This window comes from Haemophilus haemolyticus, from assembly GCF_001679045.1.
Classification (GTDB): Bacteria; Pseudomonadota; Gammaproteobacteria; order Enterobacterales; family Pasteurellaceae; genus Haemophilus; species Haemophilus haemolyticus.
Genome location: NZ_LYCK01000014.1, coordinates 57,672 through 114,635, shown reverse-complemented (window position 1 = coordinate 114,635; position 56,964 = coordinate 57,672). Strand labels below are relative to the sequence as shown.

Sequence of the window (56,964 nt, the reverse complement as noted above, 5' to 3'; positions counted from 1 at the left end):
TTGGAATGGTATTAGGACTACAAGGTTATGTCGTGTTAGTCGATTTTTCTGCTGAAACAAGTTTGGGGCAGCTTGTAGCGCTTTCTCTTTTACGAGAATTAGGGCCTGTTGTTACCGCACTTTTATATGCTGGTCGAGCGGGGTCTGCATTGACGGCTGAAATAGGCTTAATGAAAGCCACTGAACAACTTTCTAGTCTTGAAATGATGGCTGTTGATCCTTTACGTCGAGTGATTGCACCACGTTTTTGGGCGGGAGTTATTTCCATGCCAATTTTGTCAATCTTGTTTATCGCGATTGGTATTTGGGGTGGTTCCTTAGTTGGTGTGGATTGGAAAGGTGTTGATTCAGGCAGCTTTTGGTCTGTTATGCAAAATTCTGTGAGTTGGAGCTATGATATTTTAAATGGTTTCATTAAAGCGGTTTTCTTTGCTGTAGCCGTAACTTGGATTGCGCTGTTCAATGGTTATGATTGTATGCCAACATCAGAAGGCATCAGCCAAGCTACAACACGAACAGTTGTGCATGCATCTCTTGTTGTTCTAGGATTAGATTTTATTTTGACTGCTATTATGTTTGGAGCAGGTTAAGGATTTTTTTATGAGACAAACAATTAAATATGAATTTTGGGTCGGGTTATTTTTATTGCTTGGTATTGGCGCCTTAGTTTTTTTAGGTTTACGCGTAGCCAACGTACAAGGTTTTGGTGAGACGAAATCTTATACTGTGACAGCAACTTTTGATAATATTGGTGGACTAAAAGTACGTGCACCATTAAAAGTTGGTGGCGTGGTTATTGGGCGTGTGAGCGGTATTACGCTTGATGAAAAAAGCTATTTACCAAAAGTCAGTATTGCAATTAACCAAGAATATAATGAAATCCCAGAAAACAGTTCTTTATCAATTAAGACATCTGGCTTATTAGGTGAGCAATATATTGCATTGACAATGGGATTTGATGATGGTGAATCGGCTATGCTTAAAGAGGGTAGCCAAATTCAAGATACAAAATCTGCTATGGTGTTGGAGGATTTAATCGGCCAATTCCTTTACGGCGATAAAAAATCTGATGGTAACAGTGAAAAGACTGAGCCTACAGTACAATAACAACTCACATTTATTTAGGAGATTTATGATGAAATTTTTCCAAGTGAAAAAATGGTTTGCAATTTTAACTTTAGTATTTACCGCAATTTTTACTGCTGGTACTGCTATGGCTGAAACAAGCCCTTATGTATTGATGCAACAAGCGTCAGATAAATTGTTTTCTGATATTCAGGCAAATCAAAGCCAGATTAAAAAGAATCCAAATTATCTACGTACTATCGTTCGTAATGATTTACTGCCTTATGTTCAAGTCAATTATGCAGGTTCTTTGGTGCTAGGTTCTCATTTCAAATCGACTACACCTGAACAACGTGAAAAATTCTTTAAAGCTTTTGGTGATTTTATTGAACAAGCTTATGCACAAGTATTAACAGCATATTCAAATCAACAAATCCAAATCGAGCCAGAAAAAGCATTAGGCGATAAAAACTTAGTAAATATTCGAGTGAATATCATTCAAGTTAACGGAGCTGCGCCAATTAAATTAGATTTTAAATGGCGTAAAAATAGTAAAACTGGCGAATGGCAAGCTTATGACATGGTTGCTGAGGGGGTGAGCATGGTTGTAACAAAACAACAAGAATGGAGTGGTATCTTACGTCAACATGGCATTGATGCATTAACTGCACAAGTACAAAAATCAGCAGCCCAATCTGTAACATTAAGCAAATAATCTTGTGCCATGTTAAATTGGGATTTAAAGAAAAATGATGATAAGATAGCGCTCCTTTTGTCAGGGGAGCTATCTCGCAACACGTTGTTGCCTATGTGGCAGCAACGTGACGTTTTTTTATCAGCGAATGCGCTTGATAAAACGGTTGTTGAATGGGATTTGTCTGGTATTCAACATATTGATTCAGCCGGTTTTGCAGCTCTTTGTGATTTTTTACGAGAGTGTCAAAACCTTAACAAAACAGTGCGATTAGTTTATCCACCAAAACAATTATTAACCCTTGCAGATCTTGTTGGTTTGTCTGATTGGATCGCAAATTTTACAGATCTTAATTAAACGGAAATCTGATGGAACTTCAAGAAATTGAACGAATTTTAAAAGAAGCGCTAAACGTAGAAGAGGTTTATGCTCAAGGTGAAAATGCGCATTTTGGCGTGATTGTCGTGAGTGATGAAATTGCCGCACTTTCTCGTGTAAAACAACAACAAACAATTTATGCTCCGTTAATGGCTTATTTTACTACTGGCGAAATTCACGCGTTAACAATTAAAACTTATACCACTGAAAAGTGGAAACGTGATCGTGCATTAAACCAACTTAATTAAGGATTCAAAAATGGAAAAATTTCGTGTTTATGGGCAATCTCGTTTAAGTGGAACCGTGAATATTTCAGGTGCCAAAAATGCCGCACTTCCAATTCTTTTTGCCGCTATTTTGGCAACAGAACCCGTTAAACTCACGAACGTGCCTGCTCTTAAAGATATTGAAACCACTTTGAAAATTTTACGTAAATTGGGTGTGGTTGTAGATCGTGATGAAACTGGCGCAGTTTTATTAGATGCATCGAATATCGATCATTTCACTGCCCCTTATGAATTGGTTAAAACCATGCGTGCTTCGATTTGGGCATTAGCGCCTTTAGTCGCTCGTTTTCATCAAGGCCAAGTATCTTTGCCTGGTGGTTGCTCTATCGGTGCTCGTCCAGTTGATCTCCATATTAGTGGTTTAGAAAAATTAGGCGCAGACATCGTTCTTGAAGAAGGATATGTAAAAGCACAAGTGTTAGATCGTCTTGTGGGAACTCGCATTGTAATGGAAAAAGTAAGTGTAGGTGCAACTTTATCTATTATGATGGCAGCAACGCTTGCGAAAGGCACGACCGTGATTGAAAACGCGGCTCGTGAGCCTGAAATTGTAGATACCGCTGACTTCCTCAATAAAATGGGTGCGAAAATATCTGGTGCAGGTTCTGATCACATTACGATTGAAGGTGTTGAATATTTAACTGGTTGTGAGCATAGTGTCGTGCCAGATCGTATTGAAACAGGTACATTCTTAATTGCCGCGGCAATTTCGGGCGGTCGTGTTGTTTGTCAAAATACTAAGGCTGATACTTTAGATGCAGTGATCGATAAACTTCGTGAAGCTGGCGCTCAAGTTGATGTGACTGAGAATAGCATTACTTTAGATATGTTTGGTAATCGCCCTAAAGCAGTGAATATTCGTACTGCGCCACATCCAGGTTTCCCTACTGATATGCAGGCTCAATTCACCTTATTAAATATGGTGGCAGAGGGCACGAGTATTATTACCGAAACGATTTTTGAAAATCGTTTTATGCATATTCCTGAATTAATTCGCATGGGTGGTAAAGCTGAAATTGAAGGGAATACTGCGGTATGTCATGGTGTTGAACAGTTATCTGGCGCAGAAGTGATGGCGACAGATTTACGCGCATCAATCAGTTTGGTTCTTGCAGGTTGTATCGCAACAGGTGAAACCATAGTAGATCGTATTTATCATATCGATCGTGGTTATGAACATATCGAAGATAAATTACGTGGACTAGGTGCGAAAATTGAACGTTTTTCTGGAAGTGATGAAGTGTAATTAGGTACGCTACTTTTCTATTAGAAATTGCAACTTTATTTATAATCTTAAATTTCTACTAATGCCTTTCTCTAGAAAGGCATTTTTTTACTGAAATTTTATAAGAGTAGATTGATTACATTGTTTAGAAATCAGTTTTTCTACAAGAAAGTGCGGTAGATTATTTTCTTGTTTTGATAGTAATTGGTCATATCTCGCTTTGTTATAACTAAAATTCATAAAATATAAATAAATAATCTTGTTTTTTCATAAGTTTGATTTTTATAATCACGCTTAGACAAACACAACACAAGGAATAAAAAATGAAAAAATTATTTTTTACAACCGCACTTTTAAGTGCTGGTATTGCTTTCTCTGCATTTTCTCACGCTGGTGAAATTGCTGACCGCGTTGAAAAAACTAAAACTTTATTAGTGGGAACTGAGGGTACTTATGCGCCGTTTACTTTCCATGATAAAAGTGGAAAATTAACAGGCTTTGATGTAGAGGTTATTCGTAAAGTTGCTGAAAAGCTCGGTTTGAAAGTGGAATTTAAAGAAACACAATGGGATGCAATGTATGCGGGGTTAAATGCAAAACGTTTTGATGTGATTGCAAACCAAACTAACCCAAGCCCAGAGCGTTTAAAAAAATACAGTTTCACAACGCCTTATAATTATTCTGGTGGGGTGATTGTGACAAAATCATCGGATAACAGTATTAAATCATTTGAAGATTTGAAAGGTCGTAAATCTGCGCAATCTGCAACAAGTAACTGGGGGAAAGATGCAAAAGCCGCAGGCGCGCAGATTCTTGTAGTGGATGGTTTAGCACAGAGCTTAGAGCTTATTAAACAAGGCCGTGCAGAAGCAACAATTAATGATAAATTGGCTGTATTAGATTATTTTAAACAACACCCAAATGCTAGTTTAAAAATTGCTTATGATCGTGGGGATAAAATTCCGACTGCCTTTGCTTTTTTACAAGGTGAAGATGCATTGATTACAAAATTTAATCAAGCACTTGAAGCACTTCGCCAAGATGGTACATTAAAACAGATTTCAATTGAATGGTTTGGTGATGATATTACTCAATAATTGGTTGGCGAGTCTTCCATTTATGAGTGCAGAACGAGCTGATTATGTAATCAGCTCGTTTTGGCCTATGTTGGAAGCAGCAATTTTATACACATTGCCATTGGCAGTCATTTCCTTCTTCTGTGGTTTGCTTATTGCAGTGATTGTTGCAGTTATTCGTACTTTGCCTAGTCCTAATTTACCCTTAAAATTGTTACAGGCTTTATGTCGAGTGTATATCTCTATAATTCGAGGTACACCGATGTTAGTACAAATTTTTATTATTTTTTATGGATTACCTGAAGTCGGTATTACTTTAGAGCCTTTTCCGACAGCGATTATTGCATTTTCTATTAATATTGGTGCTTATGCAGCAGAGACAGTTCGTGCTTCAATTATTGCTATATCTAAAGGGCAGTGGGAAGCCTCTTATGCGATAGGTATGAATTATCGGCAAGCATTTATTCGTACAATTATGCCACAGGCTTTACGTATTTCAGTACCATCGCTTTCTAATACTTTTATTAGTACAGTGAAAGACACTTCATTGGCTTCTCTTGTTTTAGTGACAGAATTATTCCGTGTAGCACAGAATATTACGGCAGCAAACTATGAATTTATTTTAATTTATAGTGAGGCAGCTTTGATTTATTGGATTTTCTGTTTTGTTTTATCTTTCTTACAAGATCGTCTTGAAATTCGCTTATCTCGCCATTTATAAGGAATGTCTATGTTAAAAGTAAGTAATATTCAGAAAAACTTTAATGGCAATCATGTGTTAAAAGGCATTGATTTTGAAATTAATAAAGGTGAAGTGGTAGCAATTTTAGGGCCGTCTGGTTCAGGAAAAACTACCTTTTTACGTTGCTTAAATTTGCTTGAGAGACCAGAGCAAGGCATTTTGGAATTTACTGATGGTAGTCTAAAAATTGATTTTAGCCAGAAAATTAGTAAAGCAGATGAATTGAAGTTGCGCCGACGTTCATCAATGGTATTCCAACAATATAATTTATTTCCTCATCGTTCCGCCCTTGACAATATCATGGAAGGAATGGTTGTCGTGCAAAAACAAGATAAGAGTCAGGCTAGAGAAAAGGCTCTTAGCTTGTTAGAGAAGGTGGGACTAAAAAATAAAGCGGATTTATTTCCATCTCAACTTTCTGGCGGTCAGCAACAGCGAGTCGGAATTGCCCGAGCCCTTGCGGTAAAACCTGATATTATTTTATTAGATGAACCTACATCGGCGTTAGATCCAGAATTGGTTGGCGAGGTGTTACAAACATTAAAAATGCTTGCTCAAGAAGGTTGGACAATGATTATTGTTACTCATGAAATACAGTTTGCGAAAGATGTTGCAGATCGTGTGATTTTGATGGCGGATGGGAATATTGTAGAACAAAATACAGCAGATAAATTCTTTTCTTGCCCACAACACGAGCGGACTAAACAGTTCTTGCTACAAGCAAAAATACCACTGGATCCAGATTATTGTATTTAAAGTGCGGTAAATTTTTAGAGAGTTTTCTGAATAATGGATTATTTAGGATTTAATTGAAATGTGATGAATTTCACAAGTTGAGAATTAAATGCCTCTGAATCTTTACATTATCAACGCACAATGCAAGAATGATCGCATTCAAATTTAAGTCAACAGGAGTAAATTATGACTTTCGCAGAACGTTTAAAACAAGAATTTGTTTCTGGTTGGAAACCTTTTGAGGTAGTTTGGCTTGCGCTTTTCATCATTGCGCAGATTTGGGCTTATGTACAAGCGCCAGATTCTTGGTTAGCAATGATTTCTGGTATTTCCGGTATTTTGTGTGTGGTATTGGTAAGTAAAGGTAAAATTAGTAATTATTTCTTTGGATTAATTTTTGCTTACACTTATTTTTATGTCGCTTGGGGATCAAATTTCTTAGGCGAAATGAATACTGTACTCTATGTATATTTACCATCTCAATTTATTGGTTACTTCATGTGGAAAGCTAATATGCAAAACAGTGATGGTGGAGAAAGTGTGATTGCCAAAGCTTTAACTGTTAAAGGATGGATGACATTAATTGTTGTGACTACGGTTGGTACTTTGCTTTTTGTTCAAGCATTACAAGCAGCTGGTGGTAGTTCAACAGGTTTAGATGGTCTAACCACAATTATTACAGTTGCTGCACAGATTTTAATGATTTTGCGTTATCGTGAACAGTGGTTGTTATGGATTGCTTTAAATATCCTTTCTATTTTCTTATGGGCAGAAACTCCAGCCATGTACTTAATGTACTCAGCCTACTTACTTAACTCGTTGTATGGTTATTATAACTGGACGAAATTGGTTAAACGTAGCTAAACACACTTAAGCAAAATTAGAAACAAAAAAGAGCGGTAATTTTACCGCTCTTTTTTCTTTGCTTTGAAGATTAACGCATGGTCACGAATTCTTCTGAACCCGTTGGGTGAATAGCCACGGTGTTATCAAAATCAGCTTTTGTTGCGCCCATTTTGATTGCTACGGCAAATCCCTGAATCATTTCATCTACACCGAAACCAATACCATGTAAACCCACAACTTTTTCATCTTTACCCACACAAACTAATTTCATTTTGCACGGTTGGCGATGTTGAGTGACTGCAGTGTACATTGCAGTGAAAGAGGATTTATATACCTTAACATTTTCAGCACCATATTGTTCGATAGCTTGAGGTTCGGTTAAACCTACAGTGCCGATTGGTGGATGGCTGAATACAACGGTTGGAACCAAATTGTAATCTAAATGTTCAGTCGGTTTATTATTGAATAAACGCTCAGAAAGGCGACGACCCGCTGCAACTGCAACTGGTGTTAATTCAATACCATTTTCGATAATATCGCCTACTGCATAAATGCCTTTCACATTTGTATTTTGATATTTATCTACTTTGACATAGCCGCGTTCATTTGTTTCTACACCTGCATTTTCTAAGCCAATTTTATCTGTCGCTGGAACGCGACCTGCAGCCCAAATAACACAGTCCACAGTAACATCAGATTTACCATCACATTTTACTGTAAGAGAGCCATCTGCATTTTTAACAATTTCAGATGGTGTGGAATTGGTATGTAATTGAATTCCATCTTGCGCAAGCACTTCCACTAATGTTTCTACGATTAATGGATCTTGATTACGCATTGGTGCATGGCGACGTACTAATAAATGCGTTTCCACGCCTAGGCTGTTTAATACACCAGAAAGTTCAACGGCAATATAACCGGCCCCGATAACAGCAGCGCGTTTTGGTAATTCGGTTAATGCAAAGAAACCATCTGAATCAATGCCGTATTCTTGTCCTTTAATGTTTGGACGATATGGACGACCACCAGTTGCGATTAAAATGTGATCTGCGGTTACTTGTTCTTTTGTACCATCAGTAAGTGTTACTTCAATGGTATGGGCATCGACAAATTTTCCGAAACCGTTAATTACATCAATATTATTTTTCGCTAATACATTGTTATAAGATGTATGAATACGACCAATATAGGCTTGGCGACTTTCAATCAGTTTTGAAAAATCAAATTTTTTTACTTCAACATCAAAACCATAATCTGGCGCATAATTGTTAATTGCTTCTGCAATATGTGCACCATAAAACATTACTTTTTTAGGTACGCAACCTACATTTACACAAGTGCCGCCAAGATGTTTGGCTTCAATGATTGCGCATTTTTTTCCATAGCTTGCAGCACGATTTAGAGAAGCAATACCGCCACTGCCACCGCCAATAGCGATGTAATCATAATGTTTAGTCATAGTTTAATCCTTCTTTGAACTCAAAAATTTTCCGTATTTTGCCTAATTTTTATAAAGAATGCTATAAATTGATGTAATTGGTTTTATGAATATTTTTATTCTTTTTGAACATCTAATTAGCTTTAGATGATTTTATGGGAAAAGTAGTATGTAGAATAAAATGGCCTCATAAAAAATGAGGAAGGTTATATTAACCTTCCTCACTTAAGAGCATATCTAATTAGCTATGTGATTAATTAGCATATTGGTTAATAGCCGCGGATACTTCTTGATCTTGATAAATGTTATTCACAATATCGTTAAATGTTTGAGACAGAACTTTTTGAATTTCGTCATTATCTGCATTTAATGCGCCTTCTTGTGAACGAGTAGCATTAAATGCTTTGTTATATGAACCTTTCGCACCTTGAACATAAACAGTCGCTTGAATTTTGGTATTAAGTTTATAACGAAGATTACCTTGTTCTACTTGCGTAGCAAATTCACGCACATCCACAGTTACCCACGCATTTGATCCATTGGATTGCCCAATTCTGAAACCTTTACTAATAAGATTTTGTTGCATCACTTGTTGGAATAATTGTGTAACACTTGGTGATGAATTTAATTTAATGAGTTCTCCACGTTTGGTATAGCTCGCAATATCTTGCGTTGTGCGGCTATCTTTCGTTGTTACATACACAATCGCATTTTGATTAATGTTCATTGTGGCATTCGGTGCTGGTGGTGTGAACGTTAATGTATTTGATTGTGCTTGGCAGCCAGCAAGGAACAGCGTAGCGGCTGCAATACTTACTGCTGATAATGTTTTGATTTTGTTTGATAATGTCATAATTTCCCCAATGAGCCAGTTAAAACTGTGTTATTCTTGCAAACTTCATTGCTAATGTATAGCGTTTCATTGTGATTTTGTGGAGATTTATGATGTCTGTTCAACAAACTATCGAACAAAAAATTCAACTAGAATTTCAACCGCACTTTTTTACTGTAGAAAATGAAAGCCACTTACATAGTTCTGGTCGTGGTGCGGAATCTCATTTTAAATGTGTGATTGTGAGTAATGTTTTTGAAGGAATGCGTAAAGTGCAGCGTCACCAACGTGTTTATCAATTGCTTGCAGATGAGCTAAATAGCAGTGTTCATGCGTTAGCATTGCATTTGTTTACTGTAGACGAATGGCGCAAATTAAGTGAGAAAATTCCCGCTTCAACGAAATGCGCAGGCGTTGGACATTAATTTTTATGTTATGAAGATGTAACATTTTTTTGATATATCGCAAAAGGTTTTTACAAAAAAGTAGGCGTTTAAGTAGCGAAAAAAGCAGATTTTCGCTAAAATAAGGCGCTTAATTTTATCCAAATTCAATTTCTCGATAAGCATGTTTATCGTGAAGTTAACCGATTTGAGTTTTTTATTTTTGTGGCATTGATGTCTTTCTAAAGGTGCTTTGTCACGCTCAAACACGAGATTGCATTTAACTTGTTTATTTGCAATTGTATTTTTAACCTTGAAAAGTAGTGCAAACAGTATGATTACAATTAAGAAAGGCTTGGATCTCCCAATTGCGGGAAAACCGGCACAAGTAATCCACAACGGAAATGTTGTGAATCAAGTTGCGATTCTAGGTGAGGAGTATGTGGGGATGCGTCCTTCGATGAAGGTGCGCGAAGGCGATGTTGTAAAGAAAGGCCAAGTGCTTTTTGAAGACAAGAAAAATCCAGGTGTGATTTTTACAGCCCCTGCAAGTGGTACTATCACTGTAATCAATCGTGGTGAGAAGCGCGTATTACAATCTGTCGTAATTAATGTGGAAGGAAATGAGCAAATCACTTTCGCAAAATATAGTGCGGAACAATTGAATACGCTTTCTTCTGAACAAGTAAAACAAAACCTTGTTGAATCAGGTTTATGGACTGCATTACGTACTCGTCCATTTAGCAAAGTGCCTGCGATTGATAGTGAGCCGTCCTCAATTTTCGTGAATGCAATGGATACCAATCCATTAGCCGCAGATCCTGCAATTGTGCTAAAAGAATTTTGGCAAGATTTCACGAATGGTTTAACGGTATTAAGTCGTTTATTCCCTTCAAAACCGTTACACTTGTGTAAAGCAGGTGATACCAATATCCCAACAGTTGATCTTGAAAATTTACAGATTCATGATTTTGGTGGCGTTCACCCTGCGGGGCTTGTTGGTACTCATATTCATTTTATTGATCCTGTTGGTGTAAATAAAACTGTATGGCACATCAATTATCAAGATGTGATCGCAGTGGGTAAATTATTTACAACAGGCGAGCTTTATGTTGAACGTGTTATTTCTCTTGCTGGTCCGCAAGTGAAAGAGCCTCGTTTAATTCGCACTGTAATTGGCGCTAATCTCTCTCAATTAACCCAAAATGAATTAAGTGCGGGTGAAAATCGCGTAATTTCTGGTTCAGTTCTTTGTGGCCAAACTGCAAAAGGTGCTCATGACTATTTAAGTCGTTATGCATTGCAAGTATCGGTAATCGCTGAAGGTAATGAGAAAGAATTTCTTGGCTGGATTACACCGCAATCAAATAAATATTCAATTACTCGTACAGTGTTGGGTCACTTCGGTAAGAAATTATTCAATTTTACTACCGCAGAAAACGGTGGTGAGCGTGCAATGGTTCCAATTGGTAGCTATGAGCGTGTTATGCCGTTGGATATTTTACCGACATTATTATTACGTGATTTAATCGTGGGTGATACCGATGGTGCTCAAGCGTTAGGTTGTCTTGAATTAGATGAAGAAGACTTAGCATTATGCTCTTTCGTTTGCCCAGGCAAATATGAATACGGTTCAATCTTGCGTCAAGTACTAGATAAGATTGAGAAGGAAGGTTAAAAATGGGTTTGAAAAATCTTTTTGAAAAAATGGAACCCGCGTTTTTACCTGGTGGTAAATACAGCAAGCTTTATCCGATATTTGAATCGATTTATACCTTGCTTTATACACCAGGTACAGTAACGCACAAAAACACTCACGTTCGTGATGCGTTAGACTCAAAACGTATGATGATTACGGTTTTCCTTGCGTTGTTCCCTGCGATTTTCTACGGGATGTACAATGTGGGTAACCAAGCGATTCCAGCCTTAAATCAATTAGGCAATTTAGATCAACTAATTGCTAACGATTGGCACTATGCACTTGCAAGTTCATTAGGTTTAGATTTAACTGCCAATGCAACTTGGGGCTCGAAAATGGCGCTGGGAGCGATCTTCTTCTTACCAATTTACTTAGTGGTTTTTACCGTTTGTACAATTTGGGAATTGTTGTTCTCAGTGGTGCGTGGTCATGAAGTAAATGAAGGGATGTTCGTTTCAACCATTTTATTTGCGTTAATCGTTCCACCAACATTGCCATTATGGCAAGCCGCATTAGGTATTACTTTTGGTATCGTTGTTGCAAAAGAAATTTTTGGTGGCGTTGGTCGTAACTTCATGAACCCTGCACTTGCAGGCCGAGCTTTCTTGTTCTTCGCCTATCCAGCTCAAATTTCAGGTGATACTGTTTGGACTGCTGCTGATGGTTTCTCTGGTGCAACCGCACTTTCACAATGGTCACAAGGTGGTCAGGGAGCATTACAACATACAGCCACTGGCGCTCCAATCACTTGGATGGATGCTTTTGTTGGTAACTTACCTGGTTCAATGGGTGAAGTTTCTACGCTTGCAATTTTAATCGGTGGCGCAGTGATTGTGTTCACTCGTATTGCTGCATGGCGCATCATTGCTGGTGTGATGATTGGTATGATTGCAACTTCAACGTTATTCAATTTAGTGGGTTCTGATACTAACCCAATGTTCTCAATGCCTTGGCATTGGCACCTTGTTTTAGGTGGATTTGCATTAGGTATGGTATTTATGGCAACAGACCCTGTTTCAGCATCCTTTACCAATGCAGGTAAGTGGTGGTACGGTGCATTAATTGGTGTAATGGCTGTATTAATTCGTACTGTAAACCCAGCTTATCCGGAGGGAATGATGTTAGCGATTTTATTTGCAAACTTATTTGCACCGATTTTCGACTACATCGTTGTTCAAGCAAATATCAAACGTCGGAGAGCAAGAACAAATGGCTAAGTTTAATAAAGACAGCGTTGGTGGTACAGTTACCGTTGTTGTATTGCTAAGTTTAGTGTGTTCTATCATTGTTTCCGGTGCCGCGGTGGCATTGAAATCGAAACAAGATGAGCAAAAAGCACTGGACGTTCAACGTAATATTTTAACGGTTGCTGGCTTAATGAAAGAAGATAATGCTTCCGTCATTAAAGACACTTATAACAAGTTTATTGAACCACGTTTAGTGGATTTGCAAAGTGGTGATTTTGTTCAAGCATCAAAAGAGGATGTAGAAAAATTTGATCCAAAAACAGCAGTAAAATCGACCGCACTTAGTCAAGCCATTCCTGTGGAACAAGATAAAGCCGGAATTAAAGTGCGTGCCAATCAAGCGCGAGTTTATCTTGTAAAAGATGAACAAGGTCAAGTCAATCAAGTCATATTGCCGATGTACGGTCGCGGTTTATGGTCAACAATGTACGGTTTTGTTGCGGTTGCCCCAGATGCCAATACCATCAAAGGCATTACTTACTATGATCAAGGTGAAACAGCAGGTCTTGGTGGTGAAATTGCCAATCCGCGTTGGCAAGCACTTTTCGTAGATAAAAAACTGTTTGATGATGATCAACGTGTGGCTATTCGTATTGCTAAAAATGCTTCTTCTAACAAAGAATACGGTGTTGATGCTTTATCAGGTGCAACTTTAACCTCAAATGGTGTGCAAGGTTCCTTTGATTATTGGTTTAGTCAAAACGGTTTTGGTCCATTCTTAGCAAAATTTAAAGCGGGGGCAAGATAATGGCTGATGCAAAAAGCAATTTAAAAGCACTTTTGCTTGATCCGATCGTAAAAAATAACCCGATTGCGCTGCAAATTTTGGGTATTTGTTCTGCATTAGCGGTCACAACTCAATTACAAACCGCGATCGTTATGGCCATTGCGGTAAGTTTAGTAACTGGTTTTTCCAGTATGTTTATTTCAATGATTCGTCATTACATTCCAAATAGTATTCGTATCATTGTACAACTGGCAATTATCGCTTCTTTGGTAATCTTAGTTGACCAAGTATTGAAAGCTTTTGCTTATGGTTTATCTAAGCAGCTCTCGGTATTTGTAGGCTTGATTATTACTAACTGTATCGTGATGGGCCGTGCAGAAGCTTTTGCGATGAAATCTCGTCCACTTGAGAGCTTTGTTGATGGTATCGGTAACGGTTTAGGTTACGGTGCAATTTTATTAATTGTTGCAACGTTACGTGAGTTAATCGGTTCTGGTCGTTTACTTGGCTTTCCAGTATTCCAAACCATTCAAGACGGTGGTTGGTATCAACCAAACGGCTTGTTCCTTCTTGCACCAAGTGCGTTCTTTATTATCGGCTTCATCATTTGGGGCTTAAGAACGTGGAAACCTGAGCAACAGGAGAAATAATCAATGGAACATTATATTAGCCTATTTGTGAAGGCGATCTTCATTGAAAATATGGCGCTTTCTTTCTTCTTAGGGATGTGTACTTTCCTTGCTGTATCAAAAAAAGTGTCAACCGCATTCGGCTTAGGGGTTGCAGTAACAGTTGTGCTTGGCATTTCTGTGCCAGCGAACCAATTTGTATTTGAACATGTGTTAAAAGATGGCGCCTTAGTTGAAGGGGTAGATTTATCCTTCTTAAGCTTTATTACATTTATCGGTATTATCGCGGGTATCGTTCAAATTCTTGAAATGACGCTCGATAAATTCTTCCCTGCACTGTATAACGCATTGGGGATTTTCCTTCCGCTTATTGCCGTAAACTGTGCGATCTTTGGTGGCGTATCCTTTGCGATTCAACGTGAATATACCTTCGCAGAATCTGCCGTGTACGGTATTGGTGCAGGCTTGGGATGGATGTTAGCAATTGTTGCGCTTGCAGGTTTAACTGAAAAAATGAAATATGCTGATGTACCGGCAGGCTTGAAAGGATTAGGAATAACCTTTATTTCTGCTGGATTGATGGCGCTTGGCTTTATGTCATTCTCTGGTATTCAATTATAAGGAGGCATAAATGAGCGAATCTTCAATTTTATTATTAGGTGTTGCAGCATTTACTGCTATTATTTTAGTACTCGTTGCGATTATCTTGTTTGCCAAGTCAAAACTAGTCGATTCTGGTGATATTACTATTGGTATCAATAACGATCCAGAGAAAGCGATTACATTACCTGCAGGTGGCAAATTATTAGGTGCTCTAGCAAGTAAAGGTATTTTCGTGTCTTCTGCTTGTGGCGGTGGCGGCTCTTGTGGTCAATGTGTGGTAAAAGTGAAAAATGGTGGCGGAGAAATTCTTCCAACCGAACTTTCTCACATTAACAAACGTGAAGCAAAAGAAGGTTATCGTCTAGCTTGTCAAGTTAACGTGAAAGGTAATATGGAAGTTGAACTTCCAGAAGAAATCTTCGGTGTGAAAAAATGGGAATGTACTGTTATTTCTAACGATAACAAAGCAACCTTTATCAAAGAGCTTAAATTGGCTATTCCTGAAGGCGAGGAAGTGCCATTCCGCGCGGGTGGTTATATCCAAATCGAAGCTGATCCACATGTGGTGAACTATAAGGATTTCGATATTCCTGAAGAATACCATGAAGACTGGGATAAATATGATTTATGGCGTTATGTCTCTAAAGTGGACGAGCATATTATTCGTGCCTACTCAATGGCTTCATACCCAGAAGAGAAAGGCATTATTATGCTTAACGTACGTATTGCAACGCCTCCGCCACGTCAACCTGATGCACCTCCAGGTCAAATGTCTTCATACATTTGGTCATTAAAAGCAGGTGACAAAGTTACTATTTCTGGTCCATTTGGTGAATTCTTTGCGAAAGAAACTGATGCAGAAATGGTATTTATCGGTGGTGGTGCGGGTATGGCGCCAATGCGTTCTCATATTTTTGACCAGTTAAAACGTCTCCACTCTAAACGTAAAATGTCATTCTGGTATGGTGCACGTTCTAAACGTGAAATCTTCTATCAAGAAGACTTTGACCAATTACAAGCTGAAAATCCAAACTTTGTATGGCATGTTGCATTATCGGACGCCTTGCCTGAAGATAATTGGACCGGCTATACAGGCTTTATTCACAATGTACTTTATGAAAACTACTTGAAAAATCATGAAGCACCAGAAGATTGTGAATACTATATGTGTGGACCTCCGGTGATGAATGCAGCTGTAATTAAAATGTTGAAAGATCTTGGTGTTGAAGATGAAAACATTTTATTAGATGACTTTGGTGGCTGATTTTAGTTAATCAATTCATCATAAAAACTGACCGCACTTTGTGATAAAGTGCGGTCAAAATTTAAGGTATTTTTAGAAATTTTCTATGATTACAGGTAAGTTTTGTTGAGTTTGCCAGTAATTCATAAATTTAGGAAATCCAGATGAAAAAATTAATAAGCGGTATCATGGCAGTAGTAATGGCGTTAAGTCTTGCAGCCTGTCAAAAAGAAACAAAAGTTATCTCATTAAGTGGTAAAACAATGGGAACGACTTATCATGTTAAATACCTTGATGAAGGCTCAATGAAAGCAACATCTGAAAAGACGCATGAAGAAATTGAAGCAATCTTAAAAGATGTGAACGCGAAAATGTCCACTTACAAAAAAGATTCGGAGCTGAGTCGTTTCAATCAAAATACCCAAGTGAACACACCGATTGAGATTTCAGCAGATTTTGCCAAAGTATTGGCAGAAGCGATTCGTTTAAATAAAGTGACTGAAGGTGCATTGGATGTAACTGTTGGTCCTGTCGTGAATTTATGGGGATTTGGCCCAGAAAAACGCCCAGAAAAACAACCTACGCCAGAACAATTAGCTGAACGCCAAGCTTGGGTTGGTATTGATAAAATTGCCCTCGATATGAGTGGTGCAAAACCGACATTAAGTAAAGCACTTCCTCAAGTTTATGTCGATTTGTCCTCGATTGCTAAAGGCTTTGGCGTTGATCAGGTGGCTGAAAAGTTAGAACAACTAAATGCTCAGAATTACATGGTTGAAATCGGCGGTGAAATTCGTGCGAAAGGAAAAAATATTGAAGGCAAGCCTTGGCAGATCGCAATTGAAAAACCAAACACAACAGGTGAAAGAGCGGTTGAAGCTGTAATTGGATTAGACAATATGGGAATGGCAAGTTCTGGCGATTATCGTATTTACTTTGAAGAAAATGGTAAACGCTTTGCTCATGAAATTGATCCGAAAACAGGTTACCCAATTCAGCATCATTTAGCCTCAATTACGGTACTTGCGCCAACCTCAATGACTGCAGATGGCCTATCAACAGGGTTATTTGTGCTGGGTGAAGACAAGGCGTTAGAAGTGGCTGAGAAAAATAATCTTGCCGTTTACTTAATCATTAAAACAGATAATGGTTTTATCACAAAATCATCCTCTGCTTTCAAAAAATTAACAGAAACAAAAGAATAGTTATGCAAACTTTATTTTTTACTTTAATCGCTTTCGTCGCAATTATATTGTTGATGTCTATCGGATTTATTATCAAAAAACAAAGTTTAAAAGGCAGCTGCGGTGGTTTATCTGCCCTTGGTATTGCTAAAGCTTGCGATTGTGATAAACCTTGTGACACGCTTCAATCAAAATTAGATGCGGGCGATGAACAAGCGAAAGCTGAATATGAGCAAAAATTTGCGAAAAAAGATGATGATTCGCAATTTTATGAAGTGAAATAACTTGCTCAAAAATGACCGCACTTTATGTGCAAAATAAAATTAACGGCAAAATTATTTTGCCGTTTTCTCATTCAATGACCAATGTGCTTCGCCTTAACCGAAGTTACGGGAGAACTATGTTAATTTCAAATACTTATAATCAACACTTTCCTCAACTTACACAAGAACAGCTTGCGAGAAATGCTACCAAAAAAGTGATTTGTGGTATGTCTGGCGGAGTGGATTCTTCTGTGTCAGCTTTTATTCTTCAACAGCAAGGCTATCAGGTGGAAGGCCTGTTTATGAAAAACTGGGAAGAAGATGATGATACGGATTACTGCACTGCAGCAGCTGATCTTGCAGATGCTCAGGCTGTATGTGATAAGTTGGGTATTAAACTACATAAAATTAATTTTGCGGCAGAATATTGGGATAATGTCTTTGAGCATTTTCTGACTGAATATAAAGCAGGGCGCACGCCGAACCCAGATATTTTGTGTAATAAAGAAATTAAATTTAAAGCATTTTTAGAATATGCAGCTGAAGATCTTGGTGCCCATTACATTGCAACAGGACATTATGTACGTAGAGCTGGTGATGATGAAAATGTAAAATTATTACGTGGTCTAGACGCCAATAAAGATCAAAGTTATTTTCTTTATACCTTAAGCCATAAACAAGTAGGGCAAAGTTTATTCCCCGTTGGTGAAATCGAGAAGCCCATTGTTCGCGCTATTGCTGAAGATCTTGGTTTAATTACAGCGAAGAAAAAAGACTCTACAGGTATTTGTTTTATTGGTGAGCGTAAATTTAAGGATTTCTTAGCTCGTTACTTACCTGCTCAACCTGGCGATATTCGTACTGTTGATGGTGAAATTATTGGTCGCCATGATGGTTTGATGTATCACACGTTGGGACAGCGCAAAGGATTAGGCATTGGTGGTTTGAAAAATGCGGGTGATGAGGCTTGGTATGTGGTAGATAAGGATGTGGGAAATAATGAACTTATTGTTGCTCAAGGGAATGACCATCCTCGTTTATTTTCAAAAGGTTTGATTGCTAGCCAATTACATTGGGTTGATCGCGAACCAATTCGAGAGTTATTACGTTGCACGGTGAAAACACGTTATCGCCAACAAGATATTCCTTGTGTGATTGAACCTATTGATGATGAAACTATTCGAGTGATTTTCGATGAACCACAATCAGCCGTCACACCAGGACAATCTGCCGTATTTTACCTTGGTGAAGTTTGTTTGGGCGGTGGTATTATCGAAGAAAGAATATAAAACAAAGATACTAAAAGCGCATTTTATGCGCTTTTAGACTATTTATTCAAACCAAATGACACTTGCCATTCGGCCCGTTTGGTTGTCACGGCGATAAGAAAAGAACAATTCTTTTTCATTGAATGTACAGTGATTTCCACCATAAATTTGCGTAATGCCCAGATTATTTAATCGTTGAGTTGCTATTTGATAAAGATTACCTAGGTATTTACCTTCTTCTATTGCATCAGGTTGAAAGGCGAGTTTGGCTTTTTCATCTACCGCAACAAACTGTTTTACAACATCAACTCCAACTTGAAATGCAGTTGGGCCAATTGCAGGGCCAAACCAGGCGATAATATCTTCAGGTTTGGCCTGAAAGCATTTTACCGTTTCTTCCAATACGCCATCACATAAACCACGCCAGCCAGCATGTGCTGCAGCTACTTCATTACCCGATGTTGTGGTGAATAGAACTGGCAAACAGTCTGCAGTCATAACAGCACAAACTTGATGAGGTACATTTGTATAAACTGCATCCGCTTCAAGATTTTGTCCTGAATAAGGTAATTGAATGACTCGAGTGCTGTGTGTTTGAGTTAGAAATATAGGTGTTTGTGGCAAACCAAATTTTTCGACTAATAAAGTGCGGTTGGTTTTTACCGCACTTTTGTTATCACCGACATGATCGCCTAAGTTAAAACTAAAATAAGACGTCAAGCTCACGCCCCCTTCACGAGTAGTGGTAAAAGCATGAATATTCTTTGGTACGTTCCAATTGGGGTTAATCGCTTGCATATTAATAATCTAACTCATCTTGATGTTCGAGATAGTCTGCTTTGAGTGCATTTAGCAATTCAACGAAATCATCAGGTAATGGGGCATACCATTCCATCATTTCACCTGTAATTGGATGAGCTAAGCGTAACATGACTGCATGTAAAGCTTGGCGTTTGAAATTACGCAATACTTCCATAAAGTCTTCACTCGCATTTTTTGGTGGACGAGGACGTCCGCCATAGGTTTGATCGCCTAGCAATGGATGGGCAATATGTGCCATATGAACACGGATTTGGTGTGTACGCCCCGTTTCCAAACGTAAACGTAAACGGGTGTAGTTACGGTAATTTTCCATAATACGATAATGGGTGACAGCGGGTTTCCCCATTGGATGAACCGCCATTAAAGTACGTTTGGTTGCATGACGAGCCATAGGTTGATCTACTGTGCCACCTTTGGTCATAATGCCTGAAGCGACCGCTTCATATTCACGCGTAATTTTGCGTTTTTGTAAGTCGCGTACTAACTTAGTTTGTGCCGGAATAGTTTTCGCAACAACCATTAGACCTGTCGTATCTTTATCTAATCGATGCACAATTCCTGCTCTCGGTACTTCTGCAATAGGCGGATAATGATAGAGTAGCGCATTGAGCACAGTTCCATTTGGATTGCCAGCACCAGGGTGTACAACAAGATCTTTGGGTTTGTTAATCACAATAATGTCGTTATCTTCATACACGATATTCAATGGAATATTTTCTGGTTCAAAACGTGTCTCATCTTCTACTTCTACGGTAATTTCTATTTTTTCTCCTCCGAGTACTTTCTCACGCGGAATATTGGCAATGTGATCATTAAGTTTGACGAGATCAGCTTCAATCCACGTTTTTAATCGGGAGCGAGAATATTCAGGGAACAACTCTGCAAGTGTTTGGTCTAAACGCTGTCCCATTTGTTCTGGCTGCACTTCAGCCGAAAGGGTAATTTGTGGCATAAATAGCTCTCAAAAATTTTAAAAGTTGGCTTATTGATTAATGTTCTATACAATAGCGGACAATTGTATCTTATTTATTGGTTTTCGTAAAAATTAAGGAAAAAACAATGCGTAAAATAAAATCTTTGGCATTGCTTGCCGTGGCAGCATTGGTTGTTGGATGTTCAAGTGGTTCAAAAGATGTGGAACAAGCATCAGTAAATGAGTTGTACACTAAAGGTGTTACATCATTACAAGAAGGCGGTTATTCTGAAGCTATTCGTTATTTAAAAGCGGCGACTGAACGTTTTCCTGGTAGTATTTATCAAGAACAGGCGATGCTAGATTTAATTTATGCAAACTATAAAGCGCAAGATTATACGCAAGTATTATTGACGGTAGATAGCTTTTTACATCAATTCCCACAAAGTCCGAACCAAGACTATGCAGTCTATATGGCGGGGTTAACCAACGCTGCAACAGGTGATAATTTCATTCAAGATTTCTTTGGAATTGATCGTGCGACACGTGAAACCACTTCTATGCGTACCGCTTTTTCTAATTTCCAAAATTTAGTTCGTGTATTCCCTAATAGTCCTTATGCTCAAGATGCTTTAGCGCGTATGGCTTATATTAAAGATGCACTTGCTCGCCATGAGTTAGATATTGCAAAATTCTATGCAAAACGTGATGCTTGGGTTGCAGTGTCAAACCGTGTAGTTGGAATGTTGAAACAATATCCTGATGCTAAAGCAACTTATGAAGGTTTGTCTTTGATGAAAGAAGCTTATGAAAAAATGGGTTTAACAGCATTAGCCAATGATACCCAAAAAATTATTGATGCGAATAAAGATAAAACTTTTGCACCAATTGAAAAACCAGATGAGCCAGAATTAAAAGTTCCGACTGCTAAATAGCTATAAGATATGAATAAAAAGCCCGAATAATTTCGGGCTTTTTGCTATATATTATCCTCGATGTGCATTTTTCATAATGCGATCTTTTGTTACTTTCCATTCACGCTCTTTAATATCATCGCGTTTATCATGTTGTTTTTTACCTTTGGCTAAACCAATCTTGACTTTTGCCCATGCACTTTTCCAATAAAGAGAAAGCGCTACGATGGTAAAACCGTCTCGGTTTGCTTTGCCAAATAGGGATGCTAATTCGCGTTTATTTAATAATAACTTACGAGTGCGAGTTGGATCACAAATAATATGCGTTGATGCAACATTTAATGGCTGAATGCTTGCGCCGAATAAAAAGGCTTCGCCATTTTTAAAAATGACATAACTATCACTAATGTTTGCCTTGCCTGCGCGCATTGATTTGACTTCCCAGCCTTGTAATTCAAGACCCGCTTCAATTTCATCTTCTATAAAATAATCATGTCTCGCACGTTTATTCAGTGCGATAGTGTTTGATCCTGGTTTTACTTTTTTCTTTGTCATAATTTTTATACCTTATTTTGCTTGGCGCATTTTATCGGATATCTATTTTTATAGCAAAAAAGATCATCTAGGTAGAACTAGCAGTCGCGTTTATTTTCAAATTTTAAAAGATAAAGGATTTATAGAAAACTCAAGAAAAAATCACCGCACTTTTGTAAAAAAAACAGACACATTGCTGTGTCTGTTTAAGTGAGATAAAAAAGATGAATTAAGTTTTGGTGATTTATATAAAGTAAATAAACGATTATTCCAAACGTTTTGCCACTTTAAGCCAATCAGCTTTAAATTCACGATGCATATTATTAATTGCATCAATAATATCATGGTGAACAAGTTGTTCATTTTGGATGCCTACGCAGTAGCCACCTTTACCTTGCAGCAATAAATCTACCGCGTATGCGCCCATACGTGAAGCAAGAATACGGTCAAAAGCACAAGGAGAACCGCCACGTTGAATATGCCCTAAAACAGTTGCACGAGTTTCGTGCCCAACGCGAGCTTCAATTTCTTTTGCGAGAGAATGAACATCGGTTAAAAGTTCAGTGATTGCAATAATTGCATGGCGTTTACCACGAATAATGCTACGTTCAATTTGTTGAATTAATTCTTCGCGATTAAATTCAATTTCTGATGCGACGATATATTCGCAACCACCGGCAATACCTGCAGAAATCGTTAAGTCACTACAATGGCGTCCCATAATTTCAACGATAGAAATACGTTGGTGTGAGCTTGATGTATCGCGTAAACGGTCGATTGCATCGACCGCAGTTTGTAATGCGGTTTGATAGCCGATGGTATAGTCAGTACCTGCAACATCATTATCAATAGTGCCTGGTAAGCCAACACAAGGGAAACCATGTTCTTCGGTTAATAATTTTGCGCCCATGTAAGAACCGTCACCACCGATAACCACAAGTGCATCAATGCCGTGAGAACGTAAAATTTCTGCACATTTCGCACGAACATTGGGATCCTTAAATTCAGGAAAGCGTGCGGAACCTAAGAAAGTACCGCCACGATTAATTACATCAGATACGCTATAGCGATTTAATTGTTTGATTTTATTATTGTATAAGCCCTGGTAACCATCATAGATACCAAACACTTCTAAGCCTTCTGCAAGTGCAGAACGTACTACGCCACGAATTGCGGCATTCATACCTGGCGCATCACCACCACTTGTTAAAACTGCAATTTTTTTAATCATATTTACCTACTTTTAACCGTAATTGGAAACTGGCATAAGATTACATCATTAGAAGTATCTGCTCTAGCAAAATCTGATGAGATTTTGATCCGGCATAATTTTTTACATTATTTTTGACAAAACAGTTGCCACTTCAAATCTTGTAAATGCTTTCTTTCTATATCCACAACGTATTTTTGCAAATGTTGTTGCACTTTATCGACGGATAAATGTTTAGAAAGTGTTGGTTGCTGTACTTTTTGTGAATATTGATACTGAACAAAGCCACATTGTGGTAATTGTCGTCCTTTCATCACATTGACTTGCCAAGATGGATTTTCCTTCGTTGGCGAATAGATGACATATCCATTTAATTCATTTGGATTCGTCGAATTTTCTGGAATAGCATCGAAATGGAAATCTTTTACGCCTGTATTACGATAAATACGTTCTCTCAATGCGATCCGCTCTTTAATTGAACGCGCTGGTTGATTGCGATCAAAGAGAATTTCAATTTCAGATTGCCAATTTTCTAGCGTATCTGGCTTAGCTATATAAACATAGCGTGCAATGGTTTCTAAATCTTGGCTGCCGGTAAGGGCATAATTTTTACCGTTGTGCTCTAACTGTGTAGGAACATTTAATTGAGTCAGTTTAGTTGCACAGCCAGAGAGTATAAGTGCGGTCAATATAACAAAAATTTTATTCATTGATATCTCGCTTAAATACAAATTCGGTTTCAGTTGATGATACTGAATCAAACCAATAACCATCTAAATCAAATTCTTTTAATTGTTCAATGTCGGTCAAACGATTTTGAATAAGATAACGGCTCATTAAGCCTCGTGCTTTTTTAGCATAAAAGCTAATTACTTTGTATTTGCCATTTTTATTGTCTAAGAAAACTGGCTTAATTATCTTGACTTTAAGTTGGTTTTCTTTAATGGATTTATAATATTCATCAGAGGCTAAATTTATCAGAACATTATCACCTTGTTCATCTATAGCTTGTTGAACCGCTTGAGTAATTACATTTCCCCAAAAGGCATACAGATCTTTTCCTTTAGGATTGGCTAATTTTGTGCCCATTTCTAATCGGTAAGGTTGTATTAAATCAAGCGGTTTTAAAAGTCCATAAAGCCCAGAAAGCATACGTAAATGAGATTGAGCAAAAAGTACATCATCCTCAGAAAGTGAATCAGCATCTAACCCCGTATAAACATCGCCTTTAAATGCAAATAATGCAGCGCGGGAATTGTTTTCATTGTGAATTTTTGTCCATTCTGCAAAGCGTGCGGCATTTAGACCGGCTAACTTATCGCTGATAGACATAAGCGATGAAAGATCTTGCGGAGAAAGTTTACGACAAACCTCAATAAGTTGTTCGCTGTAATCAGTAAAGTGCGGTTGAGAAACTGGAAAATTTTTTACCGCATTTTCAAAGTCAAGGGTTTTCGCAGGGGAGATAATGGCTAACATAATCGTCCTTTTATGAAAAAAGAATGGGCGTATATTAGCATAAAAATTTACACTAAACGCGTTTATATAGCCCATTTTCACTCATGATGAGATCTTGCAATTCAAGATCGAGCAGCTGAACAAGTAAAACATCGACACTCAAGTTAAATTCTTCAGCTAAATCATCAATGCTCACAGGCGTGTAACCGATACGCGAGTAAAGTTTTGGGTGACTTGGTGCTTCTACTAATCGCCGAGGATCGGGTGGTGGCGTGTAATTAGGCACAGCGATCTGGTCAAAATCGATTTCAGTTTGACTATGGATAGAATGTTGGTAGAGCGTTTCCAAAATATCCTTTGCATTTTCCACCAACATTGCGCCTTGTTTAATTAGGCGATTACAACCTTGGCTAAATTCACTTTGAATATTGCCTGGCACAGCAAAAACCTCTCGGTTTTGTTCCAATGCATACCGAGCGGTAATCAGAGAGCCGCTTTTTTCTGTGGCTTCAACCACTAATGTCCCGACTGAAAGCCCGCTAATAATTCTATTACGACGAGGGAAATTTGTCGCAATAGGTGCTTGGTTTGGTAAAAACTCAGAAACTAATGTACCGTTGTTTTGCAAAATGAGTTCTGAAAGTTTGAGATGCTTTACGGGATAAATTTGTTCCAATCCGCTTCCCAAAACCGCTATGGTTTGTCCTTGAATATCAACAACTGCTTGATGGCAATGTCCATCTATTCCCAATGCGAGTCCACTGGTAATCGTAAAGCCAGCCAATGAAAGTTCCGTAGCAAAATATTTAGCCCAATATTCACCATAAGCTGTGCAGTAGCGACTTCCCACCATCGCAATTTGACGTTGTGAAAGAGCGGTCAAATTTCCTTTTACAAATAGCAGAGGGGGAAAGCTGGCTATCTGTTTCAATATAAAGGGGTAAAAAGGGGAAAAATAATTCACCAAATGATTCCCCTCTTTTTGTGACCACTCTAGCGCAGGCTCAATAAATTTTGCTTCAGGCTTGAACCAACGACGAATTTGAATGGCACCCCATCCCATTTGTCGGAAAGCGACATCATCATAATTGAGCAACTCATCTAGCGTAATATTGGATAAAATTTTATCAATGCCCACTCCACCAAGTTTAGGGACTTGCATTAGGCGGAGTAGCGTGTAGGTAATATCTTGCATGCTTTTTCCTTTTTGATTTGAAAATTTAGTATGGAAAAAACGAGTGAAAGAAACGATTAACTTGAAAGCATTTTGCGATGTAGATCGCAAAAATTCTTTTTGATGACTAAAAAATTGCAAAATTTTTCTTATTTTGAAAATGTAAAAAATTCAATAATAAAAATTTGCTGATTGCAATTAATTTGGTTTAATATTCTTTTTATTTTAAATTTATTAGTTAAATGTATATTTTATATTGTGTTTTGATGATTGTTTTTGATATAAAACGCTAAAAAATAGTTTGACAGCCAGTTTTTTATTCGTAATATGAAAAGCGTTTTACACAGAAGGATTTTTATTTATGTCTCGTATTGTTTCTTTATCTCTCAACCTGCTGCTCTCACACTTTGTGTGCGGCTAAGTTGTGGATGAAAAACAGTCAGATGTAAATGCCCAATTTTAAACCCGCACTTTATAAGTTGCGGGTTTTTTGTCTAAAAAATACAGGAAAATGCACCGCACTTTTGGAGTGATTTCAGAAGAACTTTTAGTAAGGACATTGTTATGACAGATAGCGTTATTATTTTTGATACGACTTTGCGTGATGGGGAACAGGCGTTAAAAGCAAGTTTGACGGTAAAAGAAAAATTACAGATCGCTTTAGCACTTGAACGCTTAGGTGTGGATGTCATGGAAGTGGGGTTTCCCGTTTCTTCTCAAGGAGATTTTGAATCTGTTCAAACCATTGCGCGCCATATTAAAAACTCTCGTGTTGCCGCGTTATCTCGAGCCGTAGATAAAGACATTGATGCCGCATACGAAGCATTGAAAGTTGCTGAAGCATTCCGTATTCATACTTTTATTGCAAGTTCAGCATTGCATGTTGAAGCGAAATTAAAACGTTCTTTTGATGATGTGGTAGGAATGGCTGTTGCAGCAGTGAAACGCGCACGTAATTATACGGATGATGTTGAGTTCTCTTGCGAAGATGCAGGCCGTACAGGCATCGATAATATCTGTCGTATTGTTGAAGCCGCAATTAATGCGGGTGCGACCACAGTAAATATTCCAGATACCGTTGGTTTCTGCTTACCAAATGAATACGGCAACATTATTGCTCAAGTGCGCAACCGCGTGCCAAATATTGATAAAGCAGTGATTTCTGTGCATTGTCACAATGACTTAGGCATGGCAACCGCTAATTCTTTAACAGCAGTACAAAATGGTGCGCGCCAAATTGAATGTACCATTAATGGAATTGGTGAACGTGCGGGCAATACATCCCTTGAAGAAGTGGTGATGGCAATGAAAGTGCGTCAAGATTTTATGGGAGTGGATACTCGTATTAATACCCAAGAAATTCATCGCGTGAGTCAAATGGTTAGCCAGCTTTGTAATATGCCGATTCAACCGAATAAAGCCATTGTGGGTTCGAATGCTTTTGCGCACTCTTCTGGTATTCACCAAGATGGCGTGTTGAAAAACAAAAATACCTACGAAATCATGTCGCCAGAAACCATTGGCTTGAAGAAAGAGAAATTAAACTTAACCGCACGTTCTGGTCGCGCAGCCGTGAAAGGTCATATGGCAGATATGGGTTACACCGAGCAAGATTACGATTTGGATAAATTGTATGACGCGTTCTTAAAATTGGCGGATAAAAAAGGTCAAGTGTTTGATTATGATTTGGAAGCATTGGCGTTTATTGATATGCAACAAGGCGATGAAGATCGTTTAGTGTTAGATAAACTTTCTGCACACTCCACTAAAGAATATCCAGCCACAGCCTTTGTTCAATTGAAGTTGGATGGTGAAAAATTAAGTACTTCTTCAATTGGCGGCAATGGCCCAGTGGATGCGGTTTATAACGCAATCTTAAATTTAACTGGCTTAGAAATCAAAATGTCTCACTATAACTTAACCGCCAAAGGCGAGGGCGCAGAAGCATTAGGGCAAGTGGATATTGTGGTTGAACATGAAGGCCGTAAATTCCACGGTGTTGGTTTAGCAACAGATATCGTTGAATCTTCCGCGTTAGCGTTAGTACATGCGATTAATGCCATTTATCGTGCACATAAAGTGGCAGACATTAAAAGCCACAAACATCATTAACCAAATTCCCCTCTTTACAAAAGAGAGGAGAAAATATGAAGAAAATTAACCGCACTTTAGTGTGAAAGAAATAGGAAAAACAATATGCAATCATACAACATCGCAGTTTTACCGGGAGACGGTATCGGTCCGGAAGTAATGGCTGAAGCCATTAAAGTATTAAACAAAGTCCAAGAAAAATTTGGTTTTAAACTTAACTTTAACGAGTTTTATGTGGGTGGTGCCGCAATTGATCATTGCGGTTGCCCATTACCAGCCGAAACCTTAAAAGGTTGTGATGAGGCTGATGCAATTTTGTTTGGCTCTGTAGGTGGCCCAAAATGGACAAATTTACCACCAGATCAACAACCAGAACGCGGTGCATTATTACCATTGCGTAAACATTTCAAATTATTCTGCAATCTCCGCCCTGCTACCCTTTATAAAGGACTAGAAAAATTCTGTCCATTACGTGCAGATATTGCAGCGAAAGGGTTTGATATGGTGGTTGTACGTGAATTAACGGGTGGGATTTATTTCGGTCAGCCTAAAGGTCGTGAAGGTGAAGGCGCACAAACCAAAGCATTCGATACGGAAGTTTATTACAAATATGAAATCGAACGCATTGCACGTGCGGCTTTTGATGCGGCAATGAAACGTCGTAAACATGTGACTTCTGTGGATAAAGCGAACGTATTACAAGCTTCAATCTTATGGCGAGAAACCGTCACTGAAGTGGCTAAAGACTACCCTGAAGTCACCTTAGATCACATTTATATCGATAACGCGACCATGCAATTAATCAAAGCACCTGAGTCTTTCGATGTACTCCTCTGCTCTAACATTTTCGGCGATATTATTTCTGATGAAGCGGCGATGATCACAGGGTCTATGGGGATGTTGCCATCTGCTAGCTTAAATGAAGAAGGTTTCGGCTTATATGAGCCTGCTGGCGGTTCTGCACCGGATATCGCAGGCAAAGGCATTGCTAACCCAATCGCACAAATTCTTTCTGCCGCGATGATGTTGCGTTACAGCTTCAACTTAAATGATGCAGCTGATGAGATTGAAAATGCTGTGCAAAAAGTCTTAGCAAACGGTCACCGTACGGGAGATTTAGCCGATGATTCCGCGCCTGTTTCAACTGCGGAAATGGGTACATTAATTGCTAACGCAATCTAATAAAAACAATGAAAGTGCGGTTTAAAAATACCTCGGATTTTGACCGCACTTACTCTAACAAAAGCCTCTAACGAATTGAGAAAAATTATGGCAAAAACTCTTTACGAAAAATTATTCAATGCCCACGTGGTGTACGAAGCCGAAGGCGAAACGCCGATTTTGTATATTAACCGTCATTTAATCCATGAAGTGACCAGTCCACAAGCCTTTGACGGTTTGCGTGTTGCAGGCCGCCAAGTACGTCAAGTAAGTAAAACTTTCGGTACCATGGATCACAGTATTTCCACTCAAGTACGTGATGTGAACAAACTTGAAGGTCAAGCGAAAATTCAAGTATTGGAGCTCGCAAAAAACACAAAAGCGACCGGTATTCAATTGTTCGACATGACCACCAAAGAACAAGGTATCGTGCATGTCATGGGGCCTGAACAAGGCTTAACCTTACCGGGCATGACTATCGTTTGTGGTGACTCCCACACGGCAACTCACGGCGCCTTTGGTGCTTTGGCATTTGGTATCGGCACCTCCGAAGTAGAACATGTATTAGCTACCCAAACCTTAAAACAAGCCCGTGCAAAAAGTATGAAAATTGAAGTACGCGGCAAAGTGGCCTCGGGCATTACAGCCAAAGATATTATTCTTGCGATTATCGGTAAAACAACCATGGCGGGCGGCACAGGCCATGTAGTGGAGTTCTGTGGTGAGGCTATTCACGACCTTTCCATGGAAGGCAGAATGACGGTGTGCAATATGGCAATCGAAATGGGCGCAAAAGCCGGCTTAATCGCACCGGATGAAACCACTTTCGAATACTTAAAAGGCCGTCCACACGCACCGAAAGGTAAGGATTGGGATGATGCAGTCGCTTATTGGAAAACCTTAAAATCTGATGATGACGCGCAATTTGATTCCGTCATTACATTAGAAGCCAAAGATATCGCACCACAAGTCACTTGGGGCACCAACCCAGGTCAAGTGATCGGTATCGATCAATGCGTACCTAATCCAGCAGAAATGACCGATCCCGTGACTCGTGCTTCAGCAGAAAAAGCCTTGAACTATATCGGTTTAGAAGCCAACACCAATTTAAAAGATATTCCAGTAGATCAAGTGTTTATCGGTTCTTGTACTAATGCTCGTATCGAAGATTTACGTGCAGCAGCGGCAGTCATGAAAGGCCGTAAAAAAGCGGATAACGTAAAACGTATTTTAGTGGTGCCGGGTTCTGGTTTAGTCAAAGAACAAGCCGAAAAAGAAGGATTGGATAAAATCTTTACTGAAGCCGGAGCTGAATGGCGTAATCCGGGCTGCTCAATGTGCTTAGGGATGAACGATGACCGTTTAGGTGAATGGGAACGCTGCGCTTCCACTTCAAACCGTAACTTTGAAGGTCGCCAAGGTCGTAATGGTCGCACTCACTTGGTGAGTCCTGCTATGGCTGCCGCAGCGGGAATGTTCGGTAAATTCGTTGATATTCGTGACGTCACATTAAACTAAGGAGCAGAAAATGGCAGGATTTAAACAACTTTCAGGCTTAGTAGTGCCATTGGATGCAGCAAACGTGGATACGGATGCGATTATTCCAAAACAATTTTTACAAGCCATTACCCGCGTAGGTTTCGGCAAACACTTATTCCATGAATGGCGTTATTTGGATGTAGAAGGCACTAAACCAAATCCAGATTTCGTGCTGAATTATCCACAATATCAAGGCGCGACCATTTTATTAGCACGTAAAAACCTTGGTTGCGGTTCTTCTCGTGAACATGCACCTTGGGCATTAGCCGATTATGGCTTCAAAGTGATGATTGCACCAAGTTTTGCGGATATTTTCTACAACAACAGCTTAAACAACCACATGTTACCGATTCGTTTAAGCGAAGAAGAAGTGGAAGAAATCTTCCAATGGGTGTGGGCAAATGAAGGTAAACAAATCCATGTGGATTTGGAAGCGATGACCGTCACTGTAGGTGACAAAGTGTATACCTTTGAACTGGATGAATTCCGCCGTCATTGTTTGTTAAACGGTTTGGATAATATCGGTTTAACCCTTCAACACGAAGACAAAATCTCAGAATACGAGAAAAACATCCCAGCGTTCTTGCGTTAAAAAATGATAAAAGTGCGGTGATTTTTTCACCGTACTTTTGATCTAATCTAACGTTTTAATGATTCCATTATCGACTGAAAACATTTTTCTGTTTTCGACTTGCATCTCTTTTAATTGTTCTTGAGTAATGGCTGTAACAAATACTTGTGAACCGCTTTGTTGTAATCGTTCTGCCAACAGTGCTCGTTTATATTGATCTAATTCTGATGCAAAATCATCGATCAAAAAAATACAATGGCGTTGCTTTTTTTTCATTAAATGCTCGCCTTGAGCCAATCTCAATGCGCACATTAAAAGTTTAAGTTGTCCACGAGAAAGCACATCTTCGACAGGTAATCCTTGTGCTTTGAAACGAAAATCAGCTTTTTGAGGGCCAGAAAATGTGTAATTTAAGGCACGATCTCGTTCAAAATTTTGCTCAAGAACCTCTGCGTAATCTGTATTTTTTTCCCATCCTTGATGAAAGCTGACATTAATTTCTAATTCAGGGAGGAAAAGTTGGCAAGTTTGCTCGATTTCAGGGCGCAGTGCTTCTGCATATTCGGCTCGCCATTGACTCACTTGATGAGCAAGTTTAGAAAGCTCGACATCCCAAACTTTAATAGCGGAGTAGGGCTGATTTTGTGCAAGCGCTGCATTTCTTTGTTTGAGTAATCGATTAAGATTGCTCCAAGCAGTATAAAAACTTGTTTGATGGTGAAAAAGTCCCCAATCCAAAAATGCTCGGCGATAACTTGGTCCACCATTGAGTAAGGTTAAGCCTTCTGGGGTGATTAATTGCATTGGCAAAAGATGAGCAAGATCGGAAATTTTATTGCCATCTTCCCCGTTAATTTTTACTAACGTGTTGCCTTGACGAAGTTTTTGTAATCCCACAGACCATTGATGTTGGCTTTCTTGGATTTGTCCAAATAAGGTAAAGTGAGGTTCGTCGTAAGAAATGATGCGATTTGTTACCGCACTTTTGAATGAGCGTCCGTGACCAAGATAAAAAATGGCTTCTAATAAGCTTGTTTTCCCGCTACCATTATTGCCGACTAAAAAGTTAAAGCCGGGATCAAAATCAAGATCCACGGCTGTTAAGTTACGAAATTTTTCGACCAATAAACGAGAAATTGCCATATTATAAACGCATTGGCATAATCACATATTCGCTACTGCTGTCTTCGCAGTTTTCGATTAAGCAACTAGAAGAGGCATCAGTTAGGCGCATTCGAACTTGATTGCATTTAAGCGCATTTAGCACATCAAGAATATAGGTGACATTAAAGCCCACTTCTAATTCTTCGCCATTGTAATTGACATCTACGATTTCTTCCGCTTCTTCATGCTCGGTGTTAGAGGCGGTAATTTTTAGTTGGTTTTCGCTTAAATTTAAACGCACACTACGCACACGCTCATTCGATAAAATTGATGCGCGTACAAAGGCCTGTTTAAGAATTTCCCAGCTGCCTTCGACAATTTTCGTTGCATTACGAGGCAGCACTCGGCGATAGTCAGGGAAACGACCATCAATTAATTTTGATGTAAATACAATGTTTTTTAGATGAATACGTAAATTGTTAGTACCGATTTGTAAACGTGCTGGTTCATCGCTTGTTTCTAATAAACGAACCAGTTCTAACACGCCTTTACGCGGTAAAATTACAGAATGATTTTGTAATTCTTGCTCAAGCGAGATGGTGCACACCGCAAGTCTATGGCCATCTGTTGCCACAGTACGCAATAAATTGCCTTCTGTTTCAAACTTCATACCATTTAAGAAATAGCGGGCATCTTGGTTTGCCATGGAAAATTGTGTGGCTTCAATTAAACGGCGCAAGGTGTTTTGCGGTAGTTCAAAATCTACTTCAGATTGCCAATCCGTGAGGTTAGGATATTCTTCTGCAGGTTGAGTTGTTAGTGTAAAACGGCTACGCCCAGACTGCACTAATGCACGGTCTTCTTCAAACGTAACCGTGATTTCTGAATCATCAGATAAAGTGCGACAAATATCTAAGAATTTTTTTGCTGGAATCGTAAAGGTGCCATTTCCAGAAGATGATGAAAGTTGAGTTTGACTCGATAATTCGACTTCCAAATCTGTGCCTGTGATAGTCAATCGATTATCTTCAATTTGCAATAATACGTTGTTTAATACAGGAATATTTGGACGATTACTCAATACGCCACATACTTGTTGCAACGGTTTTAATAAATTTTCTCTTGAAATACTAAATTGCATTGCGTTCTCCTTTTATGCGGACAAAGTGCGGATCAAATTCGCCCAATCTTCTTGAATGCTATTGTCTTGCTCGCGGAATTTTGGTACTTCGCGACAAGCGTTTAATACGGTCGTGTGATCACGGTCAAATGCGCGACCAATTTCAGGCAAACTGCGGTTTGTTAATTCTTTTGCTAATGCCATGGCAATTTGGCGAGGACGAGTCACTGAACGTGCACGACTTTTTGATTTTAAATCTGAAACCTTAATTCGATAATATTCAGCCACCACTTTTTGAATATTTTCAATAGTAACCAGACGTTCTTGCAGAGCCAAAATATCTTTCAAGGTATCACGCACGAAATCAATATCAATGTCACCGCCTTTGAAGTCTTGCATTGCTTTCACGCGATTTAACGCTCCTTCGAGTTCACGCACGTTGGTACGTAAGCGTTGAGCAATGAAGAAAGCGACTTCTTCTGGCAAGTTCATATTATGTTCTTCCGCCTTTTTCAATAAAATCGCTACACGCGTTTCAAGATCGGGCGGCTCAATGGCTGTTGTTAACCCCCAGCCAAAACGTGATTTTAAACGTTCTTCAATTTTTTCAATTTCTTTAGGATAACGATCTGACGTTAAGATAATTTGGCGACCAGTTTCAAATAAGTTATTGAAAATATGGAAAAATTCTTCTTGAGTTTTTTCTTTTTCAGCGAAAAATTGAATGTCATCCACTAAAAGCGCATCGAGGGAACGATAGAATTTTTTGAACTGATCCATTTTATTATCACGCACTGCTTTCACCATATGTTGCATAAAGTTATTTGCGTGAATATAAAGCACTCGCGCATTCGGTTTATTGGCTAAAATGCCATTGCCAATCGCGTGTAATAAGTGGGTTTTCCCTAAACCTGTACCACCATATAAAAAGAAAGGATTGGCCGAAGGTTCGCCTGGTGCTTGAGCAAGTTTTTGACCGACTGCACGTGCGAGTTGGTTCGATTTACCTTCAACAAAGTTATCAAATAAGTGTTTAGTATTGAGATGCGATTCAAATTTTACTGAAGCACTAGATTCAGCTTGAAAATCTACCGCACTTTCTGTTTTAGGATTGCCACTTGGTGCACTTTCTACTACTTTAGGCGCAGGTTTGACCCCTTCTTTTAACGAAATGCGAAGTTCAGGATTTTGTGCAAGTGTTTGACAAATTTGCTGGATTTGTGCGAGATAATGAGTTTCCACCCAGCCTTTCACAAACATATTAGAAGCATATAAAACAATGTGGTTATCCGCAACCACATCAGCCTGTAAAGGACGAAGCCAAGTGCTAAGATCGCTGGCTGAAACTTGATCTTGAAGTTGTAACAGGCAACTTTGCCAAAGATTTGAGAGATTCACAAAAGGATCCTTGTTGTTTTTGTAATAGAGAAAAGTGCGGTAAAAATTGGCGGAGATTTTACAATAAATGCGTGGAAAGATCTTCTAAAAAATCGGCTTGAGATTTATGCAAAAATCCGTATAATCCCCCCGATTTTGGAAATCCGAGAGTTTTTCCCGAAAAATTTCCGTTTCTTATTTGACGAACGCGTATTTTATGATTAAAATTGCGCTCTATTTTTATTAACTCATAATCTGGATTTAGGTAGATTACAATGAAACGTACATTTCAACCTTCTGTATTAAAACGTAGTCGTACTCACGGCTTCCGTGCTCGTATGGCAACTAAAAATGGCCGTCAAGTTTTAGCGCGTCGTCGTGCTAAAGGTCGTAAAAGCTTATCTGCATAATCACCGTTCTTAGTGGTTAAGCTGAACTTTTCAAGGGAGTTACGTTTGTTAACTCCCGTTCAATTCAAAAATGTCTTCGAACAACCGTTCAGAGCTAGTACTCCAGAAATAACTATCCTCGCCAGAAAAAATAATCTTGAGCATCCTCGCTTAGGTTTGACTGTCGCTAAAAAACATTTAAAACGAGCTCATGATCGTAATCGTATTAAACGCTTAGTACGAGAAAGTTTTCGTTTATCTCAACATCGTTTACCCGCATGTGATTTTGTTTTTGTTGCAAAAGGTGGTATTGGTAAGCTTGATAATAGCTCTTTTGTGCAAATCTTAGAAAAATTATGGCAACGACACATTCGTTTGGTGCAAAAATCTTAATTGGATTTATTCGTTTCTATCAACTTGTTATTAGTCCTCTTATTGGACCGCGTTGTCGGTTTGTTCCTACTTGTTCTTGCTATGGCATTGAAGCGTTAAAAACACATGGATTGTTAAAAGGTAGTTGGCTTACTCTAAAACGTGTATTAAAATGTCACCCCTTGAACGCTGGTGGATTCGATCCTGTTCCACCTAAAATCAATAATAACGATGAGAAAAAATAATGGACTCAAGACGTAGCCTATTAGTGTTAGCGCTAATTTTTATTTCTTTCCTTGTTTATCAGCAATGGCAGTTGGATAAAAATCCACAAGTGCCAACTGAGCAAACAACTTCAATGACTGCCAATTCTGATGTTCCGGCAAGTTCTCCTTCTTCTAATTCACAAGTCGTAGCAGATTCTCAAACGCATGGCCGTATTATTACCCTTGAAAACGATGTATTCCGTTTGAAAGTTGATACTTTAGGCGGTGATGTAATTAGTTCTGAATTACTAAAATATGATGCAGAATTGGATTCAAAAACACCGTTTGAGTTATTAAAAGACACCAAAGAACATGTATATATTGCACAAAGTGGTTTAATTGGTAAAAACGGTATCGATACTCGTTCTGGTCGTGCGCAATATCAAATTGAAGGTGATAATTTTAAATTAGCAGATGGTCAAGCGTCTCTTTCTGTGCCTCTTCTTTTTGAAAAAGATGGTGTGGCTTATCAAAAAATCTTCGTATTAAAACGTGGTAGCTATGATTTAGGCGTAGATTACAAGATTAATAACCAAAGTGGTCAAGCTATTGAAGTCGAGCCTTATGGTCAATTAAAACATTCTATTGTTGAAAGCTCTGGTAATGTAGCAATGCCAACTTACACTGGTGGCGCATATTCTTCTTCAGAAACTAACTATAAAAAATATAGTTTTGGTGACATGAAGGATAATAATCTTTCTATTGATACTAAAGCTGGTTGGGTTGCAGTATTACAGCATTATTTCGTATCTGCTTGGATTCCTAATCAAGATGTAAATAATCAACTTTACACAATTACAGATACTAAAAATAATGTCGCTTCAATTGGTTATCGCGGTCCAGTTGTGACAGTTCCTGCTGGTGGTCAAGAGACGATTACAAGTTCATTATGGACTGGCCCTAAACTTCAAAACCAAATGGCTACCGTAGCAAATCACTTGGATTTAACAGTTGATTACGGTTGGGCTTGGTTTATTGCTAAACCGTTATTCTGGTTATTAACCTTTATTCAAGGGATTGTGTCTAACTGGGGTTTAGCGATTATCTGTGTAACAATCGTGGTGAAAGCAATTTTATATCCACTTACGAAAGCACAATATACTTCAATGGCTAAAATGCGTATGTTGCAACCTAAAATGCAAGAAATGCGTGAACGTTTCGGTGATGATCGTCAACGTATGAGCCAGGAAATGATGAAACTTTACAAAGAAGAAAAAGTAAATCCACTTGGTGGTTGTTTGCCAATTCTTCTTCAAATGCCAATCTTCATAGCATTGTATTGGACATTTATGGAAGCAGTTGAATTACGTCACGCTCCATTCTTTGGTTGGATTCAAGATTTATCAGCACAAGATCCTTATTATATTTTCCCTATTTTAATGGGTATCTCAATGTTCTTGTTGCAAAAAATGTCGCCAACGCCAGTGGCTGATCCAATGCAGCAAAAAGTGATGAACTTTATGCCATTAGTCTTTATGTTCTTCTTCTTATGGTTCCCTGCTGGTTTAGTGTTGTACTGGTTAGTTTCTAACTTAATTACAATTGCACAACAACAATTAATTTATCGAGGGTTAGAGAAAAAAGGGTTACATTCCCGTAAGAAATAGTCACTAACTGGCAAAAAGAAAGGCACGAATAGTGCCTTTCTTTATTATTTGATCTTAATATATTCCGCATTTTGTAGAGATAGAGTTTCTTTTTAGAAGAAACAGGGATAAGCGTTATTCCTCTAAATTAAAAGTGCGGCTAGATTTTAAAGAGTTTTTTATGAAAGAAACAATCGTTGCTCAAGCTACTGCGCCAGGTCGTGGTGGTATTGGGATTTTAAGAGTCTCAGGGCCTTTAGCAACAGAAGTTGCACAAGCGGTGTTGGGGAAATGTCCTAAGCCAAGAATGGCTGATTATCTCCCTTTTAAGGATGCTGATGGCACTGTTTTAGATCAAGGGATTGCCCTTTACTTTAAATCACCAAATTCATTTACAGGTGAGGATGTATTGGAATTGCAAGGCCACGGTGGGCAGGTTGTATTAGATTTATTACTCAAACGTATTTTACAAATTGATGGAATCCGTTTGGCGAGACCGGGTGAGTTTTCTGAACAAGCTTTTTTGAATGATAAATTGGATCTTGCTCAAGCGGAAGCCATTGCGGATTTAATTGATGCAACATCAGAACAAGCCGCACGTTCAGCATTGAAATCCTTACAAGGGGAATTTTCGAAGAAAGTAAATGAGTTAGTTGATTCGGTTATTTACTTACGCACCTATGTAGAAGCGAGCATTGATTTTCCTGATGAAGAAATTGATTTCTTGGTGGATGGAAAAATTGAAGCAAACTTACGTGGTATTATTAATCAGTTGGAAGATGTTCGCTCAGAAGCCAAACAAGGTTCTATTTTACGTGAAGGTATGAAAGTAGTGATCGCTGGTCGTCCGAATGCGGGTAAATCGAGCTTGCTTAATGCCCTTGCTGGTCGCGAAGCAGCTATCGTAACGGATATTGCGGGCACAACGCGCGATGTATTGCGTGAGCATATTCATATTGACGGTATGCCATTGCATATTATTGACACCGCAGGTCTTCGAGATGCAACCGATGAAGTCGAGCGCATTGGCATTTCTCGCGCATGGACGGAGATTGAACAAGCCGATCGTATTATTTTGATGTTAGATAGTAGCGATCCTGAAAGTGCAGATTTAAGTAAAGTGCGGTCAGAATTTTTAGCAAAATTACCCACAACGTTGCCTGTCACTATTGTTCGAAACAAAATTGATTTAAATGACGAACAAGCAAGTCAAAGCGAACAGGGGGGTTATGCAATTATTAGTCTTTCCGCTCAAACGCATGATGGTGTACAACTTTTACGTGAGCATTTGAAACAAGTAATGGGTTTTCAAACTGGTATGGAAGGGGGCTTTTTAGCTCGTCGTCGTCATTTAGATGCACTTGAGAAAGCTGCAGAGCATTTGCAAATCGGTTTGGTTCAACTTACTGAATTTCATGCAGGAGAACTTTTAGCGGAAGAATTACGCTTAGTACAAACTTACTTGAGTGAAATTACAGGTGAATTCACATCTGATGACTTGCTAGGTAATATTTTTAGCTCTTTCTGTATTGGAAAATAATTTCTAAATTATGAGCTTTTATACACTTTGTATTATTGCACTGGGCTTATCAATGGATGCTTTTGCTGTATCCATTTCTAAAGGTATTGCATTAAGATCTTTTCGTTGGAAACAAGCTCTTTATATTTCTCTCTGTTTTGGATTTTTCCAAGGTATCATGCCTGCAATAGGTTTTTTTGTAGGCTTGCAATTCAGTTCAATGATTCAAGATTGGGATCATTGGATTGGTTTTGTTTTACTTGCATTAATTGGCATTAATATGGTGCGTGAGGGATTAAATGCTGATTCCGAAGCAAGTGTAGAGCCATCTATAAATTTGAAACGTTTATTGACTTTGGGTTTAGCTACTAGTGTGGATGCCTTAGCAATTGGCATATCTTTTGCTTTTCTTTCGGTCGATATTTTTTCGGCTATGGTAATTATTGCACTGACTACTTTTATCGTTTCATTATTCGGCGTAAAGAGCGGTCATTTTCTTGGGCAAAAATTTAGATCAAAAGCGGAGATTTTGGGTGGCATAGTGCTGATTGGAATTGGTATTAGCTTGCTTTATGAGCACGGTGTTTTCACTTTTTAAGATGCTAATTTTCTACGTTTAGATTATAATCGGGGAAAATTTTATGTTTATAACAAGGGTTATAGAATGTTAATTGAAAAAATGCACAATTTATCAAATTCAAAGGTAGCTAAGTTTATTTTGGGTTTGATTACTTTATCGTTTTTAGTCGGCGGTATGTCTGGCTATCTTTTTAGTTCAAATGATACTTACGCGGCAAAAGTTAATGGTGAAGTGATTTCGCAACAAGACTTTTTAAATCGCTACAACCAAGAATTTGAGGCTCGTGCACAACGCGAAGGCGAAGCATTTATGGCTCAGTCAGATTCTCCTGAATTTGTTACCGCACTTCGTCAAAGCACCATCAATCGAATGATTGATCAAGAATTGCTTCGTCAATATGCGAAAGAATTAAAATTAGGCGTCAGTGATGAAATGATTAAACGAGCAATCGTGACAGATCCTAATTTTCAAGTAAATGGCAAATTTGATAATGGTGTTTATCAACAAGTATTACAACAAAATCGTTTAAGTTCAGATGGTTATGCGGCTATTTTGCGTGGCGCATTAACCCTTGAACAAATGCAAAGTGGTGTTGCTAACAGTGAGTTTATCGTGCCTGCGCAAGCAAAAAATACCGCAGAAGTTTTCTTTCAAAAGCGTTCAGCTCGTTTAGCAACATTATATCTTGCTGATGAAATGGCAAAGCAAACGGTATCTGATGATGAAATTAAAGCTTATTACGAGGCTAATCAAAAATCTTTTGTTCAGCCAGAACAAGTGAAGGTTCAATATATTGATCTCTCTGGTAGCCAAATCGAAAAAGGTATCGAAGTTAAAGATGTAGAAATTGCGCAATATTATCAAGATAATAAAGCGCAATTTATGACTCAGCGTTTAGCACATATTCAATTTGCAAATGAGCAAGATGCTAAGTCTGCTTATGACGAATTACAAAAAGGCGCAAATTTCGCTGATGTAGCTAAAGCTAAATCTTTAGATAAAGTTTCTGGTGAGAATGGTGGTGATTTGGGTTGGGTAAATGCGAATGAATTACCAAAAGCCTTTGAAGATGCCGCCGCTGCATTGCAGGTTGGGCAATATAGTCAGCCAATCAATGTGGATGGTAATTACCATATTGTTTTAGTGCAAGAACGTAAAGCTCAAAATTTAGATGAAGTGAAAGCACAGGTTGCTGATTTAGTTCGTAAATCCTTATTAGAAAATCGTTATTACGCAATTGAAAAGCAAGTGCGTGATAAGGCTTTTGAGGATAGCAAATCACTGAATACCGCGGCACAAGTTGCAGGTGTTAAAGTTCAAGAGAGCGGTTATTTTTCTCGTCAAAATGTACCTGCAGAATTAAATTTCCCTAATGTAGTTTCTGCCGTTTTTGAATCTGATATTGCCAATGGTGGCGCTAATTCAGAGCCTTTGAATGTCGGCGATTATCACGCTATTGTAGTTCGTGTGTTAGATCACAAACCTGAAGGTGTGAGAACATTGGAAGATGCGAAAGCAGATATTGAAATGTTCTTAAAACGCCAGAAGGCTGAAAATGTTCTTAACGAAAAAGCACAACAAGCGGTGAAAGCATTAAGCGAAAATGCTGAATCAAAAGTGGATGGAATTAATTTCTCGAGTGAGCAAACTTTTACTTTAAGTGAAAATAAAGATCCAATTTTAACAAATGGCGTATTCTCAATTGCTAAACCAGCATCAGGTAAAACGGTTTACCAAGTTGCTCGTAATGAGAAAGGCGATGTGGTTGTTATTGCTTTAAATAAAGTAGAAGACGGCGTGCTTAACGATAAAGAATTAAGTCAATTTAGTGCTCAATTATTACGTACAAGTCAGGCAGAAGTTCAAGCGCAATTAATGCAAGGATTGCGTGAGAGAGCAAAAATTGAAGTAAATGATTCTTTCATCAATCAAGATGATGAAGCACAGTAATAATTGATTAAATTGCAATCTCAGATAAATTTTGATAAAAAGTGCGGTAAATTCACCGTACTTTTTTATAGGGAGCAAACAATGGCAGAAGAAACAATTTTTAGTAAAATCATCCGTAAAGAAATTCCTGCAAATATCGTCTATCAAGATGAATTAGTCACAGCGTTTCGTGATATTTCACCACAAGCTAAAACACATATTTTGATCATTCCAAATAAAGTAATCCCAACAGTGAATGATGTGACGGAGCAAGATGAAGTAATGCTAGGCCGATTATTTAGCGTAGCTGCTAAACTCGCTAAAGAAGAAGGCATTGCGGAAGACGGTTACCGCCTAATTGTGAATTGTAATAAACATGGTGGGCAAGAAGTATTCCATTTGCATATGCATTTAGTCGGTGGTGAACCTTTAGGTAGAATGTTAGCGAAATAATGAAAAAATATTTTTTAATTTTGGCGAGCCTTGTGCTCGCTGCTTGTTCAAGTTCAGTAGAAAACTTAACTTATTCAACGAAGCCGATTTTAAATATCACATCTAATCTTTCACCTTTAATTCAAGTTGAAACGAGTCAAAAATCAGCGCTTATAAAAAACAAAAGTCAGCAACTTTTGAATATAAGTTACTACTTATATTGGTACGATCATTTAGGGGTAACCCAAACTTGGGTAAATCAGCAAGAGAGCTATTCCGCTCAATTGTTGCTAAAACCACAAGAAGAGAAATCGATCGATTTAATTAAACCCACTGTAGAAAGTAAAAATTATCGCCTTTATTTAAAATAATTTATGAGCACGTTGTTAATTGATTTAAAAGGAAAAGAGTTGGAACAAGAGGAAGTTGAGTTACTTTCTCATCCTCTTGTTGCAGGATTGATTTTATTTACTCGAAATTTTGAAGCTAGAGAACAAATTCAAGAATTAATTCGTTCTGTTCGTCAACGAGTGAAAAAGCCGTTATTGATTACGGTGGATCAAGAAGGCGGACGAGTTCAACGTTTCCGTGATGGATTCACCATGTTGCCTTCAATGCAGGCTTTTCAAGAAACACTGTCAACAACTGAACACGTGAACTTCGCTAAAGAAGCAGGTTGGCAAATGGCTGCAGAAATGATTGCCTTGGATATTGACTTGAGTTTTGCGCCCGTGTTGGATTTGGGGCATGAATGTCGAGCGATTGGTGATCGCAGTTTTTCATCTGATGTAAAAAGTGCGGTAAATTTAGCAACTGCTTTTATTGATGGTATGCATCAAGCAGGCATGGCATCTACAGGTAAACATTTCCCCGGTCATGGCCATGTATTAGCTGATTCTCATTTAGAAACACCTTATGATGATCGTACAAAAGACGAAATTTTTAGTTGCGATCTCCAACCTTTCCAACAGTTGATTTCACAAAATAAACTCGATGCTATTATGCCTGCGCATGTCATTTATAGACAATGTGATAGTCAACCCGCAAGTGGCTCAGAATATTGGTTGAAAGAAATCTTACGAAAACAATTAAATTTTCAAGGTGCAATTTTTTCCGATGATCTCGGTATGAAAGGCGCTAGCGTAATGGGTAATTTTGTAGAGCGTAGCAAAAAAGCGCTCAATGCAGGTTGTGATCTTTTGTTACTGTGCAATGAACGTGAAGGTGTCATTCAAGTATTAGATAATCTAAAACTTAATGAAAATGAACCGCACTTTATAGCTCGTCAAGCTCGCTTACAAAATTTATTTAAACGTAGAGTGATCAAGTGGAATGACTTGGTTTTAGAGCAACGTTGGAAACTGAATCACCGAAATCTCGCAGATATTCAAAGCCGTTGGTTAGATATTCAGGCTGCAAGAAAATGATTGATTGTCGATACTATCAACAAAATGAATGTCGTTCTTGTCAATGGCTTGACATACCTTATAGTCAGCAGCTAACTGAAAAACAACATCATTTAAAGCTACAACTGACGTCTATTAATTTCGATGGAGCTCAATGGTTGGCTCCTTTTGAATCTGATGAACAAGGCTTTCGCAATAAAGCTAAAATGGTTGTGAGTGGTAGTGTTGAACGCCCGATACTGGGCATTTTAAAAAATCCTAATGATCCACAAAGTGCGATTGATTTGTGTGATTGTCCCCTTTATCCAACTCATTTTTCATTGATTTTTCCGGTTTTAAAGGATTTTATTGGCCGTGCTGGTTTAGTACCTTATAACATTGCTAAACAAAAAGGCGAGCTCAAATATATCCTGCTGACAGAAAGTATCGCGATGGGAAAATTAATGTTGCGTTTTGTATTACGCACAGAAAATAAATTGCCATTAATTCGTCGAGAATTACCCAAATTATTGGAAAAATTACCGCACTTAGAAGTAGTTAGCATTAATTTACAACCACAGCACGCGGCCATCTTAGAAGGTGAACAAGAAATTTTTCTGACAGAACAACAATTTTTACCTGAGAATTTCAACGGTATTCCGCTCTTTATTCGCCCACAAGGTTTCTTTCAAACCAATCCTAAAGTGGCAGCGGGATTATATGAAACCGCTCAGCAATGGGTGAGCGAATTACCAATTTATAAAGTCTGGGATTTATTTTGTGGCGTGGGAGGATTTGGACTACATTGCGCGAAAGCTTTACAGGAAAAATGGGGAAAAAGTATAGAGTTAACTGGAATTGAAATTTCCTCCTCAGCTATTTTTGCAGCGAGTCATTCCGCTAAAATATTGGGGTTAGAACATGTAAATTTCCAATCCCTAGATGCGGCGAGTGTGATGAAAAATCAGGATGAGAATAAGCCAGATCTTGTGATTGTGAATCCACCACGTCGTGGAATTGGAAAGGAATTAAGTGAATTTCTTAATCAAATTCAACCGCACTTTATCTTGTATTCCAGCTGTAATGCCGTGACAATGGGTAAAGATTTACAGTATCTCACTTGTTATAAACCATTGAAAATTCAAATTTTTGATATGTTTCCGCAAACATCTCATTATGAAGTATTAGTTTTATTACAAAGAAAAAAGATTAATTAAGGTGAGATAGAAAAAACTAAGGAATTTGAAAGAAGGGTGGTGGAACTAAGCAGAATTGGTCTTAACAGCAAGTGGCTTACTGCACGCATCCCTGCGGGATTTCTACCTAGCCCACCATAGATTAGAAAATGCATCTTGGTGTTCTAGCTTTTGCGGCATAAAACTATGCAATAAGGTTATAAACCTTTAAAAGCCACTATATCAGGAGACCAATCCTGTCTTCCCACTATATTTGTAAGAAGTTGAATAATGATAGAATCCTTTATATTAATTGTCAATTAATGTTTTGAATATTATTTCTAATTAAACAAAAACCATCCAAATTGATTTTGGATGGTTTCATTTTGAATGATTTATGATGAAAAATTATCTTGCACCATATACAACGATGGTTTTTCCATGGGCATGGATAAGATTCTGATCCTCTAACATCTTAATAATACGTCCTACAGTTTCTCGTGAACAACCAACCATTTGCCCTATTTCTTGACGTGTAATTTTGATTTGCATTCCATCAGGATGTGTCATTGCGTCAGGCTGTTTAGCTAAGTTCATTAGCGTTTGAGCAATACGACCTGCCACGTCTAAGAATGCTAAATTACTGACTTGGCGTGAAGTATTTTGTAAACGTCTTGCCAATTGTGCGGTTAAAAACATTAAGATTTCTGGGTTTGCTTGAATTAATTGACGATATTTTTTATAAGAAATTTCAGCAATTTCACATGTTGTTTTTGTTTTTACCCAAGCAGATCTTTTTGAACCTTCATCAAATAATCCAGCTTCACCAAAGAATTGTCCTGCACCCAAATAAGTGAGGATCATCTCTTTACCTTCATCATCTTTTGCTGACACCATCACAGAGCCTTTTATGACATAATAAAGTGTCGTTGCATCTTCACCTGCGTGAATTAAAGTCGATTTTGCGGGATATTTATGTAAATGGCAGTGAGTAAGAAACCAATCTAAAACTGGATCTCGTTGAGTTGTATCTTCTTCTTGAGAGGAGGTGACAACTTCATCAATTTCGGTTAATTCATTTGACATTCGTGCTCCTTACATTCCTGTTTCAAAAATTCCGTTTTATTTTTGATGTCAATGGATTCATGCAATTCAGACCATACAATCACCGCAATTCCATTGCGAATTTGAGTCAGTAAAAGTTGTTTTTTTTGGTTGAGTGAAAGTTCTTCTATACCGTAATCGGTTCCTTCGCGTAAAATTACGCTTTCTACGATATTATCTAATGTTTCTGCTTCCAGTTCTTGCCAAGGAATAATCATATATTTACTCGGTAAAGTCAATTAGGCAAAAAGTGGCTCGATAAAACGCCATTGTTGTTCGAAAGACTGGCTTGCATTCAGACGGAAATTAGTACGAACATAGCGCATAAATTGTCCTTCACATAGTGTCACTAAATGCGAGGCAATTATGCGTTCATCTACATTAAAGCCGCGTCCTTCACGCAATTTTCGCATCTGTAAAATATTGACAAACTGCATTTCAAGACGATTAAAAAATTGTGCGACTCGAACTTGTAATTGAGCGTCTTCAAACATTAATGCATGACCCGTTAGAATTCGAGTTAACCCAGGATTTTTACGGGCAAAGTCTAAAATTGTTTGTAAAATATCATGAATGCGATTCATTGTTTGGGTTTCGTTACGCATTGATGCTGAAATTCGGCTCAACAACGTACTTTCAATATGTTCAATGAGCGCTTCAAACATTTTTGTTTTGCTTGGAAAGTAACGATATAACGCAGCTTCAGATACCCCAACTTCTTTTGCTAGACGAGCCGTTGTCATACGCTCCATGCCGCGTTCGGAATGAAGCATATGTATCAACACGGTAAGCACTTGTTGACGACGTTCTTTTACCGTTCTTTTTTCAATTTTTGGTGTTTCAATTTTAGGCGCAATCTCTTCCACGCCTGATAAAGATAATTGTTCTTCTACCATAAATTATTGTTTACCTGAATGACCGAAACCGCCTGCACCACGTTCGGTTTGTTGAAAATCTTCTACAATATTAAATTCAGCTTGTACTACTGGCACGAAAACAAGTTGAGCAATGCGATCGCCGACTTCAATTTTGAATGGTTCATTTCCACGGTTCCATATTGATACCATTAATGGCCCTTGATAATCGGAGTCAATTAATCCTACAAGATTTCCTAGCACAATGCCGTGTTTATGACCAAGACCCGAGCGAGGCAAAATCACTGCAGCTAAATTTGGATCCGCAATATAAATTGAAAGGCCCGTCGGAATTAATTTGGTTTCACCTGGTTGAATTTCAAAGCTTTCATTGATCAAAGCACGTAAATCAAGACCTGCCGAACCTTCAGTTGCGTAAGTTGGCAGAGGAAATTCATTTCCAATGCGAGAATCTAAAATTTTTACGTCAATTTTTTTCATGTCATACTCCGTTTGAAATTCGTTGTTAAGTAAAAGTGCGGTTGAAATTATCAGGCCTTTTGATAGTGTTCGATGATTTCATTGACTAAATCAGCTGCAAGTTCCACTTTTGATTTTAGCGATAATTTTTTATGACCATTTTTCCAGAAAAGCTGCAAGGCATTTTCATCAGCGTTAAAAACTTGTCCGCCAGATACATCGTTGGCACAAATCATATCAAGATTTTTGCGTTCAAGTTTATCTTTTGCATAATCATCAACATTTTGGGTTTCCGCTGCAAAGCCAACAGTAAAAGGACGATGTGTTTTTAAATGTCCTACATCTGAGATAATATCGGGATTTTTAATTAACTTGATAGATATTTCATCCCCTGATTTTTTGATTTTTTGGTCAGCGACTTCAGCTACTCTGTAATCAGCAACAGCTGCACAACCAATGAAAATTTGATTTTTCACCGCACTTTCAAGAGAGGCTTGCCACATTTCTTGTGCGGATATGACATTGATTCGATTTACATTTTTGGGTGTTGTTAAATTCACTGGTCCTGAAATCAGCGTGACGTTCGCCCCACGTTCTGCAAATGCTTCAGCAATTGCAAATCCCATTTTGCCTGAACTATGGTTAGAAATATAACGAACAGGATCGATTGCCTCACGCGTTGGGCCTGCTGTAATGGCGACATTTAATCCTTGCAGATCTTGTTTTTGAGAGACAAAATCAGAAAGTGCAGCAAAAATTTCCTCTGGTTCTGACATACGCCCTTTCCCTATATCGCCGCAGGCTTGAAAACCACTATTCGGGCCGATAAGCTCAATCCCTCGAGTTTGAAGAGTCGTTAAATTTTGTTGAGTAATGGATTGGCGATACATCTGCTGATTCATTGCTGGGGCAAGAAAAATTGGCGCATCAGTCGCAAGACAAATTGTTGAAAGTAAATCATTCGCCATGCCTACAGTAAGACGGGCTATAAAGTCTGCACTAGCTGGCGCAATAATGATGGCATCAGCCCATTTGGCAAGTTCAATATGCCCCATTGCTAGCTCTGTTTGTGGATCAAGTAAAGATTGTGAGACAACATTGCCTGAAATGGCTTGAAGCGTTAAAGGAGTAACAAATTCTGCCGCAGCGGGGGTTAATACTACACGTACTTCGGCTTCTGCTTTGCGTAACAAACGAATCAACTCTATTGTTTTATAGGCTGCAATACCGCCAGTTATGCCGACTACAATATGCTTTCCGTTTAATTTCATGTTTCAACCTTTGTTAGTGCTTAGCCACAATTCTGTTATTTTACTTTAATTTTATTGAATGCCCAATGCTATTTTTGCGATACATATCGCAGACTTTGTATAAGTTACTCGTAAAACAAGAAAAGAGCGGTCAAAATTTTTTCTATTTTTCGTTCAATATCTTATGGAAAACAATGATGATTTAATGCCACGGGAAAAATTGCTTAAATTTGGTGTAGAAACTCTCGCTGATTATGAATTGCTGGCGATCTTTTTACGAACTGGTATAAAAGGATGCCCAGTCATTCAGCTTTCGAAAAATGTCTTATCACATTTTGGTTCCTTGCATGCTTTACTTTCTGCAGATGAAAAAGCCTTCTGTTCCGTAAAAGGCTTAGGCATTACGCAATTTATTCAACTGCAAGCAATTACGGAAATGACCAAGCGTTATTTAAAGCAAGAGATGTTAAATACCCCGATTATTAATGATCCTGAAACGGTAAAACTTTTTTTACTCACTGAATTGCAACATGAGGAAAGAGAAGTGTTTATGGTTTTATTTTTGGATAATCAACATCGTCTGATAAAAAAAGAGCGGTTATTTTTAGGTACAATTAATGTATCAGCGGTTTATCCTCGGGAAATAATCAAAGAAGCACTTTATTGTAATGCGGCTGCTTTAATTTTAGCGCATAATCATCCTTCGGGTATAACGGAGCCGAGTTATTCGGATCAGCTTATTACTAAAAAAATTCAGGAGTCAGCAGAATTAATGGAAATTAGAGTACTTGATCACTTAATTGTCGGAAAAACAGATTGCTATTCTTTTGCAGAGAACTTTTTATTATAAATTTTTATAATGTTGGCCATTTTTTTACCGATTACATTCAGGAAAATCGCATTTGCACTTGAGAAATGAAAACAAAGCCAGTATAATTTGCGACCTTTAATATAGTAAGCGGGTCGGATTAGCGCGACCTGACGAGGTAGCAAGCTGGTTTTAACTGGCTTTAAACAATCCGAACCGTAAGCTCGAGCTTATATTTAATTATTGGAGATTATTATGTCTAGAGTTTGTCAAGTAACAGGCAAGCGTCCAGCTGTGGGTAATAACCGCTCACACGCGATGAATGCGACACGTCGTCGTTTTCTTCCAAACCTTCACACTCACCGTTTCTGGGTTGAAAGTGAAAACCGTTTCGTAACCTTACGTTTAACTGCGAAAGGTATGCGTATTATTGATAAAAAAGGCATTGATGCAGTATTAGCTGAAATCCGTGCTCGTGGCGAAAAAATCTAAGGAGCTAAAAAATGGCAGCTAAAGGCGCTCGTGAGAAAATCCGTTTAGTTTCTACTGCAGAGACCGGTCACTTCTACACAACTGATAAAAACAAACGTAATATGCCTGAAAAAATGGAAATCAAAAAATTTGATCCAGTAGTGCGTAAACACGTTATCTATAAAGAAGCAAAAATCAAATAATTTTGCTTATTTAGAAAAAGCCCGAACATTGTTCGGGTTTTTTTGTATCACAAATTTATTAAGGAACAAATCATGCCGGAACTTCCCGAAGTTGAAACTGCACTACGTGGTATTAGCCCTTATCTTAAGAATTTTACGATTGAGAAAGTTGTTGTGCGCCAGCCTACATTGCGCTGGGCCGTATCAGAGGAATTGATAACGCTAAAAAATGTAAAAATTGTCGATCTCACTCGTCGAGCAAAATATTTGATTATTCACACGGAAAAAGGCTATATCATCGGGCATTTGGGCATGTCAGGTTCGGTGCGAATTGTGCCACAGGATAGCGTAATAGATAAACATGATCATATTGATATTGTGATGAATAATGGCAAATTATTACGTTATAACGATCCTCGTCGTTTCGGTGCATGGTTGTGGACGGAGAATTTAGATGACTTTCATCTTTTCTTAAAGCTAGGGCCTGAACCGCTTTCTGATGAATTTAACGCAGAATATTTATTCAAAAAATCTCGTCAAAAATCGACCGCACTTAAAACCTTCTTGATGGATAACTCTGTGGTGGTGGGTGTTGGTAATATTTATGCGAATGAAAGTTTATTTATTTGTGGTATTCATCCACTTAAACTCGCTAAAAATTTGACTCGCAATCAATGTATTTCCTTAGTGAACACGATTAAAGATGTATTGACAAAAGCCATTATCCAAGGTGGAACGACACTTAAAGATTTTTTACAGCCAGATGGGCGCCCAGGTTATTTTGCACAAGAATTATTGGTATATGGCAATAAAGATAAACCTTGTCCGAAGTGCGGTACAAACATTGAAAGTTTAGTGATAGGGCAGCGTAATAGTTTCTTTTGCCCGAAATGTCAGAAAATGGGCTAGGGTGAGTTGGTTTTCTATGGAAAAGAGAGATGAAAATAGCGGCCAGAAACGACCGCTATTTTTAATTTACTGGAAATTCTTCAATGACAACAGGAAGTTGTAAAATTTTGCCTAATCGTAGAATAGTGACGAGAACTTTTGAATTAGGTTTTGTATTTGCGATAATTTGCATCATTTCTCGGGCTGAAATGCCTTCTTGATTATTTAATTTCAAAATGACATCGCCTAATTGAATGCCTGCTTTTGCTGCTGGGCTATTCGGGCTTACACCAGTGATGACTATGCCTTCTTCACTACTTGAACTAATGTCGCTTTGCACACCAAAATATCCTCGGATAACACGCCCGTCTCGTATAATTTTCTGCAAAACATCATTTGCAATATCCATTGGAATGGCAAAATTTAGTCCTTCTGCGATTTCATTGGCGGTTTTGCCAATACTAAGGGTGCTGATTCCAACCAATTCCCCTGCAGAATTAATTAATGCGCCACCTGAGTTGCCGCGGTTAATTGAAGCATCGGTTTGGATAAAGTTCTGTCTGCCAACAGAATCACCTACGGCATTACGTCCCACTGCACTAATAATACCTTGTGATACGCTTTGCCCTAAGTTGTAGGGATTACCGATAGCTAATACCACATCACCAACGTGAGCTTGACGATATGAGTTTTGTGGAATAGTTGAAAGATTATTTGCACGAATTTTGAGAACAGCGAGATCAGTGAGATTATCCGAACCAACAAGACTAGCCTCAAAAATATTTCCGTTTTGCAACGCAACTACAATTTGATCCGCATTTTGGATAACGTGTTTATTCGTCAGAATATAGCCATCTTTACTCATAATCACGCCAGAACCTAAGTTATTCACTTGTAGCTGATCGTTATCATTAATGCTGGCTGAAGAAAAAGAGCGGTTATAAACATTCACTACTGCTGGAGAGGCAATACGCACTGCATTTTTGAACGATACAATATCGTCTGAAGTGAAGATATTGCTGTTATTCAGTCTTGGAACCGCAAACAAAATCACGCCCGCAGCAGCCAAGCCCCAAAGTGCGGAATTGAAAAGTTTTTTAAGCATTTAGATTCCTTTCGGTGTGTAGGTTAATTTTATATCGTCACCGATTTGTTCTAATTCATTGAGTTGCCATAATGGTGCATCGGCAAGTTTAGTTAAATTCGGTAATTGGCATAAACCACGAGCATTGTCGCCAAGTAATTTGGGCGCAACGTAAATAATCAACTCATCGACTAATTTCGCATCAATTAAACTGCCCGCTAAATTTGTTCCAGCTTCTACCCAAAGGGTATTGATTTGGCGTTTTCCCAGTTCTTGCATTAATTCTTTTAGTAAATTTTCTTTTGGAAGAATAATTTGTTCACAGAAATCAGGAAAGCCTGCTAAATCTCGCGGTTCATTAGAAACTAACCAAACGGGAGAATGAGTTAAAAAAAGTTTATGAGTCGGCTGAATGCGATGTTGTGAATCTAAAATGACTCGCACAGGCTGTCGAAGATCTTCTTTTTTATATTCTGTTTGAAGATTTTCAGGGAATTCATCCCAACGAACATTAAGGCTTGGATCATCTGCAAGTACTGTCGCAGAAGTAGATAAAAGTGCGGATGATTTTGCGCGCATTTTTTGTACGTCCGAACGAGCATCAGGGCCTGTAATCCATTTACTTTCTCCACTTGCCATTGCTGTTCGTCCATCTAAACTCATCGCGAGTTTTAGTTGAACAAAAGGCATACCTTGACGCATTCGTTTTAAAAAGCCTTTATTTATTTTTTCCGCTTGATCGTTTAATAAATTCACCGCACTTTCGATGCCTGCATCAGACAACATTTTCAAACCTTTCCCTGCGACTTGAGGATTCGGATCTTGCATAGCAGCAATGACTTTCACTACCCCAGCCTCGATTAATCCTAATGCACAAGGCGGTGTGCGACCATAATGAGAGCAGGGCTCTAAGGTGACGTAAGCAGTTGCACCTTTGGCATTTTCGCCAGCTTGAGCTAAGGCAACACGTTCGGCATGAGGTTGTCCTGCCTTAAAATGAAAGCCTTCCCCCACAATTTCATCATTTTTTACCAATACGCATCCCACCGATGGATTCGGTGTGGTGGTATATTGACCTTTGGCGGCTAAATCCAAGGCGCGTTGCATAAATTTGCGATCTTGTGCGGAAAATTCGCTCATGGTTAATCCTTTAAGCTCTCAATCTCTTTGGTGAATTGATTAATATTATCAAAACTCAAATAGACTGATGCAAAACGAATATAAGCTACTTTATCGAGTTTTTTTAACTCATTCATCGCGAGTTTTCCAACCAGTTTACTTGGTACTTCACGTTCACCCGTCGCGCGTAATTGAAAGATTATATGATTAATTGCTTGTTCAACATCATCCGCACTTACAGGGCGTTTTTCTAATGCGTGCTGAATACCACTGCGTAATTTATCTTCATTGAACGGCTCTCGAGTGCCGTCAGTTTTAATAATTTTTGGTACGATTAATTCGGCTGTTTCAAAGGTAGTAAAACGCTCATGGCAATGACCGCACTCACGACGGCGGCGAACCTGATAGCCATCCGATACCAAACGGCTATCAATTACCTTGGTTTCTTCTGTAAAACAAAATGGACAGCGCATAGACAATTCTCCGTAAAAAAGGCCGTTATCTTAGCAAAAAATCGGTTCTTTGACGATTAGCTTTATGCCTTTCTCGTTTTCTTTTGTGCAAATAACAAACCAAACCAATCTTTTGTTTGTTTTAATAATTTTTCGATATTTCCAGTTTGTTCAAATCTTGAGGTTTGCGCCAATATGCGTGACCAATATGGTTCTGCTTGAGCGCCGTAGCTGTCTTCCCCCAGTTCCTGAAGTTTTGTAGAAATATTGTCAAAATCTACCGCACTTTCATCGTCCACAATAAAATCATTAATATTTCTTATGGTTGGCACCAATTGAATTTCTATTTGGCTTTGTAAATAATCTTTTACGTAAGTTTGTAATTGAGCGATAGCAGTTTCATGCTCAATAGGCGGTAATTCGATCACTTGATCTTGCGTAATTAATTTTGGAGGTACCTCATTTTCTTGTGTGGCACATTGAATCAAATAATAAATCCAAGGGCGGATACAATAGCGATCTTTGTATTTCGCAAAATGCCATTGAATCACCTGTGAATCATCGCCAAATAAAGGCTCCATATAACCAAATAGACGAATTTCTTGATTTTCATTTCGCCAATCTACGGAGAGATTGAAATCGACGGAAGCATGTTTGGCTTCGCCAAGATCTGCTATTTTCTTTTTAAATTCTAGAACATTGTTCCGAATATTTTCTGCACAAACCTTTCCAAATTCGGCTCGAGGTAACACGCCTTTAACTTCTGCTTGTCTAAAATAATCAGCAAAATTTTGTTCATCAAGGTAGATTAAGTCATTATTGAGCGCGTAATTATCTAACCCACTTAAGGTAAAGTTTTCACTGTCGGCAATACGATCATCTTCATCGCGGAAATAGACACCAAGTTGTTTTTCAAAGAAAAATTTCACAGGGTTTTCAACAAAGCTGACTAAACGATCCAGTTCAATTTCTTCGATTTTTTCTGGGTTTTCTGTCATTGTGACGGCAAATTCTGAATTGTTGGAACTCGCGTCAAATTTTGCTATTGGCAACCATTTTGTCGCAAAAGAGCGGGTGAATTTCTCGTTATATTTGAAATTATCTGGGCTAAATGCCGTCATCGGATGCTCAATCACCGTAAGAGTATTTTCGCTTTGCCCTTGATTAATATAATCTAAGAGTTGGCTTACCAATACAGAAGGTTCTTTCGGTTGATTATCTGTAATGGAACGGCCAACATAGCTGATATAGCAATAATCACGTGCTGCCAATAAGGCTTCTAAGAACAAATAGCGATCATCATCACGGCGAACACGGTCGCCTTTTTGATGGTGATATTGCATTAAATCAAAACTGTTTGGTGTTTGTGTTCTTGGGTAATCCGAATCATTCATTCCAAGTAAACAAACCACTTTGAATGGTACAGAACGCATTGGTAATAAGGTGCAGAAGTTTACTTTTCCTGCAAGGAATTTGAGGCTATTTGGTGAATCTTCTAATTTCATTGTGATGACATCGGCAATCACATCTGCTTGTAATTCTTCAGTAAAATGGAGAGATTTTAGATGCTCAGCTAATTCATTAATTTTCTCTTGAATATAGAAAATCGTGTCGCTTGTGTCTTCATTTTGCAAGAAGAAATCTGATAAAAGTGCGGTTAAAATTTCTTGCCATTTTTCAATAGAATGCGCTTGTTGCAGCGTTTCATGCAGCGCGGAAAGTGCGGTGAAAAAGTGAGATAAATTTCCAGCAAGTTCACCTTTTAAGCCATAGCTGCTGTTTAACCCCAGACTTTCTTGCCAAATGCCGTGTTCTTCACGCATCGCATAGCCTAAAATCATTCGTTCTAATCCAGCCTGCCAAGAATTGAAATTGATGCTATCTTGATTTTTTTGCAAACCGAAACGAATCCCTGAATCTGCCACCCATTCTCTCACTAATGGCAAATCAGCAAGAGAAATATTAAATCGTTCTCGCATCGCAGGAATATCCAACAATGCTAAGACATCTTCTGCACTAAAATTGCTTTCTTTTAAGCGCAATAAGGCTAAGTAACTTGAGACCAACACATCGCTTTCTGAAAGTTTATTATCTGAAAGTGAAAATGGAATTTGTGGCGCATCTCCATTTTTTTGTCCAAAAACTGCCTGAATATAAGGTGTGTATTGGTTTATATCTGCCACCATAACAACCACATCTTTTGGCGTAAGGTTAGGATCTTGATTGAATAAATCCAGTAAATAATCGTGCAATACTTCTACTTCCCGCATAGCACTGTGGCAAGAATGTAGGGTTAAAGCGCGGTCATTTTTTGCGATATTTAACGGTTTATTTTCTAAATGCAGAATTTGAGACTGCAATTGTCCAAGTAAACTGTTCGATTTAATTTCTTGATAAGCATTGACAGGATAAGTTGGAATATGTTCTTCATCTCTCACCAATGTATAGAGAAAATCTCGCGCCATTTTTCCCCAAGCCGCCAGTAACGGATTACCTACTTGAAGGTTTTCTTTTTGATAAGTGACATCAAACTGAGCGTTTTCTAGTTGAGAAAGTTGATCCTCGGAAAAGAGCGGTTGATTTTTATCTGGTTTATCCAATTGATAACGGTGACGAGAACGCAAATAATCGAGGCGTAAATCGCTAATATCTCCCCAATACTCTTGGCATGGATTATTAAAAAATAAATGAATATCCACTTCTGATGACATCGCTTGCAAAATATTGAGATAAGCAGTTGGAAGCGCAGGAATACCAAAAATAAATATGCGTGAAGGTAATTTTTTCGGTGCTTTTTTATCAGCAAGTAAGGCTAAGAATTGATTATGCAAAGCCGCTCGATGTGTGGCATCACCCACATCTGATTTAACATCGACAACCAATGCACGCCATAACTCACCTTGCCATTTTGTATTGCCTTGAATTTGCTCAAACAACGTATTATTCAGGTTAGGTTGTTGTTTTTGTATTTGAGCAGTAATTTGTTCATCTTCGCCTTTTTCCCAAGCAAAAATCCATTCTGGTCGATAAACTAAATATTGGTCAAATAAATCGGCAATTTTGCTGCTGAGTTGATAAAGTTTGTATTGTTCAGAATGAGGCGAGGATGCTAAATAATTGCGTAAAGGTGAAAAACTTTTTTTCTCTAGAAAAGTCGGGATTAAGCGCATTAAACGCCATGTCATTGAATCTTTATCAAAAGGGTTTTCTAATGCCGTCGCGGGTAAATTTTGAGCATAAAGTTGCCAAATAAAACTTGCTGGCATAGGAAATTTGAGGTTCGCTGAAATGCCTGTTTCTTTCGCTAATTCAATTTGCAGCCATTGCGCCATACCCGGGCTTTGCACCAAGATAATATCTTGCTGAAAAGGATCTTCAGGCGGTAAAGATTTGAATAAGGACGAAAGAATTTCTTTTTGTTTTTCGAGTTGATTGGAATAATAAACAATGAACACAATGGCGACCTTTTGATGATTTAATCTAGAAAAAGACAATGCCATTCTACTTAGTTTTTATCGAAATTTCACCCATTGGATAACGCACAATGACGCGTTTGTTTTCACATTGAACGCGAAAAGTTAAGCTATTTTGTTGTATTAATTGTTCACAAGCTAGTCCTAAAAATTGGCGTTGAGCTTGATTCTCCGCAATCTGTATCGCCTGAAAATCTTGATAAGTTTTCACCGCACTTTTTCGCTGGCTTGCCGTCCATTGATTGAAAGCAATAAATAAAAGGCTAAATAAAGCTAAAGAAAATAATAGGGTAGTGAGCGACATGCCTTTATTCATCTGGAACATTAAAATCACTCCAGCTTTTTTCTGCCAACTGCCACTGGCTATATTGTTGCACTAAGGTTGTTACGACAGGTTTTCCATAGGCCAACGTTACCCCATCTAAAGTTAAATTTCCGTTGGTGATCACCGCGCCACTAATCCGTCCTTTGCCTGTTAGTTTTAAATCGCCCTCTGCAATTAATACGGCAGACACGGTACCATTAATTTCAATTTCCGCTTGTGAATCTGAAAACCAATAAAGTTTAGGTGTTTTATTCGCGTTTAAAATCTTGGGCGGGGAAGGAAAGTGCGA

Annotated in this window: 63 protein-coding genes (2 of these 63 running past the window's edge); 40 read left to right on the top strand and 23 right to left on the bottom strand. The window is 38.4% G+C overall.

Going from position 1 to position 56,964, the window contains the following annotated elements; all coding sequences use genetic code 11:
- The 10 genes from mlaE to pnuC all read left to right on the top strand — a co-directional run.
- Positions 1-590, top strand: the 3' portion of a protein-coding gene (gene mlaE / locus A8M50_RS08080; protein ID WP_005645905.1) for a lipid asymmetry maintenance ABC transporter permease subunit MlaE. 196 nt of this gene lie to the left of the window's left edge; the window shows 590 of its 786 coding nt (coding positions 197-786); its start codon lies off the left edge, out of view; the stop codon is at positions 588-590.
- A gap of 10 nt (positions 591-600) precedes the next feature.
- Entirely contained in the window at positions 601-1,107 is a 507-nt protein-coding gene (gene mlaD, locus A8M50_RS08075) for an outer membrane lipid asymmetry maintenance protein MlaD (protein ID WP_005636837.1), read from the top strand.
- A 25-nt stretch (positions 1,108-1,132) separates the two neighbouring features.
- Positions 1,133-1,780, top strand: a complete 648-nt coding sequence (gene mlaC / locus A8M50_RS08070; RefSeq protein WP_005645858.1) for a phospholipid-binding protein MlaC — start codon at positions 1,133-1,135, stop codon at positions 1,778-1,780.
- A gap of 9 nt (positions 1,781-1,789) precedes the next feature.
- The gene (locus A8M50_RS08065) at positions 1,790-2,116 is read left to right on the top strand and encodes an STAS domain-containing protein (protein ID WP_032826558.1); all 327 of its coding nucleotides are present in this window, start codon (positions 1,790-1,792) and stop codon (positions 2,114-2,116) included.
- Positions 2,117-2,127: 11 nt separating this feature from the next.
- Complete coding sequence (locus tag A8M50_RS08060; protein WP_005628347.1) at positions 2,128-2,385, top strand: BolA family protein; 258 nt, start codon at positions 2,128-2,130, stop codon at positions 2,383-2,385.
- Positions 2,386-2,395: 10 nt separating this feature from the next.
- Positions 2,396-3,670 (top strand): UDP-N-acetylglucosamine 1-carboxyvinyltransferase, encoded by a 1,275-nt coding sequence (murA, locus tag A8M50_RS08055; protein ID WP_005645873.1) that lies wholly within the window; start codon positions 2,396-2,398, stop codon positions 3,668-3,670.
- A 302-nt stretch (positions 3,671-3,972) separates the two neighbouring features.
- Positions 3,973-4,746 (top strand): amino acid ABC transporter substrate-binding protein, encoded by a 774-nt coding sequence (locus A8M50_RS08050; protein WP_005645976.1) that lies wholly within the window; start codon positions 3,973-3,975, stop codon positions 4,744-4,746.
- The gene (locus A8M50_RS08045; RefSeq protein ID WP_032826557.1) at positions 4,730-5,446 is read left to right on the top strand and encodes an amino acid ABC transporter permease; all 717 of its coding nucleotides are present in this window, start codon (positions 4,730-4,732) and stop codon (positions 5,444-5,446) included. The genes A8M50_RS08050 and A8M50_RS08045 overlap by 17 nt, the downstream gene beginning before the upstream one ends.
- A 9-nt stretch (positions 5,447-5,455) precedes the next feature.
- Positions 5,456-6,223: an amino acid ABC transporter ATP-binding protein gene (locus tag A8M50_RS08040; RefSeq protein ID WP_005645917.1), complete on the top strand. Its 768-nt coding sequence runs from the start codon at positions 5,456-5,458 to the stop codon at positions 6,221-6,223.
- Positions 6,224-6,388: 165 nt separating this feature from the next.
- Positions 6,389-7,066, top strand: coding sequence for a nicotinamide riboside transporter PnuC (gene pnuC, locus A8M50_RS08035; protein WP_005645948.1), 678 nt, complete (start codon positions 6,389-6,391; stop codon positions 7,064-7,066).
- A 70-nt stretch (positions 7,067-7,136) separates the two neighbouring features.
- On the opposite strand, the gene gorA is transcribed toward pnuC, so the two are convergent.
- Entirely contained in the window at positions 7,137-8,507 is a 1,371-nt protein-coding gene (gene gorA, locus A8M50_RS08030; protein WP_005645992.1) for a glutathione-disulfide reductase, read from the bottom strand.
- Between the two features lie 232 nt (positions 8,508-8,739).
- The gene (locus A8M50_RS08025; protein ID WP_005631370.1) at positions 8,740-9,339 is read right to left on the bottom strand and encodes a YajG family lipoprotein; all 600 of its coding nucleotides are present in this window, start codon (positions 9,337-9,339) and stop codon (positions 8,740-8,742) included.
- 92 nt (positions 9,340-9,431) lie between these two features.
- On the opposite strand from A8M50_RS08025, the gene A8M50_RS08020 reads away from it, so the two are divergent.
- From A8M50_RS08020 to mnmA, 10 genes are all read left to right on the top strand, one after another.
- A complete protein-coding gene (locus tag A8M50_RS08020) occupies positions 9,432-9,743 on the top strand; it encodes a BolA family protein (protein ID WP_005645959.1) in 312 nt (103 codons plus the stop codon).
- A 292-nt stretch (positions 9,744-10,035) separates the two neighbouring features.
- Entirely contained in the window at positions 10,036-11,379 is a 1,344-nt protein-coding gene (locus A8M50_RS08015) for a Na(+)-translocating NADH-quinone reductase subunit A (protein WP_005645943.1), read from the top strand.
- Positions 11,380-11,381: 2 nt separating this feature from the next.
- Positions 11,382-12,617 carry an NADH:ubiquinone reductase (Na(+)-transporting) subunit B gene (locus tag A8M50_RS08010; protein ID WP_005636872.1) on the top strand — a complete coding sequence of 412 codons (1,236 nt, stop codon included), beginning with the start codon at positions 11,382-11,384 and terminating at the stop codon, positions 12,615-12,617.
- Positions 12,610-13,395 (top strand): Na(+)-translocating NADH-quinone reductase subunit C, encoded by a 786-nt coding sequence (locus A8M50_RS08005; RefSeq protein ID WP_005633382.1) that lies wholly within the window; start codon positions 12,610-12,612, stop codon positions 13,393-13,395. Before A8M50_RS08010 ends, A8M50_RS08005 begins: the two co-directional genes overlap by 8 nt.
- Positions 13,395-14,024 carry an NADH:ubiquinone reductase (Na(+)-transporting) subunit D gene (locus tag A8M50_RS08000; RefSeq protein WP_005633380.1) on the top strand — a complete coding sequence of 210 codons (630 nt, stop codon included), beginning with the start codon at positions 13,395-13,397 and terminating at the stop codon, positions 14,022-14,024. The genes A8M50_RS08005 and A8M50_RS08000 overlap by 1 nt, the downstream gene beginning before the upstream one ends.
- A 3-nt stretch (positions 14,025-14,027) precedes the next feature.
- Complete coding sequence (gene nqrE / locus A8M50_RS07995) at positions 14,028-14,624, top strand: NADH:ubiquinone reductase (Na(+)-transporting) subunit E (protein WP_005633378.1); 597 nt, start codon at positions 14,028-14,030, stop codon at positions 14,622-14,624.
- A 10-nt stretch (positions 14,625-14,634) separates the two neighbouring features.
- On the top strand, positions 14,635-15,870 hold the full coding sequence (nqrF, locus tag A8M50_RS07990; RefSeq protein ID WP_005636875.1) for an NADH:ubiquinone reductase (Na(+)-transporting) subunit F: 1,236 nt from the start codon (positions 14,635-14,637) through the stop codon (positions 15,868-15,870).
- A gap of 143 nt (positions 15,871-16,013) precedes the next feature.
- Positions 16,014-17,054 carry an FAD:protein FMN transferase gene (locus A8M50_RS07985; protein ID WP_005645874.1) on the top strand — a complete coding sequence of 347 codons (1,041 nt, stop codon included), beginning with the start codon at positions 16,014-16,016 and terminating at the stop codon, positions 17,052-17,054.
- 2 nt (positions 17,055-17,056) lie between these two features.
- Positions 17,057-17,317 (top strand): (Na+)-NQR maturation NqrM, encoded by a 261-nt coding sequence (gene nqrM, locus A8M50_RS07980; protein ID WP_005633372.1) that lies wholly within the window; start codon positions 17,057-17,059, stop codon positions 17,315-17,317.
- Between the two features lie 116 nt (positions 17,318-17,433).
- Positions 17,434-18,585, top strand: a complete 1,152-nt coding sequence (mnmA, locus tag A8M50_RS07975; RefSeq protein ID WP_100209111.1) for a tRNA 2-thiouridine(34) synthase MnmA — start codon at positions 17,434-17,436, stop codon at positions 18,583-18,585.
- Between the two features lie 42 nt (positions 18,586-18,627).
- On the opposite strand, the gene pgeF is transcribed toward mnmA, so the two are convergent.
- Both pgeF and rluD read right to left on the bottom strand, forming a co-directional pair.
- The gene (pgeF, locus tag A8M50_RS07970; protein WP_005645974.1) at positions 18,628-19,362 is read right to left on the bottom strand and encodes a peptidoglycan editing factor PgeF; all 735 of its coding nucleotides are present in this window, start codon (positions 19,360-19,362) and stop codon (positions 18,628-18,630) included.
- A gap of 1 nt (position 19,363) precedes the next feature.
- Positions 19,364-20,338: a 23S rRNA pseudouridine(1911/1915/1917) synthase RluD gene (rluD, locus tag A8M50_RS07965; RefSeq protein WP_005645979.1), complete on the bottom strand. Its 975-nt coding sequence runs from the start codon at positions 20,336-20,338 to the stop codon at positions 19,364-19,366.
- 107 nt (positions 20,339-20,445) lie between these two features.
- Between rluD and A8M50_RS07960 the strand changes: the two genes are divergently transcribed.
- Positions 20,446-21,234: an outer membrane protein assembly factor BamD gene (locus tag A8M50_RS07960; RefSeq protein ID WP_005636887.1), complete on the top strand. Its 789-nt coding sequence runs from the start codon at positions 20,446-20,448 to the stop codon at positions 21,232-21,234.
- Between the two features lie 51 nt (positions 21,235-21,285).
- Here A8M50_RS07960 and smpB read toward each other — a convergent pair whose 3' ends face one another.
- The 5 genes from smpB to dprA form a co-directional block, all read right to left on the bottom strand.
- The gene (gene smpB / locus A8M50_RS07955) at positions 21,286-21,768 is read right to left on the bottom strand and encodes an SsrA-binding protein SmpB (RefSeq protein ID WP_005645898.1); all 483 of its coding nucleotides are present in this window, start codon (positions 21,766-21,768) and stop codon (positions 21,286-21,288) included.
- Positions 21,769-22,012: 244 nt separating this feature from the next.
- A complete protein-coding gene (pfkA, locus tag A8M50_RS07950; protein ID WP_005633361.1) occupies positions 22,013-22,978 on the bottom strand; it encodes a 6-phosphofructokinase in 966 nt (321 codons plus the stop codon).
- Positions 22,979-23,085: 107 nt separating this feature from the next.
- Positions 23,086-23,667, bottom strand: a complete 582-nt coding sequence (locus A8M50_RS07945) for an HI_0983 family protein (protein ID WP_005646014.1) — start codon at positions 23,665-23,667, stop codon at positions 23,086-23,088.
- Positions 23,660-24,436 (bottom strand): peroxide stress protein YaaA, encoded by a 777-nt coding sequence (yaaA, locus tag A8M50_RS07940; RefSeq protein ID WP_005645882.1) that lies wholly within the window; start codon positions 24,434-24,436, stop codon positions 23,660-23,662. The genes A8M50_RS07945 and yaaA overlap by 8 nt, the downstream gene beginning before the upstream one ends.
- Positions 24,437-24,488: 52 nt before the next feature.
- On the bottom strand, positions 24,489-25,610 hold the full coding sequence (gene dprA, locus A8M50_RS07935) for a DNA-processing protein DprA (RefSeq protein WP_005645953.1): 1,122 nt from the start codon (positions 25,608-25,610) through the stop codon (positions 24,489-24,491).
- 543 nt (positions 25,611-26,153) lie between these two features.
- Between dprA and leuA the strand changes: the two genes are divergently transcribed.
- The 4 genes from leuA to leuD all read left to right on the top strand — a co-directional run bounded on the left by leuA (position 26,154) and on the right by leuD (position 30,972).
- Positions 26,154-27,701, top strand: coding sequence for a 2-isopropylmalate synthase (gene leuA, locus A8M50_RS07930; protein WP_005645918.1), 1,548 nt, complete (start codon positions 26,154-26,156; stop codon positions 27,699-27,701).
- An 84-nt stretch (positions 27,702-27,785) separates the two neighbouring features.
- Entirely contained in the window at positions 27,786-28,862 is a 1,077-nt protein-coding gene (leuB, locus tag A8M50_RS07925) for a 3-isopropylmalate dehydrogenase (protein WP_005645852.1), read from the top strand.
- An 87-nt stretch (positions 28,863-28,949) separates the two neighbouring features.
- A complete protein-coding gene (gene leuC / locus A8M50_RS07920; protein WP_032826556.1) occupies positions 28,950-30,359 on the top strand; it encodes a 3-isopropylmalate dehydratase large subunit in 1,410 nt (469 codons plus the stop codon).
- Between the two features lie 10 nt (positions 30,360-30,369).
- The gene (leuD, locus tag A8M50_RS07915) at positions 30,370-30,972 is read left to right on the top strand and encodes a 3-isopropylmalate dehydratase small subunit (protein ID WP_005646010.1); all 603 of its coding nucleotides are present in this window, start codon (positions 30,370-30,372) and stop codon (positions 30,970-30,972) included.
- A gap of 42 nt (positions 30,973-31,014) precedes the next feature.
- On the opposite strand, the gene recF is transcribed toward leuD, so the two are convergent.
- The 3 genes from recF to dnaA are packed head-to-tail and all read right to left on the bottom strand — an operon-like array spanning position 31,015 to position 34,573.
- Positions 31,015-32,094, bottom strand: coding sequence for a DNA replication/repair protein RecF (recF, locus tag A8M50_RS07910; RefSeq protein WP_005645850.1), 1,080 nt, complete (start codon positions 32,092-32,094; stop codon positions 31,015-31,017).
- A gap of 1 nt (position 32,095) precedes the next feature.
- Complete coding sequence (dnaN, locus tag A8M50_RS07905; RefSeq protein ID WP_005645958.1) at positions 32,096-33,196, bottom strand: DNA polymerase III subunit beta; 1,101 nt, start codon at positions 33,194-33,196, stop codon at positions 32,096-32,098.
- Positions 33,197-33,208: 12 nt separating this feature from the next.
- On the bottom strand, positions 33,209-34,573 hold the full coding sequence (gene dnaA / locus A8M50_RS07900) for a chromosomal replication initiator protein DnaA (RefSeq protein ID WP_005645860.1): 1,365 nt from the start codon (positions 34,571-34,573) through the stop codon (positions 33,209-33,211).
- Between the two features lie 254 nt (positions 34,574-34,827).
- Here dnaA and rpmH point away from each other — a divergent pair, with 254 nt between their 5' ends.
- From rpmH to rlmC, 11 genes are all read left to right on the top strand, one after another.
- Positions 34,828-34,962: a 50S ribosomal protein L34 gene (rpmH, locus tag A8M50_RS07895; RefSeq protein WP_005539760.1), complete on the top strand. Its 135-nt coding sequence runs from the start codon at positions 34,828-34,830 to the stop codon at positions 34,960-34,962.
- A gap of 12 nt (positions 34,963-34,974) precedes the next feature.
- Positions 34,975-35,334, top strand: coding sequence for a ribonuclease P protein component (gene rnpA, locus A8M50_RS07890; protein WP_032803246.1), 360 nt, complete (start codon positions 34,975-34,977; stop codon positions 35,332-35,334).
- Complete coding sequence (gene yidD, locus A8M50_RS07885) at positions 35,298-35,558, top strand: membrane protein insertion efficiency factor YidD (RefSeq protein ID WP_005631409.1); 261 nt, start codon at positions 35,298-35,300, stop codon at positions 35,556-35,558. The genes rnpA and yidD overlap by 37 nt, the downstream gene beginning before the upstream one ends.
- Entirely contained in the window at positions 35,558-37,186 is a 1,629-nt protein-coding gene (yidC, locus tag A8M50_RS07880; RefSeq protein ID WP_005645856.1) for a membrane protein insertase YidC, read from the top strand. Before yidD ends, yidC begins: the two co-directional genes overlap by 1 nt.
- Before the next feature lie 160 nt (positions 37,187-37,346).
- Positions 37,347-38,705 carry a tRNA uridine-5-carboxymethylaminomethyl(34) synthesis GTPase MnmE gene (gene mnmE / locus A8M50_RS07875; protein ID WP_005645971.1) on the top strand — a complete coding sequence of 453 codons (1,359 nt, stop codon included), beginning with the start codon at positions 37,347-37,349 and terminating at the stop codon, positions 38,703-38,705.
- Between the two features lie 10 nt (positions 38,706-38,715).
- A complete protein-coding gene (locus A8M50_RS07870; protein ID WP_005645876.1) occupies positions 38,716-39,282 on the top strand; it encodes a manganese efflux pump MntP in 567 nt (188 codons plus the stop codon).
- A gap of 66 nt (positions 39,283-39,348) precedes the next feature.
- Entirely contained in the window at positions 39,349-41,214 is a 1,866-nt protein-coding gene (ppiD, locus tag A8M50_RS07865) for a peptidylprolyl isomerase (RefSeq protein ID WP_005645913.1), read from the top strand.
- Between the two features lie 81 nt (positions 41,215-41,295).
- On the top strand, positions 41,296-41,646 hold the full coding sequence (gene hinT / locus A8M50_RS07860) for a purine nucleoside phosphoramidase (RefSeq protein WP_005645938.1): 351 nt from the start codon (positions 41,296-41,298) through the stop codon (positions 41,644-41,646).
- A complete protein-coding gene (locus tag A8M50_RS07855; protein WP_005645894.1) occupies positions 41,646-41,996 on the top strand; it encodes a YcfL family putative periplasmic lipoprotein in 351 nt (116 codons plus the stop codon). Before hinT ends, A8M50_RS07855 begins: the two co-directional genes overlap by 1 nt.
- A 3-nt stretch (positions 41,997-41,999) precedes the next feature.
- Positions 42,000-43,052 carry a beta-N-acetylhexosaminidase gene (gene nagZ, locus A8M50_RS07850; protein ID WP_032826555.1) on the top strand — a complete coding sequence of 351 codons (1,053 nt, stop codon included), beginning with the start codon at positions 42,000-42,002 and terminating at the stop codon, positions 43,050-43,052.
- Entirely contained in the window at positions 43,049-44,227 is a 1,179-nt protein-coding gene (rlmC, locus tag A8M50_RS07845) for a 23S rRNA (uracil(747)-C(5))-methyltransferase RlmC (protein ID WP_032826553.1), read from the top strand. The genes nagZ and rlmC overlap by 4 nt, the downstream gene beginning before the upstream one ends.
- 366 nt (positions 44,228-44,593) lie before the next feature.
- On the opposite strand, the gene crp is transcribed toward rlmC, so the two are convergent.
- From crp to coaBC, 5 genes are read right to left on the bottom strand one after another with little or no spacing between them, the layout of a single operon-like run.
- On the bottom strand, positions 44,594-45,271 hold the full coding sequence (gene crp, locus A8M50_RS07840) for a cAMP-activated global transcriptional regulator CRP (RefSeq protein ID WP_005645968.1): 678 nt from the start codon (positions 45,269-45,271) through the stop codon (positions 44,594-44,596).
- On the bottom strand, positions 45,256-45,507 hold the full coding sequence (locus tag A8M50_RS07835) for a YheU family protein (RefSeq protein ID WP_005631427.1): 252 nt from the start codon (positions 45,505-45,507) through the stop codon (positions 45,256-45,258). The genes crp and A8M50_RS07835 overlap by 16 nt, the downstream gene beginning before the upstream one ends.
- 21 nt (positions 45,508-45,528) lie before the next feature.
- Positions 45,529-46,185: a nucleoid occlusion factor SlmA gene (slmA, locus tag A8M50_RS07830; protein WP_005645921.1), complete on the bottom strand. Its 657-nt coding sequence runs from the start codon at positions 46,183-46,185 to the stop codon at positions 45,529-45,531.
- A gap of 3 nt (positions 46,186-46,188) precedes the next feature.
- Positions 46,189-46,644: a dUTP diphosphatase gene (dut, locus tag A8M50_RS07825; RefSeq protein ID WP_005645940.1), complete on the bottom strand. Its 456-nt coding sequence runs from the start codon at positions 46,642-46,644 to the stop codon at positions 46,189-46,191.
- Between the two features lie 50 nt (positions 46,645-46,694).
- A complete protein-coding gene (coaBC, locus tag A8M50_RS07820; protein ID WP_005645951.1) occupies positions 46,695-47,894 on the bottom strand; it encodes a bifunctional phosphopantothenoylcysteine decarboxylase/phosphopantothenate--cysteine ligase CoaBC in 1,200 nt (399 codons plus the stop codon).
- A gap of 163 nt (positions 47,895-48,057) precedes the next feature.
- Between coaBC and radC the strand changes: the two genes are divergently transcribed.
- From radC to mutM, 4 genes are all read left to right on the top strand, one after another.
- Entirely contained in the window at positions 48,058-48,723 is a 666-nt protein-coding gene (gene radC, locus A8M50_RS07815) for a RadC family protein (RefSeq protein WP_005645955.1), read from the top strand.
- A 213-nt stretch (positions 48,724-48,936) separates the two neighbouring features.
- Positions 48,937-49,173 (top strand): 50S ribosomal protein L28, encoded by a 237-nt coding sequence (rpmB, locus tag A8M50_RS07810; protein ID WP_005542826.1) that lies wholly within the window; start codon positions 48,937-48,939, stop codon positions 49,171-49,173.
- An 11-nt stretch (positions 49,174-49,184) separates the two neighbouring features.
- Positions 49,185-49,355: a 50S ribosomal protein L33 gene (rpmG, locus tag A8M50_RS07805; RefSeq protein ID WP_005613503.1), complete on the top strand. Its 171-nt coding sequence runs from the start codon at positions 49,185-49,187 to the stop codon at positions 49,353-49,355.
- Positions 49,356-49,427: 72 nt separating this feature from the next.
- Positions 49,428-50,243, top strand: coding sequence for a DNA-formamidopyrimidine glycosylase (mutM, locus tag A8M50_RS07800; protein WP_005645919.1), 816 nt, complete (start codon positions 49,428-49,430; stop codon positions 50,241-50,243).
- Positions 50,244-50,304: 61 nt separating this feature from the next.
- Here the strand turns inward: mutM and degS are convergent, their stop codons facing one another.
- From degS to A8M50_RS07770, 6 genes are all read right to left on the bottom strand, one after another.
- Positions 50,305-51,327: an outer membrane-stress sensor serine endopeptidase DegS gene (gene degS / locus A8M50_RS07795; protein ID WP_005645878.1), complete on the bottom strand. Its 1,023-nt coding sequence runs from the start codon at positions 51,325-51,327 to the stop codon at positions 50,305-50,307.
- The gene (ribD, locus tag A8M50_RS07790) at positions 51,328-52,446 is read right to left on the bottom strand and encodes a bifunctional diaminohydroxyphosphoribosylaminopyrimidine deaminase/5-amino-6-(5-phosphoribosylamino)uracil reductase RibD (protein WP_005645967.1); all 1,119 of its coding nucleotides are present in this window, start codon (positions 52,444-52,446) and stop codon (positions 51,328-51,330) included.
- A 2-nt stretch (positions 52,447-52,448) separates the two neighbouring features.
- Positions 52,449-52,898, bottom strand: a complete 450-nt coding sequence (nrdR, locus tag A8M50_RS07785; RefSeq protein ID WP_005627362.1) for a transcriptional regulator NrdR — start codon at positions 52,896-52,898, stop codon at positions 52,449-52,451.
- 62 nt (positions 52,899-52,960) lie between these two features.
- Positions 52,961-56,332, bottom strand: coding sequence for an exodeoxyribonuclease V subunit gamma (gene recC / locus A8M50_RS07780; RefSeq protein WP_032826564.1), 3,372 nt, complete (start codon positions 56,330-56,332; stop codon positions 52,961-52,963).
- Between the two features lie 46 nt (positions 56,333-56,378).
- Complete coding sequence (locus tag A8M50_RS07775) at positions 56,379-56,666, bottom strand: DUF5374 domain-containing protein (RefSeq protein WP_032826563.1); 288 nt, start codon at positions 56,664-56,666, stop codon at positions 56,379-56,381.
- Positions 56,659-56,964, bottom strand: the 3' portion of a protein-coding gene (locus A8M50_RS07770; protein WP_005645957.1) for a DUF2572 family protein. The gene runs 378 nt beyond the window's last position; 306 of the gene's 684 nt are visible here — the last part of the coding sequence; the start codon falls outside the window, past its right edge; the stop codon is at positions 56,659-56,661. Before A8M50_RS07770 ends, A8M50_RS07775 begins: the two co-directional genes overlap by 8 nt.

Excerpts from the sequence above, each read along its gene's own strand:
- dnaN (WP_005645958.1), bottom strand. The coding sequence starts at position 33,196 with ATGCAATTTAGTATTTCAAGAGAAAATTTATTAAAACCGTTGCAACAA.
- A8M50_RS07945 (WP_005646014.1), bottom strand. The coding sequence starts at position 23,667 with ATGAATAAAATTTTTGTTATATTGACCGCACTTATACTCTCTGGCTGT.
- dut (WP_005645940.1), bottom strand. The coding sequence starts at position 46,644 with ATGAAAAAAATTGACGTAAAAATTTTAGATTCTCGCATTGGAAATGAA.
- smpB (WP_005645898.1), bottom strand. The coding sequence starts at position 21,768 with ATGACAAAGAAAAAAGTAAAACCAGGATCAAACACTATCGCACTGAAT.
- rpmB (WP_005542826.1), top strand. The coding sequence starts at position 48,937 with ATGTCTAGAGTTTGTCAAGTAACAGGCAAGCGTCCAGCTGTGGGTAAT.
- nrdR (WP_005627362.1), bottom strand. The coding sequence starts at position 52,898 with ATGCGCTGTCCATTTTGTTTTACAGAAGAAACCAAGGTAATTGATAGC.
- gorA (WP_005645992.1), bottom strand. The coding sequence starts at position 8,507 with ATGACTAAACATTATGATTACATCGCTATTGGCGGTGGCAGTGGCGGT.
- rlmC (WP_032826553.1), top strand. The coding sequence starts at position 43,049 with ATGATTGATTGTCGATACTATCAACAAAATGAATGTCGTTCTTGTCAA.
- coaBC (WP_005645951.1), bottom strand. The coding sequence starts at position 47,894 with ATGAAATTAAACGGAAAGCATATTGTAGTCGGCATAACTGGCGGTATT.
- leuB (WP_005645852.1), top strand. The coding sequence starts at position 27,786 with ATGCAATCATACAACATCGCAGTTTTACCGGGAGACGGTATCGGTCCG.
- A8M50_RS08040 (WP_005645917.1), top strand. The coding sequence starts at position 5,456 with ATGTTAAAAGTAAGTAATATTCAGAAAAACTTTAATGGCAATCATGTG.
- rpmG (WP_005613503.1), top strand. The coding sequence starts at position 49,185 with ATGGCAGCTAAAGGCGCTCGTGAGAAAATCCGTTTAGTTTCTACTGCA.
- recF (WP_005645850.1), bottom strand. The coding sequence starts at position 32,094 with ATGGCAATTTCTCGTTTATTGGTCGAAAAATTTCGTAACTTAACAGCC.
- A8M50_RS08045 (WP_032826557.1), top strand. The coding sequence starts at position 4,730 with ATGATATTACTCAATAATTGGTTGGCGAGTCTTCCATTTATGAGTGCA.
- degS (WP_005645878.1), bottom strand. The coding sequence starts at position 51,327 with ATGCTTAAAAAACTTTTCAATTCCGCACTTTGGGGCTTGGCTGCTGCG.
- pfkA (WP_005633361.1), bottom strand. The coding sequence starts at position 22,978 with ATGATTAAAAAAATTGCAGTTTTAACAAGTGGTGGTGATGCGCCAGGT.
- nqrE (WP_005633378.1), top strand. The coding sequence starts at position 14,028 with ATGGAACATTATATTAGCCTATTTGTGAAGGCGATCTTCATTGAAAAT.
- nqrM (WP_005633372.1), top strand. The coding sequence starts at position 17,057 with ATGCAAACTTTATTTTTTACTTTAATCGCTTTCGTCGCAATTATATTG.
- hinT (WP_005645938.1), top strand. The coding sequence starts at position 41,296 with ATGGCAGAAGAAACAATTTTTAGTAAAATCATCCGTAAAGAAATTCCT.
- A8M50_RS07835 (WP_005631427.1), bottom strand. The coding sequence starts at position 45,507 with ATGATTATTCCTTGGCAAGAACTGGAAGCAGAAACATTAGATAATATC.
- A8M50_RS08015 (WP_005645943.1), top strand. The coding sequence starts at position 10,036 with ATGATTACAATTAAGAAAGGCTTGGATCTCCCAATTGCGGGAAAACCG.
- A8M50_RS08000 (WP_005633380.1), top strand. The coding sequence starts at position 13,395 with ATGGCTGATGCAAAAAGCAATTTAAAAGCACTTTTGCTTGATCCGATC.
- A8M50_RS08050 (WP_005645976.1), top strand. The coding sequence starts at position 3,973 with ATGAAAAAATTATTTTTTACAACCGCACTTTTAAGTGCTGGTATTGCT.
- leuC (WP_032826556.1), top strand. The coding sequence starts at position 28,950 with ATGGCAAAAACTCTTTACGAAAAATTATTCAATGCCCACGTGGTGTAC.
- murA (WP_005645873.1), top strand. The coding sequence starts at position 2,396 with ATGGAAAAATTTCGTGTTTATGGGCAATCTCGTTTAAGTGGAACCGTG.
- ppiD (WP_005645913.1), top strand. The coding sequence starts at position 39,349 with ATGTTAATTGAAAAAATGCACAATTTATCAAATTCAAAGGTAGCTAAG.
- crp (WP_005645968.1), bottom strand. The coding sequence starts at position 45,271 with ATGTCAAATGAATTAACCGAAATTGATGAAGTTGTCACCTCCTCTCAA.
- A8M50_RS08005 (WP_005633382.1), top strand. The coding sequence starts at position 12,610 with ATGGCTAAGTTTAATAAAGACAGCGTTGGTGGTACAGTTACCGTTGTT.
- radC (WP_005645955.1), top strand. The coding sequence starts at position 48,058 with ATGGAAAACAATGATGATTTAATGCCACGGGAAAAATTGCTTAAATTT.
- slmA (WP_005645921.1), bottom strand. The coding sequence starts at position 46,185 with ATGGTAGAAGAACAATTATCTTTATCAGGCGTGGAAGAGATTGCGCCT.
- A8M50_RS07855 (WP_005645894.1), top strand. The coding sequence starts at position 41,646 with ATGAAAAAATATTTTTTAATTTTGGCGAGCCTTGTGCTCGCTGCTTGT.
- mutM (WP_005645919.1), top strand. The coding sequence starts at position 49,428 with ATGCCGGAACTTCCCGAAGTTGAAACTGCACTACGTGGTATTAGCCCT.
- A8M50_RS08020 (WP_005645959.1), top strand. The coding sequence starts at position 9,432 with ATGTCTGTTCAACAAACTATCGAACAAAAAATTCAACTAGAATTTCAA.
- A8M50_RS08010 (WP_005636872.1), top strand. The coding sequence starts at position 11,382 with ATGGGTTTGAAAAATCTTTTTGAAAAAATGGAACCCGCGTTTTTACCT.
- nqrF (WP_005636875.1), top strand. The coding sequence starts at position 14,635 with ATGAGCGAATCTTCAATTTTATTATTAGGTGTTGCAGCATTTACTGCT.
- A8M50_RS08025 (WP_005631370.1), bottom strand. The coding sequence starts at position 9,339 with ATGACATTATCAAACAAAATCAAAACATTATCAGCAGTAAGTATTGCA.
- dprA (WP_005645953.1), bottom strand. The coding sequence starts at position 25,610 with ATGCAAGATATTACCTACACGCTACTCCGCCTAATGCAAGTCCCTAAA.
- mnmE (WP_005645971.1), top strand. The coding sequence starts at position 37,347 with ATGAAAGAAACAATCGTTGCTCAAGCTACTGCGCCAGGTCGTGGTGGT.
- A8M50_RS07985 (WP_005645874.1), top strand. The coding sequence starts at position 16,014 with ATGAAAAAATTAATAAGCGGTATCATGGCAGTAGTAATGGCGTTAAGT.
- leuA (WP_005645918.1), top strand. The coding sequence starts at position 26,154 with ATGACAGATAGCGTTATTATTTTTGATACGACTTTGCGTGATGGGGAA.
- mlaD (WP_005636837.1), top strand. The coding sequence starts at position 601 with ATGAGACAAACAATTAAATATGAATTTTGGGTCGGGTTATTTTTATTG.
- leuD (WP_005646010.1), top strand. The coding sequence starts at position 30,370 with ATGGCAGGATTTAAACAACTTTCAGGCTTAGTAGTGCCATTGGATGCA.
- yidD (WP_005631409.1), top strand. The coding sequence starts at position 35,298 with ATGGCAACGACACATTCGTTTGGTGCAAAAATCTTAATTGGATTTATT.
- A8M50_RS08060 (WP_005628347.1), top strand. The coding sequence starts at position 2,128 with ATGGAACTTCAAGAAATTGAACGAATTTTAAAAGAAGCGCTAAACGTA.
- ribD (WP_005645967.1), bottom strand. The coding sequence starts at position 52,446 with ATGAGCGAATTTTCCGCACAAGATCGCAAATTTATGCAACGCGCCTTG.
- pnuC (WP_005645948.1), top strand. The coding sequence starts at position 6,389 with ATGACTTTCGCAGAACGTTTAAAACAAGAATTTGTTTCTGGTTGGAAA.
- A8M50_RS07960 (WP_005636887.1), top strand. The coding sequence starts at position 20,446 with ATGCGTAAAATAAAATCTTTGGCATTGCTTGCCGTGGCAGCATTGGTT.
- yaaA (WP_005645882.1), bottom strand. The coding sequence starts at position 24,436 with ATGTTAGCCATTATCTCCCCTGCGAAAACCCTTGACTTTGAAAATGCG.
- mlaC (WP_005645858.1), top strand. The coding sequence starts at position 1,133 with ATGATGAAATTTTTCCAAGTGAAAAAATGGTTTGCAATTTTAACTTTA.
- A8M50_RS07775 (WP_032826563.1), bottom strand. The coding sequence starts at position 56,666 with ATGAATAAAGGCATGTCGCTCACTACCCTATTATTTTCTTTAGCTTTA.
- A8M50_RS08065 (WP_032826558.1), top strand. The coding sequence starts at position 1,790 with ATGTTAAATTGGGATTTAAAGAAAAATGATGATAAGATAGCGCTCCTT.
- nagZ (WP_032826555.1), top strand. The coding sequence starts at position 42,000 with ATGAGCACGTTGTTAATTGATTTAAAAGGAAAAGAGTTGGAACAAGAG.
- mnmA (WP_100209111.1), top strand. The coding sequence starts at position 17,434 with ATGTTAATTTCAAATACTTATAATCAACACTTTCCTCAACTTACACAA.
- yidC (WP_005645856.1), top strand. The coding sequence starts at position 35,558 with ATGGACTCAAGACGTAGCCTATTAGTGTTAGCGCTAATTTTTATTTCT.
- A8M50_RS07870 (WP_005645876.1), top strand. The coding sequence starts at position 38,716 with ATGAGCTTTTATACACTTTGTATTATTGCACTGGGCTTATCAATGGAT.
- rpmH (WP_005539760.1), top strand. The coding sequence starts at position 34,828 with ATGAAACGTACATTTCAACCTTCTGTATTAAAACGTAGTCGTACTCAC.
- rluD (WP_005645979.1), bottom strand. The coding sequence starts at position 20,338 with ATGCCACAAATTACCCTTTCGGCTGAAGTGCAGCCAGAACAAATGGGA.
- pgeF (WP_005645974.1), bottom strand. The coding sequence starts at position 19,362 with ATGCAAGCGATTAACCCCAATTGGAACGTACCAAAGAATATTCATGCT.